Annotated in this window: 57 protein-coding genes and 1 tRNA gene (2 of these 58 cut by a window edge); 30 read left to right on the forward strand and 28 right to left on the reverse strand. The window is 68.8% G+C overall.

Annotation, left to right across the window (positions count from 1 at the left end):
• The 7 genes from mgtE to H3309_RS16545 all read right to left on the reverse strand — a co-directional run.
• Positions 1–1,359, reverse strand: partial view of a magnesium transporter gene (gene mgtE / locus H3309_RS16515; protein WP_182296174.1) — the 5' portion only. 24 nt of this gene lie to the left of the window's left edge; the window shows 1,359 of its 1,383 coding nt (coding positions 1–1,359); it begins with the start codon at positions 1,357–1,359; its stop codon lies beyond the left edge, outside the window.
• Between the two features lie 37 nt (positions 1,360–1,396).
• Positions 1,397–2,764 carry an FAD-dependent oxidoreductase gene (locus H3309_RS16520; RefSeq protein ID WP_182296175.1) on the reverse strand — a complete coding sequence of 456 codons (1,368 nt, stop codon included), beginning with the start codon at positions 2,762–2,764 and terminating at the stop codon, positions 1,397–1,399.
• Between the two features lie 7 nt (positions 2,765–2,771).
• The gene (locus H3309_RS16525; protein ID WP_182296178.1) at positions 2,772–3,410 is read right to left on the reverse strand and encodes a TetR/AcrR family transcriptional regulator; all 639 of its coding nucleotides are present in this window, start codon (positions 3,408–3,410) and stop codon (positions 2,772–2,774) included.
• 275 nt (positions 3,411–3,685) lie between these two features.
• Positions 3,686–5,044, reverse strand: a complete 1,359-nt coding sequence (prsR, locus tag H3309_RS16530; protein WP_182296180.1) for a PEP-CTERM-box response regulator transcription factor — start codon at positions 5,042–5,044, stop codon at positions 3,686–3,688.
• A gap of 3 nt (positions 5,045–5,047) precedes the next feature.
• Positions 5,048–7,153, reverse strand: a complete 2,106-nt coding sequence (gene prsK / locus H3309_RS16535) for an XrtA/PEP-CTERM system histidine kinase PrsK (RefSeq protein WP_182296182.1) — start codon at positions 7,151–7,153, stop codon at positions 5,048–5,050.
• A gap of 127 nt (positions 7,154–7,280) precedes the next feature.
• Positions 7,281–8,690, reverse strand: a complete 1,410-nt coding sequence (locus H3309_RS16540; RefSeq protein WP_182296184.1) for a hypothetical protein — start codon at positions 8,688–8,690, stop codon at positions 7,281–7,283.
• A 158-nt stretch (positions 8,691–8,848) separates the two neighbouring features.
• Positions 8,849–11,440, reverse strand: a complete 2,592-nt coding sequence (locus H3309_RS16545) for a TonB-dependent receptor (protein WP_182296186.1) — start codon at positions 11,438–11,440, stop codon at positions 8,849–8,851.
• 116 nt (positions 11,441–11,556) lie between these two features.
• Between H3309_RS16545 and H3309_RS16550 the strand changes: the two genes are divergently transcribed.
• The 7 genes from H3309_RS16550 to H3309_RS17600 are packed head-to-tail and all read left to right on the forward strand — an operon-like array spanning position 11,557 to position 17,196.
• Positions 11,557–12,228 carry a TetR/AcrR family transcriptional regulator gene (locus H3309_RS16550; RefSeq protein ID WP_182296188.1) on the forward strand — a complete coding sequence of 224 codons (672 nt, stop codon included), beginning with the start codon at positions 11,557–11,559 and terminating at the stop codon, positions 12,226–12,228.
• A 32-nt stretch (positions 12,229–12,260) separates the two neighbouring features.
• Entirely contained in the window at positions 12,261–13,133 is an 873-nt protein-coding gene (locus H3309_RS16555) for an SMP-30/gluconolactonase/LRE family protein (protein WP_182296190.1), read from the forward strand.
• On the forward strand, positions 13,130–14,269 hold the full coding sequence (locus H3309_RS16560; RefSeq protein WP_182296192.1) for an aromatic ring-hydroxylating dioxygenase subunit alpha: 1,140 nt from the start codon (positions 13,130–13,132) through the stop codon (positions 14,267–14,269). Before H3309_RS16555 ends, H3309_RS16560 begins: the two co-directional genes overlap by 4 nt.
• Positions 14,266–15,462 carry an MFS transporter gene (locus H3309_RS16565; RefSeq protein WP_182296194.1) on the forward strand — a complete coding sequence of 399 codons (1,197 nt, stop codon included), beginning with the start codon at positions 14,266–14,268 and terminating at the stop codon, positions 15,460–15,462. The genes H3309_RS16560 and H3309_RS16565 overlap by 4 nt, the downstream gene beginning before the upstream one ends.
• Positions 15,449–16,654, forward strand: a complete 1,206-nt coding sequence (locus H3309_RS16570; RefSeq protein WP_182296196.1) for a serine hydrolase domain-containing protein — start codon at positions 15,449–15,451, stop codon at positions 16,652–16,654. Before H3309_RS16565 ends, H3309_RS16570 begins: the two co-directional genes overlap by 14 nt.
• Complete coding sequence (locus tag H3309_RS16575) at positions 16,651–17,058, forward strand: DUF2141 domain-containing protein (RefSeq protein WP_182296198.1); 408 nt, start codon at positions 16,651–16,653, stop codon at positions 17,056–17,058. The genes H3309_RS16570 and H3309_RS16575 overlap by 4 nt, the downstream gene beginning before the upstream one ends.
• Positions 17,059–17,073: 15 nt before the next feature.
• Positions 17,074–17,196: a hypothetical protein gene (locus tag H3309_RS17600; RefSeq protein WP_256401522.1), complete on the forward strand. Its 123-nt coding sequence runs from the start codon at positions 17,074–17,076 to the stop codon at positions 17,194–17,196.
• Between the two features lie 3 nt (positions 17,197–17,199).
• Here the strand turns inward: H3309_RS17600 and rsfS are convergent, their stop codons facing one another.
• From rsfS to obgE, 6 genes are all read right to left on the reverse strand, one after another.
• Entirely contained in the window at positions 17,200–17,574 is a 375-nt protein-coding gene (gene rsfS / locus H3309_RS16580; RefSeq protein WP_243453780.1) for a ribosome silencing factor, read from the reverse strand.
• The gene (locus tag H3309_RS16585; protein WP_182296202.1) at positions 17,571–18,164 is read right to left on the reverse strand and encodes a nicotinate-nucleotide adenylyltransferase; all 594 of its coding nucleotides are present in this window, start codon (positions 18,162–18,164) and stop codon (positions 17,571–17,573) included. Before H3309_RS16585 ends, rsfS begins: the two co-directional genes overlap by 4 nt.
• Positions 18,165–18,255: 91 nt before the next feature.
• Positions 18,256–19,509 carry a glutamate-5-semialdehyde dehydrogenase gene (locus H3309_RS16590; protein WP_182296204.1) on the reverse strand — a complete coding sequence of 418 codons (1,254 nt, stop codon included), beginning with the start codon at positions 19,507–19,509 and terminating at the stop codon, positions 18,256–18,258.
• Positions 19,506–20,030 carry a hypothetical protein gene (locus tag H3309_RS16595; RefSeq protein WP_182296206.1) on the reverse strand — a complete coding sequence of 175 codons (525 nt, stop codon included), beginning with the start codon at positions 20,028–20,030 and terminating at the stop codon, positions 19,506–19,508. Before H3309_RS16595 ends, H3309_RS16590 begins: the two co-directional genes overlap by 4 nt.
• A gap of 2 nt (positions 20,031–20,032) precedes the next feature.
• Positions 20,033–21,163, reverse strand: coding sequence for a glutamate 5-kinase (gene proB, locus H3309_RS16600; RefSeq protein ID WP_182296208.1), 1,131 nt, complete (start codon positions 21,161–21,163; stop codon positions 20,033–20,035).
• Entirely contained in the window at positions 21,148–22,188 is a 1,041-nt protein-coding gene (obgE, locus tag H3309_RS16605; RefSeq protein ID WP_182296210.1) for a GTPase ObgE, read from the reverse strand. The genes proB and obgE overlap by 16 nt, the downstream gene beginning before the upstream one ends.
• Positions 22,189–22,300: 112 nt before the next feature.
• Here obgE and H3309_RS16610 point away from each other — a divergent pair, with 112 nt between their 5' ends.
• Positions 22,301–22,525 carry a hypothetical protein gene (locus H3309_RS16610; RefSeq protein ID WP_182296212.1) on the forward strand — a complete coding sequence of 75 codons (225 nt, stop codon included), beginning with the start codon at positions 22,301–22,303 and terminating at the stop codon, positions 22,523–22,525.
• Between the two features lie 66 nt (positions 22,526–22,591).
• Here H3309_RS16610 and rpmA read toward each other — a convergent pair whose 3' ends face one another.
• Positions 22,592–22,861, reverse strand: coding sequence for a 50S ribosomal protein L27 (rpmA, locus tag H3309_RS16615; RefSeq protein WP_182296214.1), 270 nt, complete (start codon positions 22,859–22,861; stop codon positions 22,592–22,594).
• Positions 22,862–22,881: 20 nt separating this feature from the next.
• A complete protein-coding gene (rplU, locus tag H3309_RS16620; protein ID WP_182296215.1) occupies positions 22,882–23,172 on the reverse strand; it encodes a 50S ribosomal protein L21 in 291 nt (96 codons plus the stop codon).
• A 140-nt stretch (positions 23,173–23,312) separates the two neighbouring features.
• Between rplU and H3309_RS16625 the strand changes: the two genes are divergently transcribed.
• The 4 genes from H3309_RS16625 to H3309_RS16640 all read left to right on the forward strand — a co-directional run bounded on the left by H3309_RS16625 (position 23,313) and on the right by H3309_RS16640 (position 27,175).
• Complete coding sequence (locus H3309_RS16625; RefSeq protein ID WP_182296216.1) at positions 23,313–24,593, forward strand: metal-dependent hydrolase family protein; 1,281 nt, start codon at positions 23,313–23,315, stop codon at positions 24,591–24,593.
• 99 nt (positions 24,594–24,692) lie between these two features.
• On the forward strand, positions 24,693–26,504 hold the full coding sequence (locus tag H3309_RS16630; RefSeq protein ID WP_243453781.1) for a DUF885 domain-containing protein: 1,812 nt from the start codon (positions 24,693–24,695) through the stop codon (positions 26,502–26,504).
• Positions 26,505–26,664: 160 nt separating this feature from the next.
• The gene (locus H3309_RS16635; protein ID WP_182296217.1) at positions 26,665–26,931 is read left to right on the forward strand and encodes a BrnT family toxin; all 267 of its coding nucleotides are present in this window, start codon (positions 26,665–26,667) and stop codon (positions 26,929–26,931) included.
• The gene (locus tag H3309_RS16640) at positions 26,915–27,175 is read left to right on the forward strand and encodes a BrnA antitoxin family protein (protein ID WP_243453782.1); all 261 of its coding nucleotides are present in this window, start codon (positions 26,915–26,917) and stop codon (positions 27,173–27,175) included. The genes H3309_RS16635 and H3309_RS16640 overlap by 17 nt, the downstream gene beginning before the upstream one ends.
• Here H3309_RS16640 and H3309_RS16645 read toward each other — a convergent pair.
• The 4 genes from H3309_RS16645 to H3309_RS16660 all read right to left on the reverse strand — a co-directional run bounded on the left by H3309_RS16645 (position 27,172) and on the right by H3309_RS16660 (position 31,528).
• The gene (locus H3309_RS16645; protein WP_182296219.1) at positions 27,172–29,022 is read right to left on the reverse strand and encodes a flavin-containing monooxygenase; all 1,851 of its coding nucleotides are present in this window, start codon (positions 29,020–29,022) and stop codon (positions 27,172–27,174) included. The genes H3309_RS16640 and H3309_RS16645 overlap by 4 nt on opposite strands.
• A gap of 44 nt (positions 29,023–29,066) precedes the next feature.
• The gene (locus H3309_RS16650; protein ID WP_182296221.1) at positions 29,067–30,281 is read right to left on the reverse strand and encodes a TCR/Tet family MFS transporter; all 1,215 of its coding nucleotides are present in this window, start codon (positions 30,279–30,281) and stop codon (positions 29,067–29,069) included.
• A 194-nt stretch (positions 30,282–30,475) separates the two neighbouring features.
• On the reverse strand, positions 30,476–31,075 hold the full coding sequence (locus H3309_RS16655; protein ID WP_182296223.1) for an NYN domain-containing protein: 600 nt from the start codon (positions 31,073–31,075) through the stop codon (positions 30,476–30,478).
• 60 nt (positions 31,076–31,135) lie between these two features.
• Complete coding sequence (locus tag H3309_RS16660; protein ID WP_182296225.1) at positions 31,136–31,528, reverse strand: metallopeptidase family protein; 393 nt, start codon at positions 31,526–31,528, stop codon at positions 31,136–31,138.
• Between the two features lie 27 nt (positions 31,529–31,555).
• Here H3309_RS16660 and H3309_RS16665 point away from each other — a divergent pair, with 27 nt between their 5' ends.
• Positions 31,556–31,846 carry a 4a-hydroxytetrahydrobiopterin dehydratase gene (locus H3309_RS16665; protein ID WP_182296227.1) on the forward strand — a complete coding sequence of 97 codons (291 nt, stop codon included), beginning with the start codon at positions 31,556–31,558 and terminating at the stop codon, positions 31,844–31,846.
• A gap of 388 nt (positions 31,847–32,234) precedes the next feature.
• On the opposite strand, the gene H3309_RS16670 is transcribed toward H3309_RS16665, so the two are convergent.
• The 5 genes from H3309_RS16670 to H3309_RS16690 all read right to left on the reverse strand — a co-directional run bounded on the left by H3309_RS16670 (position 32,235) and on the right by H3309_RS16690 (position 36,974).
• Complete coding sequence (locus tag H3309_RS16670; RefSeq protein ID WP_182296229.1) at positions 32,235–33,014, reverse strand: SDR family NAD(P)-dependent oxidoreductase; 780 nt, start codon at positions 33,012–33,014, stop codon at positions 32,235–32,237.
• 70 nt (positions 33,015–33,084) lie between these two features.
• Positions 33,085–33,978: a DMT family transporter gene (locus H3309_RS16675; protein WP_182296231.1), complete on the reverse strand. Its 894-nt coding sequence runs from the start codon at positions 33,976–33,978 to the stop codon at positions 33,085–33,087.
• 2 nt (positions 33,979–33,980) lie between these two features.
• Positions 33,981–35,558: a bifunctional phosphoribosylaminoimidazolecarboxamide formyltransferase/IMP cyclohydrolase gene (purH, locus tag H3309_RS16680; RefSeq protein WP_182296233.1), complete on the reverse strand. Its 1,578-nt coding sequence runs from the start codon at positions 35,556–35,558 to the stop codon at positions 33,981–33,983.
• A 56-nt stretch (positions 35,559–35,614) separates the two neighbouring features.
• Positions 35,615–35,860, reverse strand: a complete 246-nt coding sequence (locus tag H3309_RS16685; RefSeq protein WP_182296235.1) for a hypothetical protein — start codon at positions 35,858–35,860, stop codon at positions 35,615–35,617.
• 127 nt (positions 35,861–35,987) lie between these two features.
• On the reverse strand, positions 35,988–36,974 hold the full coding sequence (locus H3309_RS16690) for a cysteine synthase A (protein WP_182296236.1): 987 nt from the start codon (positions 36,972–36,974) through the stop codon (positions 35,988–35,990).
• A 110-nt stretch (positions 36,975–37,084) separates the two neighbouring features.
• On the opposite strand from H3309_RS16690, the gene H3309_RS16695 reads away from it, so the two are divergent.
• The 7 genes from H3309_RS16695 to H3309_RS16725 all read left to right on the forward strand — a co-directional run bounded on the left by H3309_RS16695 (position 37,085) and on the right by H3309_RS16725 (position 42,511).
• The gene (locus H3309_RS16695) at positions 37,085–38,554 is read left to right on the forward strand and encodes an ABC transporter substrate-binding protein (RefSeq protein ID WP_182296238.1); all 1,470 of its coding nucleotides are present in this window, start codon (positions 37,085–37,087) and stop codon (positions 38,552–38,554) included.
• Positions 38,551–39,717: an acetyl-CoA C-acyltransferase gene (locus H3309_RS16700; protein ID WP_182296240.1), complete on the forward strand. Its 1,167-nt coding sequence runs from the start codon at positions 38,551–38,553 to the stop codon at positions 39,715–39,717. The genes H3309_RS16695 and H3309_RS16700 overlap by 4 nt, the downstream gene beginning before the upstream one ends.
• A 1-nt stretch (position 39,718) precedes the next feature.
• Positions 39,719–40,273, forward strand: coding sequence for a DUF7010 family protein (locus H3309_RS16705; RefSeq protein WP_182296242.1), 555 nt, complete (start codon positions 39,719–39,721; stop codon positions 40,271–40,273).
• 48 nt (positions 40,274–40,321) lie between these two features.
• A tRNA-Pro gene (locus H3309_RS16710) sits at positions 40,322–40,398 on the forward strand.
• A gap of 134 nt (positions 40,399–40,532) precedes the next feature.
• Complete coding sequence (ccmA, locus tag H3309_RS16715) at positions 40,533–41,117, forward strand: heme ABC exporter ATP-binding protein CcmA (RefSeq protein ID WP_182296244.1); 585 nt, start codon at positions 40,533–40,535, stop codon at positions 41,115–41,117.
• Positions 41,110–41,679, forward strand: coding sequence for a cytochrome b family protein (locus H3309_RS16720; RefSeq protein ID WP_182296246.1), 570 nt, complete (start codon positions 41,110–41,112; stop codon positions 41,677–41,679). The genes ccmA and H3309_RS16720 overlap by 8 nt, the downstream gene beginning before the upstream one ends.
• Before the next feature lie 67 nt (positions 41,680–41,746).
• Entirely contained in the window at positions 41,747–42,511 is a 765-nt protein-coding gene (locus H3309_RS16725) for a MerR family transcriptional regulator (RefSeq protein WP_182296248.1), read from the forward strand.
• A gap of 21 nt (positions 42,512–42,532) precedes the next feature.
• Here the strand turns inward: H3309_RS16725 and H3309_RS16730 are convergent, their stop codons facing one another.
• The 3 genes from H3309_RS16730 to purM are packed head-to-tail and all read right to left on the reverse strand — an operon-like array spanning position 42,533 to position 44,669.
• Entirely contained in the window at positions 42,533–42,964 is a 432-nt protein-coding gene (locus H3309_RS16730; RefSeq protein ID WP_243453783.1) for a DUF4112 domain-containing protein, read from the reverse strand.
• A 12-nt stretch (positions 42,965–42,976) separates the two neighbouring features.
• Positions 42,977–43,582, reverse strand: coding sequence for a phosphoribosylglycinamide formyltransferase (purN, locus tag H3309_RS16735; RefSeq protein ID WP_182296250.1), 606 nt, complete (start codon positions 43,580–43,582; stop codon positions 42,977–42,979).
• Positions 43,572–44,669 (reverse strand): phosphoribosylformylglycinamidine cyclo-ligase, encoded by a 1,098-nt coding sequence (purM, locus tag H3309_RS16740; protein WP_182298882.1) that lies wholly within the window; start codon positions 44,667–44,669, stop codon positions 43,572–43,574. Before purM ends, purN begins: the two co-directional genes overlap by 11 nt.
• Positions 44,670–44,729: 60 nt before the next feature.
• Here purM and H3309_RS16745 point away from each other — a divergent pair, with 60 nt between their 5' ends.
• Genes H3309_RS16745 through H3309_RS16755 form a run of 3 tightly spaced genes read left to right on the forward strand, consistent with a single transcriptional unit; the run spans position 44,730 to position 48,815 of the window.
• A complete protein-coding gene (locus tag H3309_RS16745; protein WP_182296252.1) occupies positions 44,730–46,034 on the forward strand; it encodes a hypothetical protein in 1,305 nt (434 codons plus the stop codon).
• Positions 46,031–46,633 (forward strand): HdaA/DnaA family protein, encoded by a 603-nt coding sequence (locus tag H3309_RS16750; RefSeq protein ID WP_182296254.1) that lies wholly within the window; start codon positions 46,031–46,033, stop codon positions 46,631–46,633. Before H3309_RS16745 ends, H3309_RS16750 begins: the two co-directional genes overlap by 4 nt.
• A gap of 52 nt (positions 46,634–46,685) precedes the next feature.
• The gene (locus H3309_RS16755) at positions 46,686–48,815 is read left to right on the forward strand and encodes an RNA degradosome polyphosphate kinase (protein ID WP_182296256.1); all 2,130 of its coding nucleotides are present in this window, start codon (positions 46,686–46,688) and stop codon (positions 48,813–48,815) included.
• Positions 48,816–48,818: 3 nt separating this feature from the next.
• On the opposite strand, the gene H3309_RS16760 is transcribed toward H3309_RS16755, so the two are convergent.
• Entirely contained in the window at positions 48,819–49,319 is a 501-nt protein-coding gene (locus H3309_RS16760) for a GNAT family N-acetyltransferase (RefSeq protein ID WP_182296258.1), read from the reverse strand.
• A 95-nt stretch (positions 49,320–49,414) separates the two neighbouring features.
• Between H3309_RS16760 and H3309_RS16765 the strand changes: the two genes are divergently transcribed.
• The 7 genes from H3309_RS16765 to H3309_RS16795 all read left to right on the forward strand — a co-directional run.
• Positions 49,415–50,263 carry a polysaccharide deacetylase family protein gene (locus tag H3309_RS16765; protein WP_182296260.1) on the forward strand — a complete coding sequence of 283 codons (849 nt, stop codon included), beginning with the start codon at positions 49,415–49,417 and terminating at the stop codon, positions 50,261–50,263.
• 54 nt (positions 50,264–50,317) lie between these two features.
• Entirely contained in the window at positions 50,318–50,602 is a 285-nt protein-coding gene (locus tag H3309_RS16770) for a CopG family transcriptional regulator (protein WP_182296262.1), read from the forward strand.
• 4 nt (positions 50,603–50,606) lie between these two features.
• Positions 50,607–51,017, forward strand: a complete 411-nt coding sequence (locus tag H3309_RS16775) for a TA system VapC family ribonuclease toxin (protein WP_182296264.1) — start codon at positions 50,607–50,609, stop codon at positions 51,015–51,017.
• Complete coding sequence (gene mutM / locus H3309_RS16780) at positions 51,010–51,819, forward strand: bifunctional DNA-formamidopyrimidine glycosylase/DNA-(apurinic or apyrimidinic site) lyase (protein WP_182296266.1); 810 nt, start codon at positions 51,010–51,012, stop codon at positions 51,817–51,819. The genes H3309_RS16775 and mutM overlap by 8 nt, the downstream gene beginning before the upstream one ends.
• A 121-nt stretch (positions 51,820–51,940) precedes the next feature.
• Complete coding sequence (gene rpsT / locus H3309_RS16785) at positions 51,941–52,204, forward strand: 30S ribosomal protein S20 (RefSeq protein WP_182296268.1); 264 nt, start codon at positions 51,941–51,943, stop codon at positions 52,202–52,204.
• Between the two features lie 638 nt (positions 52,205–52,842).
• Entirely contained in the window at positions 52,843–54,189 is a 1,347-nt protein-coding gene (gene dnaA / locus H3309_RS16790) for a chromosomal replication initiator protein DnaA (RefSeq protein ID WP_182296270.1), read from the forward strand.
• Between the two features lie 38 nt (positions 54,190–54,227).
• A protein-coding gene (locus tag H3309_RS16795; RefSeq protein ID WP_182296272.1) for an AbrB/MazE/SpoVT family DNA-binding domain-containing protein crosses the window boundary here: on the forward strand, positions 54,228–54,416 show its 5' portion. The gene runs 66 nt beyond the window's last position; 189 of the gene's 255 nt are visible here — the first part of the coding sequence; the start codon lies at positions 54,228–54,230; its stop codon lies off the right edge, out of view.

A 54,416-nucleotide genomic window follows, 5' to 3' on the forward strand; every position in this document is an offset into this window, starting at 1 on the left:
AGCGAGCGTGAGGAAGGCCAAAAAGCCCATGGTGTCGGTGGTCATGGTGACGAAGACGCTGCTGGCGACCGCCGGGTCGGCGCGGAAATGGTTGAGCGTGACCGGCACCAGCACGCCCGCCAGCCCCGCCACCATGATGTTGAACAGCGCGGCAGCCGCGATCACCGCGCCCAGCTGCATGTTGCCGAGCAGCACCGCCACGCCCAGCCCGAGCAGCGCCGCGATGGTCAGGCCGTTCAGCAGCGCGACGCGGATTTCCCGGCGGATCGTGCGCCAGGTGTTCGCCTCGGTCAGCTGGTCGGTGGCGAGCGCGCGCACGGCGACCGCCATCGTCTGCGTGCCGGCGTTGCCCCCGATCGAGGCGACGATGGGGGTGAGCGCGGCGAGGATGACCATCTTCTCGATCGTGCCTTCGAACTGCGCGATCACCGTGCTGCTGATGAGCGCCGTGCCGAGGTTGGCGATCAGCCATTTCACCCGGGCCTTGTAGCTGTCCAGCACCGGCTCGTTGATGTCGCCGTCGCCGGCGCCGGTCATCTTCAAAATGTCCTCGCCGGCCTCCTGGCTGATGATGTGGACGATGTCATCGACGGTGATCACCCCCACCAGCCGGCCGTCTTCATCCACCACCGCGGCCGAGATCAGCGCATATTTCTGGAAGCGCAGTGCCACTTCCTCCTGGTCCATGGTGACCGGGATCAGCGTCTGTTCGCGCTGCATGACGTCGGCCACGGGAATGTCGCGCGGGGTGGTGAGCACCCAGGACAGGCGCATGGTGCCGACCGGCTTGTGCGCCGGATCGACGACGAAGATTTCCCAGAAATCCATGCCGGTTTCGGGATGGTCGCGCAACCAGTCGATCACCTGGCCGATGCCCAGATGTTCGGGCACGGCAATCAGCTCGCGCTGCATCAGCCGGCCGGCGGATTCCTCGGGGTAGGACAGCGCGGTCTCGATGGCGACGCGGTCGTCGGGCGCCATCTCGTCGAGGACCGCCTGCGCGTCCTCCGGCTCCATCTCCTCGATCAGGGCGACGGCGTCGTCGGTGTCCATCTCCGACACCGCCTCGGCCACCTGCGCGGGTTCCAGCGTGGCGATCACCTCGTCCCGCACCCACTCGTTCATCTCAGAGAGGGTGTCGGCGTCGAGCATGTCGCCCAGTGCGGCGGCCAGCGGTTCCCGCCAGTCGGTCGCCAGCTGTTCGAACAGGTCGGCCAGGTCGGCGGGGTGCAGCGGCGTGGCCAGTTCGCGCACCCGGGCGGCATCGTCGGCCTCCAGCGCCGCCTCCACCGCGCGCAGGAAGTCGCCACGGAGGCGGTTGTCCTCGACGGCGGGCGTGGTGGCGGCGTCGCTCATCATTCTGGCATTAGGCGCGCGCGCGGCCGGTTGAAAGGGGTCAGACGGTCGCCCGCCGCGCCGCGGCGGTGCCGGCGAGGCGGCCGAGCGTGGTGGCGGTAAGCAGGCCATTGCCGGCAAGGTAGCCGCCGGCGCCGCGCCCGCTGATGCCGCGCGCCGCGCCGCCGGCGGCGAACAGGTTGGGCAGCGCGCCGCCACCGCCGCGCAGCACCCGGGCGTCGGGGTCCACCACCAGGCCGCCCTGGGTGTGGAACAGCGCGCCGGTGACGCGGGCGGCGAACCAGGGGGCTTGCAACGGCGTTTTACCAGTGAAATCCCGGCCGAAGGGGCAGGTGGCGGCGCCGTTCACGCAGGCTTCCACCTGCGCGGCGGTGCGTTCCAGCGCCTCGGCGGGCAGGCCGCAGCGGGCAGCAAGCTCGGCGAGGCTGTCGGCCTGAATGATGGCGCCGGCAGACAGCGCGTCGCGATAATCGTCGAACTGGCGCATGACGGTGTCGCAGCGCGCGTCGAAGACGCTCCAGGCGGACTTTTCCGGCTGGGCGACGACCTTCACCGCCTGCTCGCTGTAGCCGAGCGACTCGTTGCTGAAGCGTTCACCGCGGCGGTTCACCTGAAAGCCGCCCTCCATGATGAGCGGCCACAGGATCGGGATGCCATGGCCCCAGGCGAGGCCGCCATGGCCCTGGTAGGCGTCCATGTCGGCAAGCGCGGCGCCCAGCGCCTCCCCCCAGCGCAGCGCATCGCCGGTGTTGCCCGGGTGGCCGTGGAAGGTCGCCTCCAGCATCTCCGGGATGTGGCGGGCGACGAGGTCGCGGTTGCCGGCGAAGCCGCAGCAGGCGAGGATGAGCGTGGTGCAGGCGATGGTCTCGCGCGCGCCGTCGGGGCGCTCCACGGTGACGCGGCGGACAAGGCCATCGGCGTCGGCATCGAGCGCATCGGCGCGGGCATCGGTGAGCAGGTCGACCCCGGCGCGGCTGGCGGCGGCGGCAAGCGCGGCCATCAGCTCCTCTCCGGTGCGGTTGGGCGTGCCCATCATCCGCCGGGCGCTGTGGCCCGGATAGAGGAAGCCGTCGACGAGCGACAAGGGCACGGCGTGCGATTGCAGGAAGGCGATGGTGGCGGCGCTTTCGGCGGCCAGATGGGCCGCCATCACCGGATCGGTGCTGCCCTTCGTCTTGGCGATGATGTCCGCGGCGAAGCGCGCCGGGCTGTCGGCGATGCCGGCGGCGGCCTGTTCCGGCGTGCCGGCGGCGGGGATCAGGCCGGTGGACATGGCCGTGGTGCCGCGCGGGCTGCCGTCGCGCTCGATCACCAGCACGTCTGCACCCGCGCCGCGCGCCGCGAGTGCCGCCGTCAACCCGGCGGCGCCCGCGCCGATGATCACGACGGGGTAATGAATGTCGTCCATGCCCCCCTTATGGGGCGGGATCGGCGCCCTTCACCAGCGCGAACACCATTTTCCTCAGGATGCGGACAGCTTCCGGGACCGACAGGTTCTGCTGTTCGCGCAGGCGCTGCCAGGTTTCGATGGAGAGCAGGGCGTTGAGTGCCTCGAACAGGTCGAAGTCGGCGCTGACCCAGGCCGGGAACACGCGCGTCAGTAAATCCCGCTGGATGGCGGTGAGGCGGCGCGATTCGGCGGCGACAGCGTGGCTGCGGTGTCGGTAGATGTCCATCGACGCCTTGTAGGGCATGACCTGCTCGAACAGCGCGCTGCGGCGTTCGATCACCGCGTCGAGCACGCCGGGCCAGTCCAGGGTGGCAAAGGGGGCCGCTATGGCGGGCGCGACGCGCTTGTTGATCTCGTTGGCGATCTCCAGCTGCAACGACCCCATGTCGTCGAAGTGGCGGAACACCGACCGCAGCGAGACCTCGGCATGGGCGGCGATCTGTTCCGCGGTGGGGGAGACCTGGCCGCGGTCGATCAGCGCGATCATCGCGGCAAGGATGCGGCGGCGCGATTCCGCGCTGCGTTCCCGCCGGCCATCGACCTTCGGTGCGGGGGTGGGGGTGCGCAGCGTCGTCGCCACGCCATGTGCTGCCAGGGTCGCCATACGCCTCGTCCTCTGCTGCATGAAGCTTGTGACAGGAGCCTAGGCATAATCCGCCGGGCGGGCATAGCGGGGGGAGCGGCCCGACATGGTGAAACGGGCAGTTCGCGCGCCGGATGACGGCACGACGGTCCGAGACCGTTCGAGAAATTGTTCAGGCCGTTGGCGAGAACGTTGATTTGTGAGCACCGGAGCGCAGCGTGCTTAGGGCACGTGAGCACCGGAGCACAGCAAATCGACGTTCGCAGCCCGGCATGGACGATTTATCGGACGGTCTCTCAGTGTTGCACCTCGATCCCCAGGTCGCGGATCAGGTCATAGAGGGTGGGACGGCTGATGCCGAGGATCTTGGCGGCGCCGCTGATGCTGTTGTCGCTGGCCATCAGCGCGGCGGTGACGGTGCGGCGATCGGACAGGGTGCGGGACTGGCGGAGCGTCATCAGGCTGTTTTCGACACCGTCGGCAAGGTCGAGGTCGGCGGGCGTGATGGCGGCGCCGTCGGCCATGATGATGGCGCGCTTCACCCGGTTTTCCAGTTCGCGGACATTGCCCGGCCAGCTGTGGGTGGAAATCGCGGCGGCGGCCTGCGGGCTGAAGCGGAAGGGGGCGCTGGGACGGTCGGCGCGGAAGCGTTGCAGGAAATGGTGGGCGAGCAGCAGGGCATCGCCCTCCCGTTCCTTCAGCGACGGGATGTTGATGCTGATTTCGGCGATGCGATAGAAGAGATCGTCGCGGAAACGGCCGTCGGCGATCATCTTCTTCAAATTCTGGTGGGTGGCGCAGACGATGCGCACGTCGACCTCGATCGGCTTTCGGCCGCCGATGCGTTCGACCACCCGTTCCTGGATGAAGCGCAGCAGCTTGACCTGAAGCGGCAGCGGAATGTCGCCGACCTCGTCCAGGAACAGCGTGCCGCCCTCGGCCAGCTCGATCTTGCCCGGCGTGGTCTTGATGGCGCCGGTGAAGGCCCCCTTTTCATAGCCGAACAGTTCGGCTTCGAGCAGGTTTTCAGGGATGGCGGCGCAGTTGATGGCGACGAACGGCGCCTTGGCCCGGCGCGACGTGGCATGCAGGCCCTGCGCCAGCACTTCCTTGCCGGTGCCCGAGGCGCCGAGCAGCAGCACCGAGACATCAGTGGACGCCACCCGTTCCACCATGGTGGCGACCTTCAGCATCTCCGGCGAGCCGGTGATCAGCCGGGCGAAGGGCGTGGCGGTGGCGCTTTGCAGCAGGCGGCGGTTCTCCGCCTCGATCTCGGCGACATGGAAGGCGCGGCCGACGATGAAGCCCAGGTCGTCGATGTCGACCGGCTTCTGGTAGAAGTCGTAGGCGCCCATGCCGATGGCGCGGCGCGCGCTTTCGCGGGCGCCGTGGCCGGACGCGACGATCACCCGGGTATCGGGATAGCCCGACAGGATGGCTTCGAGCGTGGCGAACCCCTCGCTGGTGCCATCGGGGTCCGGCGGCAGGCCCAGGTCGAGAGTGACCACGGCGGGGGTGTGGGTGGCCATGGCGGCCAGCGCGCTTTCCCGGTCGCCGGCGACCACCACCTCATAGGCCTCATAGGCCCAGCGCAGCTGGCGCTGCAGTCCGGGGTCGTCCTCGACCACCAGCAATATGGGCTTGCTCTCACTCAATCCTCATGTCCTCGACAAGGCCGGCCGACCGGCGCGCTGGCGGTGCAGCGGCAAGGTGATGGTAAAGGTGCTGCCTTCGCCCGGCGTGCTGCTCACCTCCATCCGGCCGCCATGCTGGCGGACGATTTCCCGCGCCTCGTGCGCGCCGATGCCGAAGCCGCCGGTCTTGGTGGAGCGGAAGGGTTTGAACAATTCCTCGCGGATGAAGCCGGCGGTCATGCCATGGCCGCGGTCCGCCACGGTCAGTTCCGCCAGGGCGCCCCGCCGCCCGAGCGTGACCGTGACCGGCGCCTCGGGCGCGCTGGCGTCGATGGCGTTCTGCACCAGATGGGTGAGCATCGCCTCCAGCCGGCCCTCGTCGCCGGGCAGCGGCAGCGGCAGGTCCGCCCCCTCCAGCCGCATCGCCCCATGGGCACGGCGCTTGGCGGCGATCACCATGGTGGCGATGCGGGCGAGATCGGCGCTGCCGGCCTGCGGCTCCGGCGCGCTGCCGCTTGCCTTGCCCATCAGCGCGAGCAGGTCGTTCATCTTGGTGACGCTGTTGTTCAGCGTCGCCACCATGTCGGCGCGGAATTCCGGGTTGTCAGCGTGGCGTTCGGCGTTGCGCGCAACCAGGCCGACCTGGCTGATCAGGTTCTTGATGTCGTGCATGACGAAGGCGAAGCGGCGGTTGAACTCGTCGAAGCGGCGCGATTCCTCCAGCCGCGCCTGCGCCGATGCTTCGGCAAGGTAGCTGGCGCCCTGGCTGCCGAGGGTACGCAGCAGGTCGAAATCCTCCCAGTTGAGGTCGCGCAGCACCAGGCTGCGTTGCAGCAGCAGGATGCCGCACAGCTGCTCGGCGCGGATCAGCGGGATGGCGAGCCAGATGTCGGGAGAGGCGGCCGCCCAGGCCGGCAGGCCGAGGCCGGCATAGTCGCCGCGGCCGTCGCGGATCTCGTCGAACGCCACGACGCGGCCGCTTTCGGCCAGGAACAGCGGCAGCGCGGCGCCCTCGGCGATCACCGGGGAGGGCAGCGCATCCCATTGCCAGCGCGCGGTTTCGGCAAAGCCCCGGCCGTCGACCGGCTCCAGCAGCAGCGCGCCGGGGCTTTCCATGATGCGGGCGATCGCCATCGCCAGCCGCTCCCGGATCGGTTCGGCGCCGGTTTCCGAGCTGATGGTGTCGATGAAGCGCAGCCATTCGCGGCGGTAATCATAACGGTAGCGGTAGAAGTTGCGGGCGATGCGCACGCGCATTTCGGCGCGGAAGCGCGGCGACAGCGTGACCAGTGCGCCGAAGATCAGCGTGGTGGCGAGGAAGGTGACCTGAAGCAGTTCCCCCCAGTCCCCGCCGGTCAGCCGCAGGCCATAGGCGAGCAGCGACATGGCGATGAGATAGGCGCCGATGACCAGGAAGCTGATGGTGTGGAAGGCGGCCTGGCGGCTGATGCGCAGGCGGGCGACATGGTCGCGGCGCGTGGCGAGCCACAGGATCGGCACCGCGAGCGCGTTCACCGCGCCGCGGATCTCAATGAGGTCGGCACTGCTCTGGCCGAGCAGGAACTGCAGGGTGTAGAGGTTGAGATCATAGGCGAAAATGGCGCCCAGACCGACGCAGAGCAGGCGCGGCGCCAGCGTCACCTGCTGCGCGCTGTTGCTGTAGAGGTTGTGCACCAGCACCAGGCCGGAGATGGCGACCACCAGGCGCGAGGCGATGAACAGCAGCGCGGCGGCGGATTGCTGGTCCAGCGGCAGCGCGCCGCTGAAATCGATGAAGCTGTCGATCACCAGTTGCAGCGCGATGACGAAGCCGAGCATAAGCGCGACGAAGAAGGAGGAGGAGGGCCGGTCGTCGAGGCCGAAGCTGTCCTTCAGGATGAACACCAGCACGCCCACCCAGGCCGCCGTGCGCAGCGTTTCCGCCTGCGACAGCCACAGGCCATAATCGCCGCCATAACGGGCGGCGAGGACATAGATGGCGGCCCAGGCGGCGGTGATGATGGCGGAGAAGGCAATCGCCAGCCGCATCGGCTCGATCCCGCGACGCAGGCAGAGCAGCAGCGCGAGCGTGAGGAAGCCGGCGCAGGCAATGGCGTGGCTGAACAATCCGATTGTCTGTGAAACGGCCATGCGGCTTCGAGCGACCCCCCAGTGGACAAAATGCGCGCGCGACCGACTTTTGCCGATGATAGCGCGAAAGTCCAAGAAGTTCAAAGAGGTTTGATGCCGTTAACCATTCGCTATGGTTTCGCGGTCTTCAGGAGACCTTGGATATCGGCAGGCGGGCCGCGATCGCCTGCGCCAGCGCCCGTGCCGCGAGCGCGCGGCCGGTCGGCCCGGGGGCGCCGGCATAGACCAGTTCGGTGCCGCCCAGGCGATGCCGGCGGACATAGGGCCGGTTCCAGTCGGTTCCCGGCGGCGGCGCGGCATAGGGAATGGCATCAGGCAGGCCGGCGAACATCAGCGTCGAATGCAGGAACAGCGTGTCGGTGTTCTCCGCCATGAACTCGATGGGCAGCGCCACCGCCAGCCGGTCGCCGCGCGCCGCCGCCTGGCGGAACACTTCCCCGGTGGAAAGCAGCCGGTCGTGCGGATCCTCCCGGCCGTCGGCGAAGGCCTCCTGCGCGCTGACCACCGTGACCCGCGACCAGCCGCGCGCGCGCGCCACCGCCGCCAGGCGCGGTTGCAGCGCCGCGGTCAGGCGCGCGGCATTGCGCGTCCACAGGTCGCGTTTCAGCGTGGCTTCGGGCAGGCCGTGCAGCGACATGATGACGGTGACCCCGGCGCCGGGCGGGGCGGCGGCGGGCAGGGCGTTGGCCAGCTGTTCCTGCCACAGCGTCAGGAAGGCGGGGCTGTCCGCCATCTGCGCGGCGATGAGCAGCCGCGGCCGCTGGCGGCCGGGCTTTGCCGCCACCCAGTCGTCGATCATCGCCACCAGCGGCGGATAGCTGCCGCGCAGCTCCTCGAAGCTCGACTTGATCGGCAGCGCACTGGCAAGGACGAGCGTGTCGATGCCCTGGTCCAGCACGGCGTTGACCGCGCGCCGCTTGGCGGCCTTGTCGAAGGCGTCGACCAGCGCGGCGCCCGCGAGCGCCGGATGGGCGGCGCGCAGCTCGGCGAAGGCCTGCGCCACCATCGCCTCGGTCTCCGCCTGCTGCGGCAGGATGCCGCCCGGCAGCCGGCCGTAATAGAGGTAGCGCGCCTTCAGCATCGCCCGCTGCGCGGTGCCCGACGTGCCGCCGGCGCGGAAGCGATAGACGAAGCTGCCGATGTCGGCCGCGGTGCCGTCGCTGGGGGGGACCCAGTCCACCTTGCCCTCCCGCCACTTGTCCACCCAGGGCACACCGTCGATGTCGGCGGTGCGGCCCCAGATGTCGGCGAGCAGGCGCGGCGTGAAGGGTTCGGTGCGCGCCGGCTGCGTCGGGTCGAGCAGCGCGACGCCGGTATCGCGCAGCGCGATCAGGTTGATGGGCCAGGGGATGGCGACGCGGCTGAGCTTCTCGACGAAATTCTCGTAGAACACCGGCGAATAGCGGGTCGGCTGGATGAGCGCGACGACCAGCACGCCGGTGCGGCCGGTGGCGCGGGCGTTCGGCGGCTGTGCCCGCCACGCGGCGACGGCATCGAAGCCTTTCGGCTGATTCTGCCACCAGACCAGCCCCGCCAAGCCGGCAAGGATGAGCGCGACGGCGGCGACGACCAGCGGCCAGCGGCGGCGTGGCGTTTCGTCCAGCGGATGGACTGGGGGGGATGAGGCGCGACGTCCGTAGCGACCAGCAAGCCGGCTCCGGTCGCCGCGCCTTCCTCCCCCCGGAGGCACCGAAATCAGAATTTAAACCCGGCGCGCACCCCGAAGGTGCGCGGTCGGGGCAGATAGGCGATGAAGGCACGGCCCGGCGCGAACCCCTCGGGGCGGCCGAAATCGACGTTGCGCTGGGCACTTTCGATGCGGCGGTCGTCGAACACATTGTCCAGATAGGCGGTGACGCTGAAGCCCGCCACCTCGATGCCGGCGCGCAGGTTCATGCGCCAATAGCCGGGCAGGAAGGCGAGGTTGCTTTCGTCGGTGAAGCGTTTCGACCGGTGGCTGGCGTCTGCTTGCAGGAACCAGTTGTCGCGGCCCGAGCCGAAGCCCTGCCGCCAGGTGGCGCCCAGGTTGAGCGAATGTTTCGGCGACTTGCCCACCACATTGCCGCTGAAATCGGCGCAGATGTTGCCGGCCTCGGCACGGTTCTGGTCCGACGAGGTCTGGCCGGCGGGCACGCCGCAGGCGGCAAAGGCGGCAGCATTGGACCCCGGCGGCGGGCCCTGGACATAGGATTTGAACTTGCTGTCGGTATAAGCATAGCTGGCGAACAGGCTGAGCTGTTCGGTGGCGCGAAGGTCGGCGTCGAGCTCGAAGCCATAGACCCGCACCCGGCCGGCGTTGACGATGCCCGCGGTGGTCACCACCTGTCCCGACGGCGTGATGTTGGTGTTCTGCACGCCGATCTGCTGGTCCTTATAGTCGTTGTAATAGACGTCGGCGTTGAGGGTCAGGCGGCGGTCGAGCCACTGGGTCTTCGCGCCTGCCTCCCAGGCGTTGACGCGTTCCGGGCGATAGCCCTGGCCGGTGAAGCTGACGATCTCGTTGGTGTTGAAGCCGCCGGGCTTCGAGCCCTGCGCGAAGGAGGCATAGAGCAGCGCGTCGGGCGTCGCCTTATACTCCAGCGTGACGCGCGGGGTGAACTTCTCGCTGATGAGCTGGTTGTTGATCGGGCAGGCGGCGACGACGCCTGGGGGCGGCGTGCCGGCGGGGTTGGTCGGGCTGAAGGTGGCGCCATTGGCGAATTGCGGCAGGCAGAGCGGGCGCAGGCGCGACAGCGAGGTGTCCTGCCGCCGCCAGCCGCTGGCGAGGTAGGTGATCTTGTCGCGGCCGAAGCGACCCTCCAGCGACAGCTTCAGCTGGTCGCTGATCTGCCAGGCGAGGCTGCCGAACAGGCCGAGATATTTGGTTTCCCGGCTGTTCACCACCGGGAACAGCCCCAGGTTGTTGGGCGCGGTCGCCAGGTTGAACGGCGGGCCGGCGAGCGGTGAGGCCGGATTGCGCAGCCAGAATTGCGAGCCGTTGGACAGGCTGCTGTCCTCGACGAAATATTGCGCGCCCACCACCAGGTCGATGCGCCCCAGCTTCTGCGAATAGCGCAGCTCGTTGTCGATATGCCGGTTGTCGTAGCGCAGCTGTTGCAGCACCTGCAGCGCCAGCACCGGGCCGGGCGCGGCCGGAAAATCGCTGAAATCGCCATCGGTTTCGATGTCGCTGCGGTTCTTCAGATAGCCGAAGCGATAGTCGAGCGAGCCGTCGCCGAAATCCCAGCCGATCTTGACATCGCCGATATGCTGCTTGAGGCGCATGCCATAGGGGGCCTGGCCGGTCAGCGGGTTGAGGCTCATCTGGACATTGGAGACGCCGGCGCCGATCGGGCCCACAAGCGTGCCGCGCGTGCACTGCGTCTGCTGCGCCGGCGTCAGGCCGGAAACGACCGACGGGCAGGGAATGGTGGCCGGCGGACCGGGGAAGGGCGAGTAGAGCGCCCCGGGCGCGACCAGCCGGGTGTTGGCACCGATGAAGGCGGTCGCCATGTCGGACATCTTGTCCAGGCTGTACTGATAGCGGGCGCTGATGCGGACGTCGGGCGCCGGGGTCAGCAGCAGCGAAACCGCCGCGCCCTGCGATTCGGCGGCATCCAGCCGGCTGCCGTTCACCGGATGACGATAAAAGCCGTTGTTCTCGCGATAGGCGCCGTTGACGCGGATGGCGAGCAGTTCGGGGATCAGCGGGCCCGTGACGCTGGCGGAGACGGCGCGGGTGCCATATTCGGCGACTTCGCCGTTGATCTTGGCGCCCAGCGTGAAGCTGGGCGGCGCGGTGATGTAATTGATCGCGCCGGCAAAGGCGCTGCGGCCATAGAGCGTCGATTGCGGGCCTTTCACCACCTCGATCCGTTCCAGGTCGAACAGCGCGGCGTTCAGGCTGGCGCTGCCGCCGGCGATCGAGAGATTCTCGCCCGACAGGTCCTGCCCGTCGATCAGCACGGCGACGCTGGGCCGGCCGCGTTCGGCCTGCATGCCGCGCAGCGCCGGCCTTGTGTCGTTCGGGAAGCCGCCGATGTCGAAGGTCAGCCCGGCGGTGCGGCGTGCGATGTCGTCGATGCGCACCACGCCCTCGCGCTCGATGGTGTCGGCGGTGATGGCGCGGATGGCGAGCGGCACGTCCTGGAGATTCTCGCTGCGCTTGCGCGCCGTCACGATGATGTCGCCGATGTCGCCGCCGTCGGCCCCGGCCGCCTGATTCTGGGCGCCCGCGCTGCCCGCCATGATCATCGCCAGCAGGCTGCATCCCGCCACCCGCATGCCCCGCGCGCCTGTCCGCATCATCGTCCCCTTCTTCCCTGTGCCGGCCCACCGCTGCCGCATTTTTGTGGCTTGCAAAGTGGACTGACTGGTCAATATGATTGAATAGCGCGTAGGGCACGTCAAGCGGAAAGTTGACCATGGCGGATATCGGCGTCGAAAAGGCCAGCAAGACCACGGCCCCGCGGCGGACGCAGGCGGAGCGGCGCGCCGCCACCGAAAATGCCATCATCGACGCCTTCGGCCGGCTGCTGTCGCGGGAGGGCATCGGCGGGCTGGGGCTGAACGCGCTGGTGAAGGAGGCCGGCGTCGGCAAGAAGCAGGTCTATGACTATTTCGAAGGGCTGGCGGGTGTCGCCGGCGCCTGGGTGCGGGCGCGCACGGTCTGGCGCAGCCTGGAGGACATCATCGGCGAACCGTGGCAGACCTTCGTGGCGCGTGGCCCGGCGGAAAAGCTGCGGCATGTCGCGCTCGCCTATGCCGCTTCCCTCAGGAACAATCCGGAGCTGTGCGCCCTGCTGTCGGGCGAGCTGATCGGTTCGCCGGAAGTGCGCGCGGCGGTGGAGCATGTGCGCAACCTGGTGCGCGCCGATTTCGAGCGGGTGCTGGCGAGCGACCCCCGCCTGTCCCACCCCGACATGCTGAGCCTGAACCTGATCGCCTATTCCGCCGCCACCTATCTGGGGCTGCGGGCGCACCACCAGCCGCGCTATTTCGGCTTCGACCTGTCCGCCGACATGAGCTGGGGGATGGTGATGGGCATGTTCGACCGGGTGCTGACGCTCGCCGATCCCGACCGGCCAACAAGTTGACTGCCCGGTCAACGAATGTCTAAGGCAGAACCATGACCCTGCTTCCCTTCGCACCCGGCGATGTCTTCGTGCCCGCCACCGTCCTGGAGCCCGAGGCCCGTTACCCGACCGGCATGGGGCGCATCCTGCAACTGGCCGCCGACGGCTCGGCACGGGCCTCGGTCGACACCGGGCGGCGCGGCCTGATCTCCGGCCTGGGCCTCGGCCCTGATGGCGTGCTGTGGGTGCTGGACGCGCAGGCGCGCGGGCTGGACCGTTTCGCGCCCGATGGCCGCCGCCTGCCGACGCCGCATGCCATGACCGACATGCCGTTCGGCTCCGTGCTGTTTCCCGCCGACGGCACCATCCTGCTGGCGGAGCATCTGTGCGGCGCCACCGGGCCGTTCGCCGGCGGCGGGCGCGTGTACCGGTTCGATGCCGACGGCAGGCCGCTCGCCGTCTATGCCACCGAGACCAACGGGGGCGTCTCGGGCTTCCTGGGCGTTACCCACATGGCGCTGTCGGCGGACGGGCAGACCCTGTTCCATGTCAGCGAGACCGGCAGCCACATCTATGCCCATGACCTGATCGCCGACCGGCGGCTGGGCGCGATCCATACGCGCGAGGATCCGCCGGGCTTTCTTTTCGGCCTGGCGGCCTTGCCCTGTGGCGGGATCGTGGTGGCGACCGGTGGCGGGGCGCGCCGCCTCTCGACGCATGGCGAGGTCAGCGAACTGCCGCTGCCGCCGGGGCGGGGCTGGGCGAATCTGGTGGTTCGGGCGGCCGGCTTCGGGGGCGGGCTTTGGGCCTGCGATTTCTTCGCGGGGCGATTGGTCGCGCTTGACCTGTCGACCGGCGCGGTGCTGGCTGACAGGGCGCTGGGGCTGGAGAAAGCGCTGACCAGTGTGGCGGAGGTGCCGGCATGATCATCAACCAATGGTATGTCGCGGAAGAAGACGCGCAAATTGGCGCGACCCCCCGCCGGGTGCGTATGCTGGGGCTGGATTTCGCGCTGTTCCGCGACGCCGCCGGCCAGGTGCACTGCCTGTCCGACGTGTGCGTGCACAAGGGCGCTTCGCTGGGCGCCGGGCGCACCGTCGGCAACTGTGTCGAATGCCCCTATCACGGCTGGCGTTTCGGCGGCGACGGCGCGGTGAATTACATCCCGTCGCTGGGGCCGGAGGCGAAAATCCCCACCCGGGCGCGGGTGGACAGCTATCCAGTCGAGATCCGCTATGGCTGGGTGTGGGTGTTCCTGGGCGACCTGCCCGAGGCGGAGCGGCCGCCGCTGCCCGACTTCCCGGAATATGACGACCCGGCGAACTGGCGCACCATCCGCGGTGAGTGGGAGTGGAAGGCGAACTATGCGCGCATCGTCGAAAACGGCCTGGATTTCGCCCATGCGCCCTTCGTCCACCCCAGCTTCGGCGACCGCGACAATGCGACGATCCATGATTTCGAGATCGCCGCCGATGAATGGAGCGCCAAGGCCAAGGTGACCTATATCCCGCCGCTGCCGCGCGGCATCTGGAAGCTGGTGCGCAAGGAGCGCACGCCGGTGGAGGCCAGCCCCGGCTTCCACCTGTCCGGCGCGACGATGCGGCTGGACGTGTGGCTGACGCAGACCTGGCGGATGGTGATCTTCGACGTGAACACGCCGATCGACGAGCACAACACCATCACCCGCTGGATCATGGCGCGCAGCTTCTTCCGCCGGAAGATGTGGGACGGCGACAGCGCCAGGCGCACGCTGAAAATCTTCGCGCAGGACACGCGCATCGTCGAGGAAATCTGCCCGGAGATCGTGCCGACCGACCTGCGCGAGGAGCTGAGCGTCAAGTCCGACGGGCTGATGAACGCCTTCCGCCTGAAGCGCCGGGAGCTGATCGAGCGCGGCTGGGCCATCGACGTGAAGCGGCTGCGCGAGGAGGTGGACGGCACGCGCGCGATGGTGATCCCCTCGCCCGCGCGGGCCGAGGCGCAGGGGCGCAATTTCGTGCTGAAGACGGTGCCGCTGGTGCCCGCGCGCTCGCTGCCGCCGCTCGCCGAAGCCGCCGAATGAAGGCGGCGCCCAGCCCGATCCTGATGCTGTTCCTGGTCGTGTTCGTGAACATGGCGGGGTTCGGGGTGGTGCTGCCGGTGTTCCCGTTCATCGGCACGGCGCTGGGCGCGGACCCGGCCGCGGTGACGCTCGCCATGGGCACCTATTCGCTGGGGCAGTTCCTGGGGGCGCCGCTGTGGGGGAAGCTTTCCGACCGCACGGGGCGGCGGCCGGTGCTCCTGCTCTGCCTGGTCGGCTCGATCCTGGCCTATGTCGCGATGGCGTTCGCGCACGACATCCTTGCGCTGGGCGCGGCGCGGCTGTTCGCCGGGCTGATGGCCGGCAACATCGGGGTCGCCTTCGCCTATGCCGGCGACGTCAGCGCGCCGGCGGATCGCCCGAAGGCGATGGGCATTTTGGGCGCGGCCTTCGGGCTGGGCTTCATCATGGGGCCGGCGATCGGGGGCCTGATCGCCGGGCAGAACCCGGGGCTCGCCGATTTCGCCCGGGTCTGCTGGGCCGGCGCGGCGCTGACCGGCGTGGCGACGCTGCTGGTGCTGGCCCTGCTGCGCGAGAGCCTGACACCGGAACGGCGGGCGGCGGTGCTGGCGGCGGGCGGCGGGCCGGGCATGGGCCAATTGTTCGGCACGAAGCCGGTGGTCATCGCCCTGATGGCGCTCAGCTTCCTGATGATCGGCGCCGCGGCCATGATGGAAACGGTGTTCGCCATCTTCGTGCATGACCGCTTCGCCTGGGGCGCGCGCGACGTCGGGCTGTCCTTCGCGCTGTTCGGCGTGATCACCGCCGGGCTGCAAGGGGGCGCCGCCGCACCGTTGATGCGCCGTTTCGGCGCGCGCGCCATGGCCGGCGCGGGCATTGCCGCCTATGGCGTGGGCGTTGCCGCCACCGCGCTGATGCCCACGCCCGCGCTGATGCTGGTCGCCTCCTGCGTCACCGCGGTCGGCGTCGGGCTGTTCAGCCCGGCCTATCAGGTGATGGTAGCGGACGTGTCGGAGGATCGCGACCGCGGCCTGATCAACGGGCTGACCCAGGGCATTTCCAGCCTGGGCCGCTTCGTCGGGCCGGCGGTGTCGGGCAGCTTCTATCAGGGGATCGGGCCGGCGGCGCCCTTCCTGATCGGCGCCGGGGTGATGGCGGTGGCGTTGCTGTTGCTGCTGTCGATGCGGCCGAAGGTGGCGCATGCGCATCCTTAGGCTGACGCTGCTCGTTTTGCTGATGATCGGCTATTTCGCCAATAAAACCTATATGGATCGTTATCTGCGGATGGCGGTGGCGCAGGCGATGGGGAAGCCGCAGCGGGCGGACTGGTATGAGCCGGTGGACCCGGTGCCCGGCGCGGCCTGGGCGCCGCTGCCGGTGGCGGCCACGCCGGCGATCGATGCCGGCGCACTGTCGAAGGCGTCGGCCTACGCCAAACAGTCGAAGGCCGACGGCTTCCTGGTGTGGCACGGGCCGCAGCAGGGCGGCGCGATCCAGACCGCCGGCTACTGGAACGGTTTCCGCCAGACCGAGCTGCTGGCGTCGAAAAGCATGGCGAAGATGGTGGTGGGCATCGTCATCGGCCGCGCGGTGAGCCAAGGCTTCATCCGCAGCATCGACCAGCCGGTCAGCGATTTCATCACCGAATGGAAGGGCACGCCGAAGGCGGCGCCGACCATCCGACAGTTCCTGCAGAACAGCAGCGGCATCAGCCGCTTCAGCTATAACGATTTCAAGCCCTGGTCGCTGACCATGCGCGAATATCTGTCCGAGCATCATGAGCGCATCCTGATCGACGAGACGACGCTCGATTACCCGCCGGGCAGCGAATATGATTATTCGATGATCACCAGCGACGTGCTGGCGATCGTGATCGAGCGGGCGACGAAGCAGCGCTACGCCGATTACCTGGGCCATGCTCTGCTGAAACCGATCGGTGCCGCCGGCGGCACCGTCTATGTCAACCGGCCGGGCGGGCTGGCGCACACCGGCTGCTGCCTGATGCTGCCGGCGGAAAGCTTCCTGCGGCTGGGCGTGCTGCTGATGAACCGCGGCCTGTGGAACGCCGAGCAAATTTTGCCGCCGACATGGGTTGCCGAGACGGTGACGCCGTCGCCGGCCAATCCGCATTGGGGACTTCATATGTGGATCGGCAAACCATGTGTGAAACGCCTGCGCTGGTTCCCGCGCCGCAGCCAGGAGGTGGGGGTGCTGCACGGTGAATGTTATGCAGCGGACGACCTGTTCCTGTTCGATGGCAGCGGCAACCAGGCGATGTGGATCATACCCTCCCGCCAGCTGGTGGTGCTGCGCGTCGGCCCGCCGCCCACACGGCGCCCGGGCGACCCGGGCGAGTTCGACAACAGCATCCTGCCCAACCTGATGATCCGGGGACTGCGCCCATGAAGATGATCATGACCGCCGCGCTGCTGATGGCGGCGCCGGCGCTGGCGGACAGCCTGACCGTGGAGCTGACCGGCGCGAAGGGCGAGGGCACGGCGGTGGTGAGCCTGTGGAAGACCGACAGCGGCTTCAGCAGTTTCGACAGCGCCAGGGCCGCCGCCACCCTGCGCGCGCCCATCAGGGCGGGCGTGGCGAGCGTGACCTTCGAGGGGCTGGCGCCGGGCACCTATGCCGTCAGCGCCTTCCATGACGGTGATGGCAACGGCAAGATGAAGACCAATTTCATCGGCATGCCCAAGGAAGGCGTGGCGGTCAGCGGCACGGCGGGCGGCATGCCGCGCTTCAGCAAATCGGCGATTCCGGTCAGCGGCAAGGCGCGCATCAGCATGGCGTTCCGCTACCTCTGACGCTATCCCGGCGGCATGGGCAAGGAAGACACGGCGCGGAGCGAGCGGCTGAAGGCGGCGCTGCGCGACAATCTGCGCAAGCGGAAGGCACCGCGAGAGATTTCGGAAGAGCCGGAGGTCAAGCCGAAAGACGACTGAGCTTTACGCCGCCGCCCCTTCGGCGCGCGTCGGCGCGCCGGCTTCGTCGAACGCCCACATTTTTTCCAGCGCGTAGAAGCTGCGCACCTCCGGCCGGAACAGGTGGACGATGACGTCCTTGGCGTCGATCAGCACCCAGTCGGCGGCGGCGAGGCCCTCCAGCCGCGTGCTGACGCCCAGCTCCTCCTTCGCCTTCGCGGCGATCTTCTGCGCCATGCTGGCGACCTGGCGCGTGCTGCGGCCGGATGCGATCACCATATAGTCGGCGATCGTGCTCTTGCCGGCGAGCGGCACCGAGACGACGTCCACAGCCTGGTCGTCGTCGAGGGTTTTCAGGATCAGCGCATGCAGCGCATCGACACGGTCGGGGGTGGTCAAGCGGGGGTTTCCTCTGCCCAACGGGGCATGATCTGGCGGATTTGCGTGGCCGAGCGCGGGTCGTAGCCCAGGTTCAGGGTGACGAATGCGGGCAGCGACCAACTCCTCCAGCCGGCGGGGGTAGGGTGGCGGAAGCGCCGCAGCCACGACAGCGCCGGTGCGGCGTGGCGACGGCCACTATAGCCCGGCCGGTCGAGAACGACAATCGGCACCATCGCGGCGATGGCCCGCCAGGCGACCCAGCGGTGGAATTGCAACAGATTGTCCGCGCCCATCAGCCAGACGAAGCGCACCTGGGGGTGGCGGGCCTTCAGCGCGGCAATCGTGTCCACGGTCAGCGTGGTGTCCAGCGCGGCCTCGATCCCGCTGACGCGGAGGCGCGGGTGGCGCGCGACGCGGCGGGCGCTTTCGAGTCGCGCGGCGAAGGGCGCCATGCCGGCCACCGGTTTCAGCGGGTTCTGCGGGCTGACCAGCCACCAGATTTCATCGAGCTTCAGCCGCCGCATCGCCTGCAGGCTGATGTGCCGGTGGCCGCCATGCGCCGGGTTGAAACTGCCGCCCAGCAGGCCGACCGCTTGGCCCTTCCTCAACCGGGGCGCACCTGTCCGGAGGCCGCCGCAGCAAAAGTGGGAACCGGTTTTGCATCCGCGACGGCCCAATGAAGGATGACGGGCAGGTTCGTCATGGACGAACCTGCCCGTCACCCCGGACGAGATATTTGTAGGTGGTCAATCCTTCCAGCGCGACCGGCCCGCGCGCGTGCAGGCGGCCGGTGGAGATGCCGATCTCGGCGCCGAAGCCGAACTCGGCGCCGTCGGCGAACTGCGTGCTGGCATTGTGCAGCACGATGGCCGAATCGACCTCTTGGAGGAAGGTTTCGGCGGCGCCCGCATCCTCGGTGACGATGCTGTCGGTATGGTGGCTGCCGTGGCGGTTGATGTGCCGGACCGCGCCGACGACGCCATCGACGACGCCGACGGTCAGGATCGCATCGAGATATTCCGTGTCCCAGTCGGCATCGACGGCGGGTTTCAGGCGCGGGTCGAGGGCGCGCAGCTCGTCGGAGACCCGCAGCTCGCAGCCGGCATCGAGCAGGGCCGCGAGGATGGCCGGCGCCATGGCCAGCGCCGCCCGGTCGATCAGCAGCGTTTCCGCCGCGCCGCACACGCCGGTACGGCGCAGCTTGGCATTGACCGCGATGGCGGCGGCCTTCGCCGGGTCGGCGGCGGCATCGACATAGACATGGCAGAGGCCGTCCAGATGCGCGAGCACCGGCACCCGCGCCTCGTTCTGCACGCGCGCGACCAGCGATTTGCCGCCGCGCGGGATGATGATGTCGATGAGGCCGTGCGCCGCCAGCATTGCGCCCACCGCGGCGCGGTCGGTCGTCGGCACCAGCTGCACGGCATCGGCGGGAAGGCCGCTCGCCGCGATGCCCGCGGCCATGGCGGCGTGGATGGCGCGGTTGCTGTGCGCCGCCTCGCTGCCGCCGCGCAGGATGGCGGCATTGCCGCTCATCAGGCAGAGCGCGCCGGCATCGGCGGTGACATTGGGGCGCGATTCGAAGATGATGCCGATGACGCCCAGCGGCACGCGCACGCGCGAGAATCGGAGGCCGTTCGGCCGTTCCCAGCCATCAATGGTGGCGCCGACCGGATCGGGCAGGCCGGCGACCGATTCCAGCGCGGCGGCGATGCCTTCGACGCGCTTCGCATCCAGCATCAGCCGGTCGAGCATCGCGGACGAAAGCCCGTTCGCTGCGCCGGCCGCCATGTCCGTGGCATTGGCGGCGACGATGGCATGGGCGCGGGCGCGGATTTCGCCGGCGGCCGCGCGGATGGCGGCCGCCTTTGCAGCGGTAGCCGCCTTCGCTAGGACGCCAGCTGCAAGTCGCGCACGTTCCGAAATTCCTGAAATATCAAAGCTTAGATTCATCTCGGCCACCCGTGAACACCTACAATTTCACATAATGCATTGTAGCCTAATAATACAGCGGCCAATAGGCCAGTGGTCAATGATACATAGAAAGTAGGTGCCCACAACCACTTTTGTGACAAAACAGAATATTTGTATCGTTCATTTTGTGCGCTTTGCCAAGCTTTTAAAAAAACTTCTTCATTGTCAACGGATTTGAACGCCTTACCAATTAGAGAGACAGCTTCTATCTGGACAATCATTAGTACAACATTCCATATGATGAATGATGTAAGTGAAACACACATCAATATGACTGTCCAAAGTTTTGCTTGAGTTTCCATATGGCCGGCGACTCCGCTCCAAAGAGCGAAGAATGCGGCATATCCTGCGACTATAATAATGTTATTATAGTTTTTGGCAGCACTGTCTGTAAGTGACGCGTATTCTAGCTGCTTATCAAAAATCAGTTTATTGAGTGATGTGACTGATTCATTATATTTTGCCGCATCGGAATAGCTTTTTGGCTGATCAATCGTCATATTCATAGCATTACCATCTGGTCCCGGTGGATCATCGCGCTGCGCGGTGCATAGCCCAGGATTGCCGCCTGTGCATCACTCCGTTTGCCGGCGATGGCGCGGGCGTCGGCGATGTCATAGCCGGCAAGGCCGCGCGCCACCGGGCCGGCGGGGCCAATGACGTCCACGGGATCGCCGCGCTGGAAGCGGCCGTCCACCCGGCGCACGCCGGCGGCGAGTAGGCTCTTGCCGCTGCGCAGCGCCGTGACGGCGCCGGCGTCGACATGCAGCGCACCCATCACCGTCAGCCGCCCGGCAAGCCAGGCCTTGCGCGCCGATTCGCGGTCTCCCGCCACGAAGATGGTGCCGACACCATCGCCCAGGAAGCGCGCCAGCGGGTGCGCGCCGTGCCCGGCGGCGATGGCCAGGTGGGCGCCGGCGGCAACGGCGATCCGCGCCGCCTGCACCTTTGCCAGCATGCCGCCGCTGCCCAGCCCGCTGCCGCTGCTGGCGTCCGCAGCGCCGTCCACGGCGGCGAGGTCGGTGACGGTCGGGATCATCGTCGCGCCGGGGTCGAGCGCGGGATTGGCGGTGTACAGCCCGTCGACATCGGAGAGCAGCACCACCGCGCCGGCGCCCGCCGCCTGCGCCACCCGCGCGGCCAGGCGGTCGTTGTCGCCAAAGCGGATTTCCTCGGTCGCCACCGAATCATTCTCGTTCAGCACCGGCACCACGCCCAGCGACAGCAGCCGGTCGAGCGTGGCGCTGGCGTTCAGGTAGCGCCGCCGGTCCTCCAGATCGCCCAGCGTCACCAGCATCTGCGCGGCGGTCAGGCCATGCGCCGCCAGCAGCTCCGCATACAGCCCGGCGAGCAGGATCTGGCCGGTGGCGGCGGCGGCCTGCGCATCCTCCAGGCTGGCGCGCCCGCCCCTTGCCAGGCCCAGCCGCTTCGCCCCCAGCGCGATCGCGCCCGAGGAGACGATGGCGACCTGCTGACCGGCGGCAACGCGCGCGGCGACATCGGCGATGACGCTTGCGAGCCACTCGCGCCGCACGCCGCCGTCCGCCGCGACCAGCAGCGCGGAGCCGATCTTCACCACCAGCCGCGCCGCGCCGGTGAAAGGCGCGACCCGCGCCGCTACAGCGGGGTCCATGCCGCCACGTCCTTCGCCACCTGTCCTTTCGCCACCAGTTCCGTCACCGCGTCCAGCATCGGCGGCAGGCCGGCCCGCGTGGCGGCGCTGATCGCGAACACCTCCGCATCGCTTCGCCGGGCGAGCGCGCGGCGGATGTTCGCCAGCTGGCGCCCGTCCACCAGGTCGGTCTTGGTGAGGAGGATGATCTCCGCCTTGTCCTCCAGCCCCGCGCCATAGGCCTCCAGCTCGCCGCGCACGATGTCATAGGCGTCCGTCGGCGCGTCGCCGGCGGCATCGACCAGGTGCAGCAGCACGCGGCAGCGCTCGACATGGCCCAGGAAGCGGTCACCGATGCCGGCGCCATCCGCCGCGCCCTCGATCAGGCCGGGGATGTCCGCCAGCACGAATTCGCGGCCGGCATGGCTGACGACGCCGAGCTGCGGCTTCAACGTGGTGAAGGCATAGGCGCCGACCTTCGCCTGGGCATTGGTGAGCGCGTTCAGCAAACTCGATTTGCCGGCGTTGGGCAGGCCGACCAGCCCGGCATCCGCCAGCAGCTTCAGCCGCAGCCAGACGCTGAGTTCCTGCCCGGGAAAGCCCTTCTGGAACTGCCGCGGGGCGCGGTTGGTGCTGGTCTTGTAGTGGGTGTTGCCCTTGCCGCCATCGCCGCCGCGCAGCAGCACCACGCGCTGGCCCTCGGCCGTCAGGTCGGCGAGCAGCGTGCGCTCGTTGGGATCCTCGGCATCATCCGCCAGGATCTGCGTGCCGATGGGCACGGGGATCAGCAGGTCGCCGCCGTGCGCGCCGGTGCGGTTGGTGCCCATGCCATGGCCGCCGCGCGCCGCCTTGAAATGCTGGGCATAGCGGAAATCGATGAGCGTGTTGAGGCCGGCGACGGCGTGGAAGATGATGTCCCCGCCCTTGCCGCCGTCGCCGCCGTTGGGGCCGCCATATTCGATGAACTTCTCCCGCCGGAAGGCGACGGCGCCGTCCCCGCCCCAGCCGGAGCGCAGGTGAATCTTGGCTTGGTCGAGGAACATCATCTGAACGGGCCTTTAATCGCGGCTTACGAAAAATTGTGGGGGTTGTCGAACCGGTGACAGGCGCGGCGCCGACAAGGAACGGGCAGGAGGAACTGCACGAAGGAGAGTGAGCATGACGAAAACCCCCCTGATCGCGACGCTGGCGGCGCTGGCGCTGTCAACGGGCGCCTTTGCCCAGGCGCCCGCCGCGGCCGAACATGCCGCCAAGGCGCAGGAGCATGCGACCGCCGCGGCGAGCGCGACCGGCGCCAAGAAGGCCGAGCATCACCGCATGGCGGCGAAGCATCACAAGGAAGCCGCGAAGGCGCATGAAAAGGCGGCCGCCGCACCGAAATGATCGCCGCTCGACACGCAAAGGGCCGGGAGAGTCGCCTCTCCCGGCCCTTTTTTCGTGCCTCAGCCCTTATTCGGCGGCCAGCGCCACCGCGTCGATGCTGACATATTTGCGGCCCTGCTTGCCGTCGTGGAAGCGGACCTTGCCGTGCGCGGTCGCGAACAGGGTGTGATCCTTGCCCAGGCCGACGTTGACGCCCGGATAGACGCGGGTGCCGCGCTGGCGGATGATGATGTTGCCGGCGACCGCATCCTGGCCGCCGAAAATCTTCACGCCGAGGCGCTTCGCGTTCGAATCGCGGCCGTTGCGCGACGAGCCGCCTGCCTTTTTATGTGCCATGGTGGGGTCTCGCTTTCAGCTCAGGCGATGGAAAGGATTTTCAGCACCGTCTGGTGCTGGCGGTGGCCGTTCTTGCGGCGATAGTTGTGGCGGCGGCGCTTCTTGAAGATGATGACCTTGTCGGCCTTGTCATGCATCAGGATTTCCGCCGTCACCGCGCCGCCGCTCTTCAGCGTGCCGCCGTCGCTGACCATCAGCACGTCATCCAGCGTGATGGTCTCGCCGGGCTCGCCGCCCAGGCGCTCCACGATGATCTTGTCATTGGCGGCAACCCGATATTGTTTGCCACCGGTGCGAACAACCGCGAACATCTTCTGTCCAATCTTCAAACATGCGTGCGCGACACGGCAGGGCCGTCCGCGGGAGGGCGCCGCATAAGGGAGAGGGGCCTTGCTTGTCAACCGGGCGTCGGCGTGAAACAAAGCAGAAAAGCTGTCAGGGAGATAAGAGGATGCGGCAATTCTGGGTGGGGGCAGTGGCGCTGCTGGCGCTGGCGGCGGGCGCGCGGGCGGAGACCATCGCGATTCGCGCCGGCAAGCTGGTGACTGATGCGGCGCGGCCGGCGGCCGGCCCCTCGCTGGTGGTGGTGACCAACGGCCGCATCACCGCCATCCTGCCCGCCGATGCCCCGGTGCCCGCCGGCGCGCGCGTCATCGACCTGTCGGGCAAGACCGTTCTGCCCGGCCTGATGGATGCGCATGTCCACCTGACCGGCGATCCCGGCACGCCCTTCTGGCGGGAGGCGATCGATACCGACGAATATGCGACCGCCGTGGGCCTGAAGAACGCGCTGCTGACCGTGCGCGCCGGCTTCACCACCGTGCGCGACCTGGGCAGCGCCAAGGCGAGCGGCTTTGCCGTGCGCGATGCGATTCGCGATGGCCTGGCGTTCGGGCCGCGCGTGCTCGCCTCTGGCCCGGCGCTGTCGATCATCGGCGGGCATGGCGATGTCAGCGGCTTTCGGGAAGAAGTGACGCACGCGCTGGACAGCGACAACACCTGCACCGGCGAGGACCAGTGCGCGGCGCGGGTGCGGGAGGCGGCGAAGCGCGGCGCCGACGTGATCAAGATCACCGCGACCGGGGGCGTGCTCTCTCAGCAGGGCCGCGGCCTGGGCGCGCATTTCACCGACGACGAGATGGAAACCATCGTCAAGACGGCCGCAACATTGGGCCTGAAGGTGGCGGCGCACGCGCATGGCGCGGACGGCATCACCGAGGCGGCGAAGGCGGGGGTCGCCAGCATCGAGCATGGCACCTTTATCGACGACGCCGGCATCAAGGAGATGAAGGCGAAGGGCAGCTGGTATGTGGCGACGCTGATGGCGTTGCAAGGCGTGAACGCGCGGATGGGCAAGGGCATCTATACGCCCGTCGTGGAGAAGAAGGCGCGCGAGGCGCTGCAGAAATGGGGTGTCGGCCTGCGCGCGGCCCAGCGCGCCGGCGTCAACATCGCCTTCGGCACCGATTCGGGCGTGTTCGAACATGGCGCCAACGCCGGCGAGTTCGCGCTGATGGTGGAAAAGGGCGGCATGACGCAGCAGGCGGCGCTGGTGGCGGCGACCACCGGCACCGCGAGACTGTTCGGCATCGAGGAGGATGTGGGCACCATCGCGGTGGGCAAGCGCGCCGACATCATCGCGGTGGACGGCGACCCGCAGACCGATCCCAAGAGCCTGATGAAAATGGCTTTCGTCATGGCCGGCGGCCGGGTAGTGCCGTTGAACGACTGACCGTTGCGAGAGGGGGAATTCTCGTAACCTGTGGAGTGAGTGATGAAAAAGACAGTGATGCTTGGAACGTCCGGTCTGGCGTTGTTGCTGACCGGGTGCATGAACGCGCGTGAAATGGCGGCGACCGCCGCGGTGCTGCCCACCCCGCAGGCAGCGGCGGCCCCCGCCGCCCCGGTCGCCCCGCCGGCCCCGGTCATGTCCGCGTCCGAACGGCTGGCGAAGCTGTTCAAGGACAGCGACGAGGACAATCTTCGCCGCAACCCGATCGGCGCGCTGTTCCGCGGCGACCTGCGCTATGCCGACCAGTTCGGCGATTATATCACCGACGCCTATCTCGCCGCCGAGAAGAAGGCGGCGGAGGATGAGCTGGCAGCCTTGAACGCCATCCCGCGCGATGCCCTGGGCGCGGATGAGAAGGTCAGCTACGACACCTTCAAATGGCAGCGGGAGATGGACCTGAAGGGGTTTGAGCCGGCGCTGCTGTCGGCCAGCATCGTGCGCCCGATCGACCATTTCAACGGCTTCCACGCCTTCTTCGCCGACCTTTCCAGCGGGCAGAGCGCGGCACCGTTCAAGACCGTCAAGGATTATGAGGACAATCTGAAGCGGATCGACGGCTGGGTGATCGCGATGGACCGCGCCATCGGCCGCATGCAGGAAGGGCTGAAGGCCGGCGTGGTGCAGCCGAAAGTGGTTTCCACCCGCGTGCTCGACCAGTTGAACCGCTTCGTCGAGCAGGGCGTCGAGAAGTCCCCTTTCATGATGCCGGTCGCCAAATTCCCCGAGGCCGTGCCACCGGCCGACCAGGCGCGGTTGCGGGGCGCCTATGCGGCGACCGTGAAGGACAAGATCCTGCCGGCCTACACGCGGATGCGCGATTTCTTCCGCGACCGCTATCTGCCCGCCAGCCGCGAAGCGCCTGGCCTGTCGGCGATGCCCGGCGGCGCGGCGCTCTATGCCTATATGGTGCAGACCCAGACCACCACCGACATGACGCCCGACGAGATCCACGCGCTGGGCCTTTCCGAAGTGGCGCGCATCACCGCGGCGATGGAGAGCGTGAAGAAACAGGTCGGCTTCAAGGGCACGCTTCGGCAGTTCTTCAACCATATCCGCACCGACAAGCAGTTCCAGCCGGCGAGCGTGCAGGCGCTGGGCGACGGCTATCGCGCCATCGGCAAGCGGGTGGACGTGACCATCCCGCTGCTGTTCTCCGCCGTCCCGAAATCGCCGCTGGAGATCAAGCCGGTGCCGGCCTTCCTGGAGAAGGACCAGGCCGCCGCCTATTACCAGCAGGGAACGCCCGACGGAAAACGCCCCGGCACCTTCTATTTCAACACCTATGACCTGAAATCGCGCAGCACGCCGGGGATGGAGACGCTGTACCTGCACGAAGCGGTGCCCGGCCACCATTTCCAGATTTCGCTGGCGATGGAGAATGAGAAGCTGCCACCCTTCCAGCGCTTCGGCGGCAACACCGCCTTTGTCGAGGGCTGGGCGCTCTATGCCGAATCGCTGGGGCCGGAGCTGGGCCTGTTCAAGGATCCCTACCAGCTTTACGGCCATCTGGACGACGAGATGCTGCGCGCCATCCGCCTGGTGGTGGACACCGGGCTGCATGCCAAGGGCTGGAGCCGGCAGCAGGCCATCAACTATATGCTGAACAACAGCGCGCAGGGCCGCACGGATGCCGTGAACGAGATCGACCGCTACATCGCAATGCCGGCGCAGGCGCTGGCCTACAAGGTGGGCCAGATCAAAATCCGCGAGCTGCGGACCCGGGCCGAGAAAGCACTGGGCCCGAAGTTCGACGTGCGCGAATTCCACGCCCAGGTGCTGATGACCGGCGCGCTGCCGCTGAAGGTGCTGGAGGCGAAGATTGATGGGTGGATTGCGGCCAAGGCGGCCTGAAACAGCCATGCTGTTTCAGGACACGCCGCCGTGCCCGGACGGCGGGGCTTCGTGGCAAGCCGATCCGGCGGCTTTGCCGACCGGACGGCTGGCCGCGAAGAACCCGTCCGACGGCGCGAGCCCTTGACCTCCGCCAATTCCGCATCCACATAATGCTGCGGTGAAAATCAGCTACGACTCCGCCAAACGCCTGCGGACGCTGGCGGAGCGCGGGCTGGATTTCAACGATGCGCCACTGCTGTTCGGCGGTCGGGTGCGAACGCTGGTCGATGACCGGGCAGATTATGGCGAAGTCCGCTCGATCACCCATGGTTATCTGAACGGGCGTGCGGTGGTGCTGGTGTGGACGCAGCGGAACGAAGGCATTCGCATCATTTCGATGCGGCATGCCCATGCGCAGGAGATGGCCCGTGTCGGACTGGATTGACCCGGATGATGCCCCGATGCTGACGGCGGATTTCTTCGCCCGCGCGGAAATCCGCGAAAACGGCCGGCTGATCCGGCCCGCGAACGGCACGCTGACCCGCCCCGGCCGGCCGCCGGTGGGGGATGCGCCCAAGCAGCAGGTCAGCCTGCGGCTGGACCGCGAGGTCGTCGCCTGGTTCCGCGCGCAGGGTGCCGGCTGGCAGACGCGGATGAACGAGGCCCTGCGGCAGAAGGCGGGGCTTTAAGCCGCGATCAGGTCATCCGGGTTCGGCGCGCGGGTGGCCGCCCAATAATCCACCAGCGCGAACGGCCAGTTCTGCGTCACGCGCCCGTTGGCGCCCTTGTACCAGCTGCTGACGCCCGGCTGGCCCCAGGCCATGCGGGCGTTTTCGGCATCGACGCGCGCATTGAAGGCGTCGTGGACGTGCGGCTTCACCGAAACCGGCCCGCGCTCGGCGATCAGCCGCGCCGCCTCGACAATGTAGTTCACGCCGCATTCGGACAGGAAAATGATCGAGCCGTTGACGACGATATTGGTGTTCGGGCCATAGACCATGAAGAAATTGGGGAAGTCCGGCACCATCAGGCCCAGGTAGGCGCGCGGGTCGCCGGCCCAGCGGTCGTGCAGGTCCACGCCGCCGGAACCGGTGACGCGGAAACTGCCCAGGAAATTGCTGGCGTGGAAGCCGGTGCCATAGATCAGCACGTCGGCCGGACGGTGCACGCCGTCCGCGGTCACCACGCCGTCCGCCACGATGCGCTCGATCGGCGTCGTCACCAGGTCGACATGCTCGCGCGCGATCGCCCGCAGCCAGACGCCATTGTCGCGCAGCGAGCGTTTCCCGCCCAGCACATAGTTGGGGATCACGCGGTCGAGGAGGTCGCGGCGGTCGGCCAGCTGCGCCTCGATCTTCTCAATGAGCGCGGCGCGCAGCTCGGCATTGGCGGCGCCGATGGTGTGTTCCGGGCCGTTCCAGCCGTCGTCGACGCGGACATTGGGCAGCACGCCGTCGGTCAGCATCCAGAACAGCCAGAAGCGATACCATTTGTCATAGGCGGGGATATGTTCGACCGCCCACTGGAAGCCTTCGGGCACCGGATCATGATAATTGTCGGTCGGCCCCAGCCAGGGCGCGCTGCGCTGGAACACGTCCATGTGCACGACCCGGTCGACGATGGCCGGCACGAACTGGAAGGCGCTGGCGCCGGTGCCGATCACCGCGACCCGCTTGCCCGTGAGGTCGACGCCATCGTCCCAGCGCGCGGAGTGAAACGCCGGCCCGGCGAAATCCTGACGGCCGGGAATGTCGGGGTAGCGCGGCTGGTTGAGCTGGCCGACCGCGCTGACGAAGATGTCCGCGGACAATGTGCCGCCGCTGGTCTCCACCTGCCAGCGCGCGCCGTCCCAGCGGGCATGCTCCACCCTGGTGTCGAAGCGCGTCACCTCATACAACCCATGGGCCCTGGCGAAGCGCTGGAAATAGCCGAGCAGCACATCGCCCTGGCTGTAGAATTCCGGCCAGTCATGGTTCGGCTCGAACGAGTAGCTGTAGAGGTGGTTCGGCGTGTCGACGCGCACGCCCGGATAGCGGTTCAGATACCAGGTGCCGCCAACATCGCCGTTGGCCTCCACGATCGTCACCTCCACGCCGGCCTGCCGCAGCCGGTGCGCGGCGAGCAGCCCGGACATGCCGGCGCCGCAGACGATGGCGCTGAGTTTCCGCGCCTCGATGGCCGCCGGCGCGCGCCGGTCGCGGCCGTCAAGCGCCAGCTCCTCCAGCAGGAAGGGCAGATAATGGTCGGGCACCTCGCCGCCCGCCAGCCAGATCACCATGCGTTTCAGCATGGCATCATCCGGCAGCGGCGCCGGCTGCGCGGCGCCGGTGATGATCGGCCACAGCACCCGGTCGGCCTCGTTTCGGATATGAGACGCGAATTCATCACTGAAACCGCCCATGCCGTCGCCGAAGAAGTCATAGACCGGCGTTTCGGCATCCAGCAGCGACGGGTCGCCCGACGCCTGCACCGTCACCACCGCCAGTGTCGGCAGATGGGTGCTGACCAAGGCCAGTTCGAACGCGGCACGATTCATGGCTGATCTCCTGTTGCACCTATGAAGCCTTGCCCGCGGCCGCGTCACCCCGGCTTTTTGACGGGCGGGGCGCGGCGCACCATCAGAAAGGTGAAGGCCGCCAGCGCCGCCGCCAGGAAATAGGGCACGCCCGGCGCCTCAGCGATCGCGCCGGCACCGCTGAACAGGGCGAACAGCTGCGTCATCAGCGGCGGCCCGATGATGACCGCCAGGCTGCTCAGCGCCGACATCGCCCCTTGCAACTCGCCCTGCGCGTCTTCGGGCGTCATCATGCTCATCATCGCCTGAATGGAAGGGTAGGCCATGCCGGCGATTGAACCGAAGACAATGCCGACCAGCCCGATCCACGGCACAAAGGCCGCGCCATAAAGGGTAAAGGCGATCACCCCGCAGACGATGCCCAGCAGCGCCGTCCGGCGCTCGCCCAGCCGGGCGATGGCGCGCTTGATCAGGAACCATTGCACCAGCACGCTGCCGACACCGACCGCGGTCAGGCTCCAGCCGACTTCCTTCGCGCCCCAGCCATAGCGATAGCTGGCGTAGAAATTCCACAGCCCCTGCAGGCTCTGGTGCGCGATGAACCAGGCGAACAGCCCCACCGCGATCCAGCCGATGGCACCACCCAGCGCCCGCACCTGTTTCAGCGCGCCGAGCGGGTTGGCGCGCCGCCAGTCGAACGGCCGGCGCTTTTCGGCCGAGAGGCTCTCCGGCAGCACCAGCGCGCCCAGCAGGAAGTTCAGCGCCGCCAGTCCCGCCGCCAGCAGGAAGGGCGCGTGCACGCCCCATGCCGCCACCAGCCCGCCCAGCGCCGGCCCGACGATGAAGCCGATGCCGAACGCCACGCTGAGCAGCCCGAAGGTTTCCGCGCGCTTTGCAGGCGGCGTGATGTCGGCGATATAGGCATAGGCGACCGAGAAGCTGGCGCCGGTGATGCCGGCGATCAGCCGTGCCAGCAGCAGCCAGCCGATGCTGGGGGCGAAGGCGGCGATCAGGTAATCGACGGTGAAGGCGGCAAGGCAGGCAAGCAGCACGGGTTTCCGCCCGAATCGGTCCGACAGATTGCCCATCACCGGGGCGAACAGGAACTGAATGACGGCATAGGCCATGCCCAGCCAGCCGCCGATGGTGGCGGCCTCCGCCAGGCCCTTGCCGGTGAGGTCGGTGATGAGGCTGGGAAACACCGGGATGACGATGCCGAAGCCGATGGAATCGAGAAGGACGGTGAGGACGATGAAGGTGAGGGGCAGGTTGCGGGGCATGGAAGGGCGTTGGTGCGGGAAGTGGGGGCATGTGTCTAGGGCCGGCCGGCGGCGAAGCCGCCGAGTCCGGCTGGGTTAGAAGGGGGAAGGGAGAAAGGAAAAGAGGGTCGGCAAAGCCGACTCGTCGGACACGTCGGTCGGCGTCGCCGACCGCGTGCCGGCCGGGCGCTGCGGCATGTCTTGAAATAGCTGCGCTATTTCTCGCTGCCTTGGCCTGGCCACTCAAACTCCCTGATCAGATCAAACGCCCCCTCCAATTCCCCATGCACCGGACCATTGGGGAAATCGACGCCCACGGTCTGCAACCCCGATTGCCGCGCCACGGCCAGCGCCGGCGCCAGTTCGCCGTCGCTCGATACCAGGATCACGCGTTCGGCGGCTTTGGAGGCGACCAGCGCGGCGAGGTCGAGCGCCAGCATGATGCCGTCGCCCTTCTGCTCGAAATCGGGGCGGAAATCCTGGTCGCTGATCGTGCCGGACAGCGGCAGGCGTACCGGTTTCCAGCCGCGGAAGCGCAACTGGCCGACGCGCACCGCGAAGTAATTGCGCCGCGCCAGCTCCTCCAGCCAGCCGCCGCCGGCCTTGAAGCTCCAGGGATCGCCGCTGACCGGCAGCGCGACATCGCCGGAATAGGGCCGGCAGTCATAATAGACCACGCGCACCAGCGTCTCGTTGGCGCGCACCAGGGCATGCGCCACATCCTCGATCAGGTCGACATTGTAATCCAGCCCCTCCCGCCGGGCCTGGGCGCGCAGATGGCCGCCATCGATCAGGATGATCACGCGTGTGGACATGCGGAACCTCAATAAGAATGCGTCAGAACATGAGCATCATGCGCGGCCGGGGATGGGCGGTCAACCGGCGGCCGCCTCGATTGCCTCCATGTCCGCGTCGGACAGGCCGAAATGATGGCCGACCTCATGCACCAGCACATGCGTCACCAGCGTCTCCAGCGCCTCGCCACTGTCCGCCCATTCATCCAGCAGCGGCCGACGGTAGAGGAAGATGATGTCCGGCAGCGCGCCCGACAGCTCGACCGATTTGTCCCCCACCGGCCGGCCCTGATAGAGACCGAGCAGGTCGAACGGGCTTTCGCAGCCCATCGCCTCCAGCGTCTCCTCGTCCGGGAAATCCTGCACGCGCAGCAGCACCGTGCCCAGATGGTCGCGGAACAGCGCCGGCAGCCGCTCGACGGCGGCCTGCGCCAGCCGCTCGATATCGTCGAGACTCGGTGCTAGGGTCTGCATGACGATGACTTAGCGAGGGGATCGGCGATGGTCGAGCGGCTGAAGAAAAAGGCGCGCAGCGCGGCGCTCCAGGAGCTGCCGGACTGGACCTATGACAAGGGCCGCGACGCCATCACCCGCCAGTTCAAGTTCGCCAGCTTCGTGGCGGCGTTCGGCTTCATGAGCAAGGTGGCGCTGCTGGCGGAAAAGGCCGACCATCACCCCGAATGGTCGAACGTCTATAACCGGGTGGACGTGCTGCTGACCACGCACGACGCCGGCGGGTTGAGCGAGCGCGATGTGGCGCTGGCGAAGGAGATTGATCAGTTGGGTGTGTAGCGGCTGGCCGATGGAGCAGGATTGCGCAGCAATCGTGCGAAGCGGCCAGACTCGCGCAACACCCGGACGGCACGCGCCGGGTGTTGCCCGGCGACGTGTCCGACGAGTCGGCTTTGCCGACTTTTTCCTCTTCGTTTTTTGCTGCCAGACTCGGCGGCTTTGCCGCCGGCTGGCTCTGTCCGGTCAACGCTTGTTTATGACGATCGAAGCGGCCGGCAGCAAAGCCGCCGAGTCCGCTTGAGATGGGAAGAAGAAAGGGTTGCGGGCAAAGCCCGCCGTCGGACGGGCTCGGCGGGGGGATCCCGCCGCCCCGCCGGCCGCGCTTCGCGGGAGTCGGCGGACTTTCGGACGATTGCCATGCAATCGTCCTCCAAGCCGCTCGCCCCGCTCAGCGGGGCGCCATCCTGATCGCCCCGTCCAGCCGTACATCCTCGCCGTTGAAATAGCTGTTGCGGCACATCTCGACCGCCAGGCTGGCATATTCCTCCGGCATGCCCAGCCGTTTCGGGAAGGGCACGCTGGCGCTGAGCGCCGCCTTCACATTGTCCGGCGCCGCCGCCAGCAGCGGCGTGTTGAAGATGCCCGGCAGGATGGTGTTCACCCGGATGCCCTCGCCCGACAGGTCGCGCGCGATCGGCAGCGTCATGCCGACCACGCCGCCCTTCGAGGCCGAATAGGCCGCCTGGCCGATCTGGCCGTCCTCCGCCGCCACGCTCGCGGTGTTCACGATGGCGCCGCGCTCCCCGAATTCGCCGGGTTCCAGCGTCATCATCCCCGCCGCGCTCTTCGCGATGCAGCGGAAGGTGCCGACCAGGTTGATCTGGATGATCATGTTGAAGGCATCCAGCGGGAAATGCTTGATCGCGCCCGTTTCCTTGCTGCGGCTGGCGGTCTTCACCGCATTGCCGGTGCCGGCGCAGTTGATCAGGATCGCTTCCTGCCCATGCGCCGCGCGGGCTTTCTCGAACCCGGCATCGACGCTGGCATCGTCGCAGACATTCACCTGGCAGAAGATGCCGCCGATTTCAGCGGCGACGGCCTCGCCCTTCTCCGCATTCAGGTCGAACAGCGCGACCTTCACGCCCTCGGCCGCCAGCAGCCTCGCGGTGGCGGCGCCCAGACCCGATGCGCCCCCGGTGACGACGGCGGCCTTGCCCTTCAGTTCCATGCTCTGTCTCCATGTCAGTGTGGCGGGGGTTATGGCGATGGCGGTGGCAAGCCTTAAGCTGGGAAAGCCGTCAGGTATCGGGGCTGCTGGCGGTGGCGTTGCGGCTTTTCACCTCCCGCTCCCGCACCGCCAGGAAGATCGTGGCGGACAGGATGATGGCGCCGCCCGCCAGCGTGAACACGTCATAACGCTCCCGGAACAGCAGGATGCCGGCGAGCGTGATCAGGCCGAAGCGCACGAAATCATAGGGCATCACCGCACCCGCATCGGCGGCCGCGAACGCCTGCGCCAGCGCCAGTTGCCCCGCCGCGGCGCACGCCCCCAGCGCCACCAGCAGCGGCCACAGGTGCGGTTGCGGCCAGGTCCAGACGGGGATGGCCAGCAGGAAGCTGACCGGCGTCGTGAGGATGAAGCTCCAGGCGGCAACCGCGCGCGGATCGTCCTGCCCGGTCAGGGCCTTGATCGCCACCATCGAGAAGGCGGTGGCCAGCGCGCTGACGATGGCGGCGATGATCGGCAGGTCGAGCGCCGCCGCCCCGGGCCGCAGCACCAGCAGCATGCCGGCGAATCCCACCAGCAGCGCGATGATGCGGGTGCGGTGGATGCGCTCCCCCAGGAACAGCACCGCGCCGATGGTGGCGAACAGCGGCGCGGTGTAGTTGATGGACAGCACCGTCGCCAACGGCGCGTTGGCGACGGCGTAGAAGGTGGCGAAGGTGGCGATGATGCCCGAGGACGCCCGCCGGACATGGCCGAGGAAACGCTCCATCCGCAGCAGGCCGGGCGTCAGCAGCAGCATCGGCGCCAGCCACAACAGCCCCATGAAATTGCGCCAGACCACCACGGCGAAGGGGTGCAGTTCCTCGCTGATCAGCCGGATCAGCACCCACAGGCCGGCAAAGGCGAAACAGGCGACCACCATCCACAGCGGCCCGCGGATGTGCGGCGGCAGCGACGCCAGCACCGTCAGTGCCGGAAGTGGCGGATGCCGGTGAAGGCCATGGTCAGGCCCAGCCGGTCGGCGGCGGCGATGACCTCCGCATCGCGCATCGATCCGCCCGGCTGGATGACGGCGGTGGCGCCGGCGGCGGCGGCGGCCTCCAGCCCGTCGGCAAAGGGGAAGAAGGCGTCGCTGGCGACCGCGCTGCCGATCGTTCGCGGCGTGGCCCAGCCATTGGCCTCCGCGGCGTCGCGCGCCTTCCAGGCGGCGATGCGCGCGCTGTCCACCCGGCTCATCTGGCCGGCGCCGATGCCCGCGGTGGCGCCGCCGCTGGCATAGACGATGGCGTTGGATTTGACATGCTTCGCCACCTTCCAGGCGAAATCCATGTCGGCGCGCTCGCTGTCCGTCGGTTGCCGCGCGGTCACGACGGTGAGGCCGTCATGCAGCCGGTTGTCGCGGCTCTGCACCAGCACGCCGCCGCCGATGCTGCGCAGCGTCAGGCCGGGGCGCGCCGGGTCGGGCAGCGGGCTCAGCAGCAGGCGGACATTGGGTTTCCTTGCGAACAGGGCGCGCGCCTCCGGGCTGGCGTCGGGCGCGATCACCACTTCGGTGAACAGTTCCAGGATGGCGGCCGCCGTTGCTTCATCGATGGCGCGGTTGGCGGCGATGATGCCGCCGAACGCGCTGACGGGGTCGCACGCCTTCGCCGCGGCATAGGCGTCCGCCAAGGTCGCCGCGGTGGCAACGCCACAGGGATTGGCGTGCTTGATGATGGCGATGGTCGGCGCCGCGTCGCGGAACTCGGCGATCAGGTCGAAGGCGCCGTCGGCATCGTTCAGGTTGTTGTAGCTGAGCGGCTTGCCCTGGGCGAGGCTGGCCGACGCCACGCCGCCGCCCCCGGCCTGCGGGCGATAGACGGCGGCGGCCTGGTGCGGGTTCTCGCCATAGCGCAGCGGCTCCCCCGCGCGGGTCAGCGCCAGCGGCAGCAGGTCCGGGAACATCGCGCCCTGGTCGGCGAAGGCGAACCAGCTGGCGATGGCGGCGTCATAGGCGGCGGTCGCGGCGAAGGCCTTGGCCGCCAGCCGCCTGCGCGTGGCCAGCGACAGCGCGCCGCTGGCCGCCATCTCCTCCGCCAGCGCCGCATAATCCACGGGATTGGTGACGCAGGCGACGAAAGCATGGTTCTTGGCGGCGGAGCGCACCATCGAGGGCCCGCCGATGTCGATATTCTCGATGACCTCAGGTCGGTCCGCGCCGCGCGCGACCGTCGCCTGGAACGGGTAGAGGTTCACCACCACCAGATCGATGGGCGGGATGCCATGCTCGGCGGCGCTGGCCTGGTGGCCGGCATCGTCGCGCAGCGCCAGCAGCCCGCCGTGCACCTTCGGGTGCAGTGTCTTCACCCGGCCGTCCATCATCTCTGGAAAGCCGGTATGGTCGGCGACGTCGGTCACGGTCAGGCCAGCGTCGCGCAGCGCCCGGGCGGTGCCGCCGGTGGAGAGCAGCTCGACGCCATGGCCGGCAAGCGTCCGGGCGAAATCGACGAGGCCGTCCTTGTCTGACACCGACAGCAGGGCGCGGGAAATCCGAATCATGTCCATCGCGGCGCTTTACGGGGTTTGGCCGCGCGCGGCAGCGGTTTTCCTCAGGGAGTCTCTCAGATTTCCGTCAGTGCCGGTGGGGGCGTGGGTTGCGGCTGTTCCATGCGCACCGGCTGTTTCGGCGGCGGCGACACCTCCACCGGGGTGTCCGGCTGGCTGGGCGCCACGCCCAGCACGGCGAGCGGCTCCCCGGGCGCCTTCGCGGGCACCACGGTTTTCGACGGCGAGATGAGGATGGAGGCGACGAGCACCACCAGAAAAACCAGTCCCAGTCCGGTCAGCCCGGCACGAATCCTCTGCATCTACCCATGTCCTTCAGCGCCGGGTCAGAGGTCCCGGTGTTGGTGCAGCCTGTTCCATCATCCCCCCGGATTTTGGCCGACTGTGACTTTTCTGTAACAGCGTCGCCGCCGCTTGTCGAGAGCAGGGTTAGCGGAACCAGGGCGGCAGCGCCAAGCCCTTGGAAAGCAACCATTCCCTGTTCCACAGCGTGGACAGGTAACGGCTGCCCGGATCGCACAGGATCGTCACCACGGTGGACCCCGCCCCCAGCTCGCGCGCCAGACGCTCCGCGCCCGCCACGTTGATCGCCGAGGACAGCCCCAGATGCAGGCCGTCCCGCGCCATCAGCTCGTGCAGCACCGGCATCGCGTCCGCATCGCTGACCCTATAGGCGACATCGATCGGCGCGCCCTCCAGATTGGCGGTGATGCGCGACTGGCCGATGCCTTCGGAGACGCTGCTCCCCTCCGCCTTCAGCTCGCCATGGGCGAACCAGCTGTACAGCGCCGCGCCATCGGGGTCGGTCAGCGCGATGCGGATGTCGGCGCGCCGTTCCTTCAGCCCCAGGCCCACGCCGGCGATGGTGCCACCGGTGCCCGCCGCGCAGGTGAACCCGTCGACGCGCCCGGCTGTCGCGTCCCAGATCTCCGGCGCGGTGGTCTTGATGTGCGCCAGCCGGTTGGCGATGTTGTCGAACTGGTTGGCCCAGACCGCGCCCGGCGTCTCCTCCGCCAGCCGCCGGCTGGTGTGCACATAATGGCCGGGGTTGGCGTAGCTGGTCGCCGGCACCAGCACCAGCTCCGCCCCCAGCGCGCGCAGTGCGTCCTTCTTCTCCTGGCTCTGCGTTTCCGGCATCACGATGATCGTGCGATAGCCGCGCGACGCGCCCACCACGGCCAGGCCGATGCCGGTGTTGCCCGCCGTCCCCTCCACGATGGTGCCGCCGGGTTGCAGCGTGCCCGCCGCCTCCGCCGCCTGGATGATATAGAGCGCGGCGCGGTCCTTCACGCTGCCGCCGGGGTTCATGAACTCGCACTTGCCCAGCACCGTCGCCCCGGTGCGCTCGGAGGGGCCCTTCAGCCGCACCAGCGGCGTGTTGCCGATCAGCGCGGCGATATCGGTCGCAACAGTCATTGTTTCGGCTTAGCGAGCACCGACGCGCCTTGCCAGCCCGCTTTCTTTGCGCGAAACGAAGCGCGGCTTTCACGGGAGTGTCGGATGCGACGGCGAACAGGGGGCGGGCGGTGACACGCGCGATTCCCGTCCTGCTGTTGGCGCTCGCCCTGCCGCTTGCCGGCTGCGGCAATGGCAATGATGGCCGTGCGCTCCGCGTCGACAGCAGCGTCGATCCGACGCCGCTGGTGGCGCAGTCCACGCGGCTCGGGCTGACCGCGCTCGACGGTGAGGGCCAGGTGGTGCCCGGCCTGGCGCAGAGCTGGCGCGTGTCGGACGATGGCCTCAGCATCGTCTTCCGCCTGCGCCGCGCCAGCTTCGCCAACGGCATGCCGGTCACCGCGGCGCAGGCGGTGGCCGCGGTGCAGGCCGCGCGGACCCGCCGCGCCCATCCCTTTTTCGGCCTGCTCGCCGGCGTCACCGCGATCTCCGCGCCGCTGGACGACGTGATCGAGATGCGCCTGACCACGCCGCAGCCCGAGCTGCTGGCACTGCTCGCCGCGCCCGAGCTGGCGGTGCTGCCGCCAGCGCGCAACCCGCCGGCGCTGGGCCCCTTCATGCCCGCCGGGGACGAGGCCGGCGTCATCACGCTGGGCCGCAACCCGCGCTTTCACGCCACCGCCGACGTGCCGCTCGACCGCGTGACCCTGCGGCGGCTGGACGCCACCGCCGCCATCGCCGGCTTCGCGCGCGGCGAAAGCGACCTGGTGCTCGGCGGGCTGGGGCCGGGGATCAACGACGCGCGCACCTCGCCCGCCGCCGCGGGGCTGCGGCTGGAGCCCGCGCGCGCCACCGCCATGCTGCTGGTCAACATGACCGGTGGGCCGCTGAAGGACCTGCGCGTGCGGCGCGCGCTGTCGCTCGCCATCGACCGGCAGACGCTGGGCAGCGCGCTGTTCGGCAGCGCCGCCGCCCGTCCGGTCTATGGCCTCGCGCCCGAGGGGCTGGCCAGCTTTCCCGAGACCTTTGTGCCGGACTGGGCCGGTGCGCCGCTGGTCGCCCGGCAGGAGGATGCCCGCCGCCTGCTGAGCGAAGCGGGCTTCGGCGCCGAACGGCCGCTGGCGCTGACCGTCGCCATCCCCGACGACGCGCTCAGCCGCGCCATGGCGGCGCGCATCGGCAATGATCTTGCCGCGATCGGCGTGACGCTGAGCGCCGACATCCGCGACCCGGCCTTCCACGCCAGCACGCTGGCGCGCGGCGGCTATGCGCTGGCGCTGACCGTGCGGGAGGCGCCGACCGATTCGCCGCTCGCCCTGCTGTTGCCGCTGCGCTGCGGCGCCAACCCCGCCGGCGTCTGCCTGAAGGAGGCCGACCGCCTGCTGGCGCAGAGCTGGCGCGCCGCCAGCCTGTCCGCCCGCGCCGGCCATTATGCCCAGGCCGAACGGCTGTGGGCGGAGGATGGCGCGGTGATCGGCCTGGTCACGCCACTGCGCTGGGCGCTGGTATCGCCGCGCGTCGCGGGATGGGTTGACAATGCCGCCGGCGCGCATCCCTTGGCGAAACTGGACCTGTTGCCGGAAGGAAGGCTGTTCAAATGAGCGAGATCGTCATCGTCGCGGCGCGCCGCACGCCGATGGGCGGGTTTCAGGGCGATTTCGCCGGCCTTGCCGCGTCCGACCTGGGCGCCGCCGCGCTGAAGGCCGCGGTGGACGACGCCGGCCTGGCGGCGGACGCGGTGGAGCAGGTGGTGATGGGCTGCGTGCTTCCCGCCGGGCAGGGCCAGGCGCCCGCGCGGCAGGCGGCGCGCAAGGCCGGGCTGTCGGACGCCACCGCCGCGGTCACGCTGAACAAGATGTGCGGCAGCGGCATGAAGGCGGTGATGGACGCGCACGACCTGCTGCGCGCCGGCAGCGCCGACATTATCGCCGCCGGCGGCATGGAGAGCATGTCGAACGCCCCCTATCTGCTGCCGAAGGCCCGCGCGGGCTATCGCATGGGCCATGGCCGCGTCATCGACCACATGTTCATGGATGGCCTGGAGGACGCCTATGAGAGCGGTCGGCTGATGGGCAGCTTCGCCGAGGATTGCGCCCGCCACTATCAGTTCACCCGCGCCGCGCAGGATGATTTCGCGCTCGCCAGCCTGTCCCGCGCCAGTTCCGCGATCCAGCAGGGCGCCTTCGCCGCCGAGGTGGTGCCGGTGACCGCCGGCAAGGTGCAGGTGAGCATCGACGAGCAGCCGGGGAAGGCGCGGCCCGACAAGATCCCGACGCTGAAACCCGCCTTCGCCGCCGACGGCACCGTCACCGCCGCCAACGCCAGCAGCATCAGCGATGGCGCCGCCGCCCTGGTGCTGATGCGCGCCGACACCGCCCGCGAACACGGCCTGACGCCGCTCGCCACCATCCTCGGCCATGCCACCCACGCGCAGGAACCGGCGTGGTTTTCAACGGCACCGGTGCCGGCGATGCGGAAACTGCTGGCAAAGACCGGCCTGGACGTGGCCGCCATCGACCTGTGGGAGGTGAACGAGGCCTTCGCCGTCGTCACCATGGCCGCCATGCACGACCTCGGGCTGGACCATGCCAAGGTCAACATCAACGGCGGCGCCTGCGCGCTCGGCCACCCCATCGGTGCCAGCGGCGCGCGCATCCTCGTCACGCTGCTCCACGCGCTCCGCGCGCGCGGCGGCGGCACCGGTGTCGCCAGCCTGTGCATCGGCGGCGGCGAGGCAACCGCCATGGCGATCCGCGTGCCCTGACATGGCGCGTCCGCAACCGTCGATGCCGCTCGATGCCGCCCAGCGCGAGCTGTCGCGGGCCTATGTCGGCGGCGCGCCGGGGGTGCTGATCTCCGGGCTGGTCTGGCTGGCCGCCGGCACCGTGTGGGCCACCAGGGGCGCGCCCGCGGGCTTCCTCACCCTGTTCGTCGGCGGCATGCTGATCATGCCGGGATCGGTCGCGCTTTCCCGCCTGCTGTTCCGCGCGCCGAAGATCGCGCCGGGCAACCCGCTCGAACGGCTGGGATTCGAATCGACGGTGATGCTGTTCGCCGGCCTGTTGATCGCCTATGCCCTGCTGCGCAGCGACCCCGCCATGGCCTTCGCCACCCTCGCGGTCGCCATCGGCGCGCGCTATTTCGTCTTCCGCACCCTGTACAACGAGCCGCTCTACTGGCTGCTCGGCGCGCTGCTTGCCGCCCTCGGCATGGCGGTGCTGCTGCGCTGGACGACCATGCCGGTCAATGTCGCCGTGGCGGTGGGCGCCGTCGAACTCCTGATGGCCCTCCTCCTGCTGCTGCGGCATCGGCGTCGCTGACAGCGCGAACTTGCCAATCCGCCCGTCCTGCCCTATCGCGCGCGGTGTCGGAGCGTGGCGCAGCCTGGTAGCGCATTAGACTGGGGGTCTAAGGGTCGCAGGTTCGAATCCTGTCGCTCCGACCATGTTTCAAGGCCGGGCTGCGCCCGGAGAAGGCGGCGCACTCGCGCCGGCGCCCGGTCGGGCTTGCGGCCTTCGGCCGAGGCGGCGCTGCCACAATGGGGTCGCGCGGTTTGCCATTTCCCCCTACACCCGCTCCATGTCCGTGCTGGATGTCACCACCCTCGCCTGCGTGCGCAGCGGCCGGCTGCTGTTCGAAAACCTGTCCTTCACCGTGCCCAGGGGTGGCGCGCTGATCGTCACCGGGCCGAACGGCGCGGGCAAGTCCAGCCTGCTGCGCCTGCTCGCCGGCCTGCTGGAGCCCGCCGCCGGCACCATCCACCGCCCCGACCGCCTTGCCTATCTGGGCCATGACAGCGCGCTGAAGCCCGATCGCACGCTCGCCGGCGAACTCGCCTTCTGGGCCGCGCTGGACGGCGCCGACACCGCCACGCGCAACAGCGCCGCAAGCGCGATGGCGCTCGACGGCCTGCTCGACCTGCCCGTCCGCCTGCTGTCCGCCGGCCAGAAGCGCCGCGCCGCGCTGGCCCGCACGCTCGCCGCCGGCGCCACGCTCTGGCTGCTCGACGAGCCCACCGTCGGCCTTGATGCCGCCGCCTGCGAACGGCTGGCGACCGCCATCGCCGGGCACCGCGAACGCGGCGGCGCGGTGGTGGCCGCCACCCATGTCGATCTCGGCCTGGCGCACGCCGCCACGCTGCCGCTGGGTGTCGGCCATGGCTGACCGCCGCCTGCCCTGGCTGCTGTCGCTGCTGCTGATCGCCACGGCGCTGCTCGCGGCCACCCTGCTGCCCGGCGACGACCGCGTGCTCGCCGCGCGCTACACCGCCCGCGCCTCGTTCGCGATGTTCATGCCGCTGTTCCTGGCGACCCCGCTCGCGCGGCTGGGGTGGACGCGCGCGCTGGCGGCGCACCGCCGCGATTGGGGCCTTGCCTTTGCGCTCGCGCACTTCGTCCACCTCGCCGCGCTCATCAACCAGCAGATCGCCGCCGGCGTGCCCCCCGCCGTCATCACGATCACAGTGGGCGGCGGCGGCTATGTGATCCTGGCGGCGATGGCGCTCACCTCGAACGCCGCCGCGATGCGGGCGCTGGGGCGGCGCTGGAAATGGCTGCACCGCACCGGGCTGTGGTGGCTGTGGTTTGTCTTCTTCGTCACCTACGCCGGCCGGATCGCCGAACCGCCGGCGATGATCGTCGGCATCATCGGCACCGGCCTGGCAGGCGGCGCCGCCCTGCTGCGGCTCGGCCTGTGGTGGCGCGCCCGCAGGCGACAGCCGGCATGAGCGGCCCATTGCAAGCCTGCGTTTCCCCCTTGCAGTTGACCCAGCGTCACCTGCTACGACTCGGGGCATGGCCGCGCTCACCCTCACCGATCTGTCCCGCCGTACCGGCGTTTCCCCACGCGCGCTGCGCTTTTACGAGGCGCGCGGGCTGCTGGCGCCGCTGCGGCTGAACAATGGCCGGCGGCTCTATGCCCAGGCCGACGCCGCCCGCCTGCTGCAGATCCTGGCGCTGAAGCGCGCCGGCTTCAGCCTGGACCGCATCGCCGCGCTGCTGCGGCAGACACCGGACAATCTGGCAGGGGTGATCGGCGCGCAGCGCGATCAACTGCGCCAGGAACGGGATCAGCTCGACCAGGCGCTGGCGGCCCTCACCGCGGCGCTCGGCGAGCTGAACCGCGGCACCGCGCTGTCGCTCGACACGCTCTGCCGCCTCATCCGCGAAGGAGACAGACGCATGACACAGGCTGCCTGGCAATCGGTCTATGACCGTTACTATACCCCCGAACAGCAGGCCGAATGGCGCGCCGCGAAACAGGCGATGGCCGACGGTCTCGACCTCGACGCCTACAACGCGAAATGGAAGGAATTGACCGACCGGATCGAGGCCGCGCTGCCGCTCGACGCGGGGTCGGCGCAATCGGCCGCCTTTCTCGCGGAATGGCGCGTGTTGCAGCAACCCATGAACGACACGCTGGGGCCGCTGATCCAGCGCGACCCCATCCGCCTGTTCGACCGCATGGCGGAATGGCAGGACATGGTCAGCCCGCCGTTCAGCGCCGCCGTCTGGGCCTGGGCCAAGGCCGCCAGCGCGGCGCAACCGGTCAGCGGCTGACGCGACCGCGGCGCGCGCGCCTTATGCCGCGCGTCCCTCCACGACCATCGTGCCCGGATGATGCCGGTCCAGATGCGCACGCAGCAGCCGCATGTTCTTCGATGTCGAGCGGAACATCAGGTCGAAAATGTCGCCGGCGATCGGGATCATGCCGATGGCCGTGTCCACGCCCAGGTTCATCATCATCCGCGCGCGGGTCCAGCGGCTGATGCCCAGATTGCCCGCTTCCCACACCAGATAGCTGCCGATCAGGCCGGACAGCAGGTCGCCCACCACCGGCACCAGGCCGATGACCGCGTCCAGCCCGATCCGCCGGCTGGTGCCGGGCAGCTGGATCGCGCCTTCCATCACCCGTTCCAGCAGTTCCAGCCGCGCGCGGATTGCCGCCGGGTCACGCGGCAGGTTGGCGGCGGCGGCGAAATCCTCGAAGCGGGCATAGCGGCTGGCAGTCACGGGGCGATCCTTTCAGGATTGCAACATGGCCTCGCCGCCTTCTCTTTCAAGTCCCCGCGCCACCGCGGCCACCGCCGCCGGATAGAGGTCATGTTCGGCGCCCAGCACCCGGGCCGCCAGCGTCTCCGGCGTGTCGCCGGGCAGGATCGGCACCCGCGCCTGCGCGATCACCGCACCGCCGTCCAGCTCGGCGGTCACATGGTGCACGCTGCACCCGGCCTCGCGATCGCCCGCGGCAATCGCCCGGGCGTGCGTGTCCAGCCCCTTGTAGGCCGGCAGCAGCGAGGGGTGGATGTTCAGCAGCCGCCCCTGCCAGCGCGCGATGAACCAGGGCGTCAGGATGCGCATGAACCCCGCCAGCGCCACCAGCTCGACATGGGCGGCGCGCAACGCCGCGTCCAGCTCCACCTCGAACGCCGCGCGGTCCTTGCGCCGGGGCACCAGCAGCGCCGGCACGCCCGCGTCGCGCGCCGTCGCCAGCCCGGCCGCTTCCGCCAGGTCGCTGACCACCAGCACCAGCGCATAGGGGCAGTCCGCCGCGCGCGACGCCGCCAGCAGCGCCGCCATGTTGCTGCCCCGGCCGCTGATGATCGCGGCCAGCCGCACCCTATCCGTCATGCTCGGCCGTCCAATCGGCGCGAGCTGACCAGGTTTCGGTGCTGCCGCGCACCGTGCAGCCCTTCGCACCCGCCACGATGGCGCCGATGCGGTGCACCGTCTCGCCCGCGGCCGTCAGCGTCGCCGCCACCGCCTCGGCCTGGTCGGCGGCCACCACCAGCACCATGCCGATGCCGCAGTTGAACGTCCGCGCCAGTTCGGCGGGTTCGATCCGGCCCAGCGCCTGCAACCAGGCGAACAATCGCGGCAGCGGCCAGCCGTCCGCGTCCACCACCGCCCGCGCGCCGTCCGGCAGCACGCGCGGGATATTCTCCAGCAGCCCGCCACCGGTGATGTGCGCGCAGGCCTTTACACGACCCGCGCGGATTTCCGGCAGCAGCGAGCGGACATAGATGCGCGTCGGCACCATCAGATGATCGATCAGCAGCGCGTCCGCGTCGAACATCGCCGGCCGGTCGAGCGCCGCGCCGCTCTCCGCCACCAGCTTGCGGATCAGCGAATAGCCGTTGCTGTGCGCGCCGGAGGATGCCAGCCCCAGCAGCACGTCGCCGGGAACCACGTCCGCCCCCGTCAGCTGCCCGCCGCGCTCCACCGCGCCCACCGCGAAGCCGGCAAGGTCATAGTCGCCGGCCGCGTACATGCCCGGCATCTCCGCCGTCTCGCCGCCCACCAGCGCGCAGCCGGCGATGCGGCAGCCCTCCGCGATGCCGGCCACCACCCGCGCCGCCACGCCTTCGTCCAGCTTTCCGGTGGCGAAATAGTCAAGGAAGAACAGCGGCTCCGCCCCCTGCACGATCAGGTCGTTGACGCACATCGCCACCAGGTCCTGGCCGACGCTGTCATGCCGCCCGCTGTCGATCGCCAGCTTCAGCTTGGTGCCCACGCCGTCGGTCGCCGCCACCAGCAGCGGATCGTGATAGCCCGCCGCCTTCGGGTCGAAGAAGGCGCCGAAGCCGCCGATCTCGGCATCGGCGCCGGGCCGGCGCGTGGCGCGCACCAGCGGCGCGATGGCGCGCACCAGGGCGTTGCCGGCGGCGATGGAAACGCCGGCATCGGCGTAGGTGGCGGGCTTGCGGTCGGCGCTCATCATCGCCCTTTAACCAGAAGCGGCTTGGAATAACACCGCCCATGCGCCAGAATATGCGGCATGCGCCTGCTCCTGTGGCTGTTCCTGCTCCTCGCCGCCCCGACGCTCGCGCAGGCCCCCAAGCCCGGCAGCGCCGGCAGCGGCCTCATCATCAGCGGCATCAAGGTCGATGTCGCCGGCAAGGGCGCGGCGGACGCGCGATTGAACGGCTGGCGCGATGCCCAGCGCCAGGCCTGGCCGCAGCTGTGGGCGCGGCTGACCGGGGAGATGGCCGGCGCCGCGCCGCGCCTGACGGACGACGCGCTGGACGGCATCGTCAGCGCCATCGAGGTCGAGCAGGAACAGGTCAGCGCCAAACGCTACATCGCCAGCCTGGCGGTGGTGTTCGACCGTGTCCGCGCCGCCCGCTATCTCGGCAGCGCAGGCAGCGTCATCCGCTCGCCGCCCTTCCTGCTGCTGCCGGTGCTGCAGGACGCCGGCGTGCGCATGGCCTATGAGCCCACCTCGCCCTGGCTCGCCGCCTGGGGGCGGCTGCGGGCCGGCGAATCGACGGTCGACTATGTCCGCATCAGCCCGACACCGGGCGACGTCATCCTGCTGTCCGCCTGGCAGGCGCTGCGCCGCGACGCCGCCGGCTGGCGCGACCTGGTGGACCGTTACCAAGTGGCGGACGTGCTGATCCCCGAACTGATCCTGGAACGCAGCTTTCCCGGCGGCCCGGTCAGCGCGCTGCTGATCGCGCGCGGCGGCACCGAAGGCGCGGACTATGGCCGGCTGCGGCTGGTGAATCGCGGCGGCGACGTCGACAACCTCCTCGCCACCGCGGTGCGGGAGGCCGACCGGCTCTACACCGCCGCCATCCGCAGCGGCGCGCTGAAGGCCGATCCCGGCCTGCTCGAAGAGGTCAAGATCGTCGAAAGCGCCGCCCCCAGCCTTGTCGTGCCGACCCTCTCCGCGGTCGAGATGCGCGTCGCCACGCCCGACGAAGCCGCCTGGCAGCGCTGGGCGGCGCAGCTGCGCGCGGTACCGGGTGTAACCGCGGTGCGCATGCTCGCGTTCGTCGCGGGCGGGGAATCCGCGATCGCGCTCGACGCCCCCGCCGGCATCGAGGCGCTGCGCTACGCCCTCGACCAGCGCGGCCTGACGCTGGCGGAGGATCTGCAGGGCGTGCTGCTGCGCCCGCGCCGTCCCACCGACCCGCGCGTCGAGCCGCCGGCGGCGCCTGAAACCACGCCGCCCGCGCCGCCTGCGGTCACGCCCGCCGCCCCGGCCGCCACCGCGCCACCGCCGGGCAAACCGCCGGCGCCGGCGGCCAAACCCGCCGCCCCGCCCAAGCCGCTGCTGCCACCGGGCACCGGCGCATGAGCGGCCAGATGGCGCTCCCGCTCGGCTGGCAGGCCGCGCGCACCCAGGCGACCTTCCTAGTCAGCCCGGCCAACGCCGATGCCGTGCGCTACCTCGACGCCTGGGCCACCTGGCCGCTGCCGGTGGCGCTGCTGGTCGGCCCGGCCGGCAGCGGCAAGAGCCACCTCGCCGCCATCTTCGCCCGCCGCGCCAACGCCCGCCTGTGGGACGATGCCGACCGCAGCGGCAGCGATGAAGCTCTGTTTCATGCCTGGAACGACGCCGTCGCCGACCGGCGCCCGCTGCTGCTCACCGCCCGCAGCGCGCCCGCCGACTGGCACCTCGCGCTGCCCGACCTCCGCTCCCGCCTCGCCGCCACGCCCCTGGTGCGCATCCACCCGCCGGATGACGCGCTGCTCGCCGGCCTGTTCGAAAAACTGTTCCGCGACCGCGGCATCGAGGTCCCGCCCGAGCTCACCCACTATGTCACCACCCGCATCGAGCGCAGTTTCGAGGCGGTCGCCCGCGCCGTCGCGGCGCTCGATGCCGCCAGCCTCGCCGGCCAGCGCCCGCTCACCATCCCGCTCGCCCGCACCGTGCTGGTGGAAGCGGGCCTTTAGGCACCGCGGGGAGTTCATCGATTTGTCATGCGACATCCGCTATGGCGGTGCGATGGCCAGCAAATCCCGATCCGCGGCGCCCGCGCCCGAAGCGCCGGTGCAACGCTATTTCAACCGTGAACTGTCCTGGCTCGGTTTCAACAGTCGCGTCCTTGAGGAGGCGATGAACCCCGCCCACCCGCTGCTCGAACGGCTGCGCTTCCTGTCGATCTCCGGCAACAATCTCGATGAATTCTACATGGTGCGCGTCGCCGGCCTGCGCGGGCAGGTGGACGAGGGGATCGAAACCCCCAGCCCCGAAGGCACCACGCCCGCCCAGCAGCTCGCCGCCATCGCGCTCGCCGCCGACGCGCTGATGAGCGACCAGCAGCGCGCCTGGGTGGCGCTGAAAACCCTGCTGAAGGCCGCCGACGTGACCGTGGTCGCCGCCGACGAACTGACACCCGCGGAGGCCGGCTGGCTGGAGGGCTGGTTCCTCGACAATATCTTCCCCGTCCTCACCCCCCAGGCCATCGACCCGGCCCACCCTTTCCCCTTCATCCCGAACAAGGGCTTCAGCCTGGTGTTCGACATGACCCGCGGCGGCGACCGGCTGTCCGCGCTGCTGATGCTGCCCGCCATGCTGCCGCGCTTCGTCCGCCTGCCCGGCGCGCACGCCCGCTTCATCGCCATGGAACAGATATTGCGCCGCTTCTTCGGCCTGATCTTCCCCGGCTTCACCCATCAGGGCGACGGCGCCTTCCGTATCATCCGCGACAGCGACATCGAGATCGAGGAAGAGGCCGAAGACCTGGTCCGCTATTATCAGAGCGCGATCAAGCAACGCCGCCGCGGCCAGGTGATCCGGCTGAAGATCGAAAGCGCCACGCCGCTGGCGCTGCGCAGCATGGTGCAGCAGGCGCTGCGCGTGGACGAGCGCGACGTCACCGCGGTCGAGGGCATATTGGGCATCGCCGACCTGGGGGAACTGGTCGACGAGGACCGCCCCGACCTGAAGTTCGACCCCTATACGCCGCGCTTCCCGGAGCGCATCCGCGACTATGGCGGCGACTGTTTCGCCGCCATTCGCGCCAAGGACATCGTCGTCCACCACCCCTATGAGAGTTTCGACGTCGTCCTCGCCTTCCTGCGCCAGGCTGCCGCCGACCCGGATGTCGTTGCCATCAAGCAGACGCTGTACCGCACCGGCAAGAACAGCCCGATCGTGCGCGCCCTGATCGACGCCGCCGAGGCCGGCAAGAGCGTCACCGCCATCGTCGAGCTGAAGGCCCGGTTCGACGAGGAGCAGAACCTGACCTGGGCCGCCGCACTGGAACGCGCCGGCGTGCAGGTCGTCTATGGCTTCATCGAATGGAAGACCCACGCCAAGGTCAGCATGGTCGTTCGCCGCGAATCCGGCGCGCTCGTCACCTACCTCCACCTCGGCACCGGCAACTATCACCCCGTCACCGCGCGCATCTACACCGACCTCAGCTTCTTCACGGCGAACCCGGTGCTGGCGCGCGACGCGGCGCAGGTGTTCAACTATATCACCGGCTATATCGAGCCGCAGCGGCTGGAAAAGCTGGCGATCAGCCCGGTCAGCCTGCGCCGCACCCTGTTCGAGGGCATCGACGCCGAGATCGCCCATGCCCAGGCCGGCAGGCCCGCCCACATCTGGGCCAAGATGAACAGCCTGGTGGACCCGGCGATCATCGACAAGCTGTACGAGGCCAGCGCGGCCGGCGTCGAGGTGGAACTGGTCATCCGCGGCATCTGTTGCCTGCGTCCGCAGGTGCCTGGCCTGTCGGACAACATCTGGGTGCGCAGCGTCATCGGCCGTTTCCTGGAGCACAGCCGCATCGTCGCCTTCGGCAACGGCCACGCACTGCCCAGCCGCCACGCCAGGCTCTACATCACCAGCGCCGACTGGATGCCGCGCAACTTCGACCGCCGCGTCGAGCTGCTGATCCCCATCGAGAACCCCACGGTGCACGCGCAGATCCTGGACCAGGTGATGGTCGCCAACCTGAAGGACACCGAGCAGAGCTGGGAGCTGGACGGCAACGGCCGCTACGTCCGCATCACCGACCAGACCCACCGCTTCAACCTGCACCGCTATTTCATGACCAACCCCAGCCTGTCCGGTCGCGGCGCCGCGCTGGAAAAGGTGCGCGTGCCGAAACTGGTGGTAGAGGAGTAGCCGCTACACACCGCGCGCCATGGCGACGCGACGCGCCGGATCCAGACCATGCGTCGCCTCGCGCAGCAAAATGCCGGCCAGCCAATCCGGCTGCTCGCCGGCTGCCAGCTCGGCAAAGCCCATGCGCGCATAGGCCGGCGCGTTCCACTCGATGAACCGGTCGGTCGTCAGGCTCAGGGACCGCAACCCCCGCGCCCGCGCATGTTCGGCGGCCCGCTCGACCAGCGCCCGCCCGATCCCCCGCCGCTGTGCCGCCTGCGCCACCGACAATTCCAGGATGTGCAGCCATTCGCCTTCCGCCGCTGCCAGCAGGAAGCCGGCTGGTTCGCCGGCCAGATCGCTCACCCACAGCGACTTTTCGGCAACGCCCGCACAAAGCGCGTCGTCAGGTGTCGTCCCGTGCCCGATCACGAACGCCATCGGCGTGCCCGCGAAACTCAGCGCCGCGGACCGTTCAACTGCCGCCAGCGCGGCAAAATCCGCCCTTGTGCCCAACCTGATCATGGCCCCCTGTCGCCTGTTCGCGCGCTACCGTCCAGCACCCGCTTTCCCGCCGCCGTATCCGCCGCTATTTGTCCGGACAAAGGAGCGTGCACCCCATGCAGCAGGAACGGATCGACTGGCCGAACGGTGCCAAGCTGGCGCTCAGCATCGTCGTCAATGTCGAGGAAGGCAGCGAGATGACGGTCGCGCGCGGCGACCGCGGCATGGAACCGGTGGACGAGCTGGGCATCCACATCAAATCGCCGATCCGCAATTATGGCAACGAGAGCAACTATCTCTACGGCATCAAGGCCGGCGCGCCGCGAATCGTCGACCTGCTGCGCCGCTACAATGTCGCCGCCAGCTGGACCGTTGCCGCGCTGAGCCTTGAAAACCACCCCGACATCGCCGCCGCCATCCGCGAACTCGGCCATGAACCGGTCAGCCACGGCTGGCGCTGGGTGCACCAGTTCAAGATGGACGAGGCCGCCGAGCGCGACTTCATCGCGAAAGCCACCACCAGCATCGAAAAGACCACCGGCACCCGCCCCTACGGCTGGCTGAGCCGCTATTTCCACACCGACAACACCCGCCGGCTGCTGATCGAGGCCGGCTACCGCTATCACATGGATGATTACAGTGGCGACGTGCCCTTCACCGACGCCACCACCGTTCCGGGCAAGCCGATCACCATCGTCCCCTACCAGCTCGACACCAACGACATGAAGATGTGGACCGACCCCAGCCTGACGCCGCGCGCCTGGCTGCACTATGCCATCGACAGCTTCGACCAGCTGTACCGGGAGGGCGAGGCCGGTTTCCCCAAGATGATGAGCCTGGGCCTGCACCTGCGCATCATCGGCCGGCCGGGGCGCATCTGGGCGTTCGAGGAATTCCTGAAGCATGTGACGGCAAGGCCCGATGTCTGGATCGCCACCCGCGGCGACATCGCGGCCTGCGCCTGATGCAAACTTGCCCATTTGATGCACGAGCGCTATTTCATGCATCAAAGGTGAGACATGCGGACCACACTGGCAATTGACGACGATGTGCTCGCGGCGGCACGCGAATTTGCCGAGGCGCGCGGCGAAAGCCTGGGCGCGGCGGCAACCGAACTCATCCGCCGCGGCCTGAACCCCGTGCTGGTGTTGGAGACTCGGAATGGCGTGCCCCTTCTGCCATCACGGTCGGGCAGGCGGCCTGTGACGCCGGAAGAGATCAACGACATGAAGAATGATCTCGATCTCGAATTTCCCTTTGCCATGGAGGTGCTTCGCAAAAGTGGCGGCTTTACTGGACGTTAACTTTTTGATCGCGCTGTTTGATACCGGACACATGTTTCATGATCCGGCCCACCAATGGCTGGGCCATCATGCGGTCAAAGGCTGGGCAACCTGCTCGGTCACCGAAATGGGGTTTGCCCGCATCATGGGAAATCCGAACACCGTCGGCGGCGCCGGGAATGTCGATCGCGCCAGACGCTTGCTGGCGCAATTTAAGGGCAGCCCAAATCACATGTTCTGGGGTGACGATGTCAGCTTTCTGGCATCAGCCGACGTCGATTTCAGCGGCGCCGCCAGTCGCCATGTGACCGACATCTATCTTCTGCTCATGGCCGTGCGGAATCGCGGCACATTGGTCACGTTCGACCGCCGCATCCCCGCGCATGTCGTCCCCGGCGGACGGGAGGCACTGGTCGTGGTCGCCGCCGATGCCTGAACTTCCCGAAGTCGAAACCGTCGTCCGTGGCCTTGCCCCGCACCTGCTCGGCCGGCGCCTCACCTCGGTCATCGCGCACCGCCCCGACCTGCGCTGGCCCCTGCCCGCCGATCTCGGCCAGCGGCTGACCGGCGCCACCGTCACCACGCTCTCCCGTCGCGCCAAATATGGCCTGATCGGCACCGACCGCGGCGACACCCTCATCTTCCACCTTGGCATGTCCGGCTCGATGCGCGTCAATCCCGCCGCCGACCCCCACAATCACATCATCTTCGCCACCGAGGGCGGCAGCATCGCCTTCCACGACCCGCGCCGCTTCGGCTCGCTGCACCTGGTGGCGACCGCCGACGCCCCGGCGCACCCGCTGCTCGCCGGGCTCGGGCCGGAGCCGCTGTCCGACGCCTTCACCGCCGACCATCTGATCGCCCGCGCCCGCGACCGCCAGACGCCGATGAAGGCCTTCCTGCTGGACCAGAAGACGGTCGCCGGCCTGGGCAACATCTATGTCGCCGAGGCGCTGTTCGCCGCCGGCATCGCGCCCGCGCGCCGCGCCGGCCATGTCGCGCCGACGCGCCTCGCCCGCCTGGTGCCCGCCATTCAGCAGGTGCTCGCCGCCGCCATCGATGCCGGCGGCTCCTCGCTGCGCGACCATGCCCGGGTGTCGGGCGAACTCGGCTATTTCCAGCACAGCTTCCGCGTCTATGGCCGGGAGGGCGAACCCTGCCCCGCCTGCGCCACCCCGATCCGGCGCGCCGTTCAGTCCGCGCGCTCCAGCTTCCACTGCCCGCGCTGCCAGCGCTGAACCCCCACCGCTGACGGCGCGGAACCGGTTGACTCGACGCGAACCCCCGTCTATCGCACCGCCTCCCGCAGCGGCCATGCCGGCTGCGCACTGACCTATGCACCGGAGCTGACTGACTTTTATGGCGAACACCCCGCAGGCTGAAAAGCGCATCCGCCGCAACGATCGCCGCGCCGCGATCAACAAGGCGCGCCTGTCGCGCATCCGCACCTTCGTCAAGAAAGCCGAGTCGGCGATCGAATCGGGTGTGAAGGCCGATGCGCTTGCCGCTCTCGCAGCCGCCACCCCGGAGCTGATGCGTGGCGTTAGCAAGGGTGTCGTGCACAAGAACACCGCCTCCCGCAAGATTTCGCGCCTGACCAAGCGCGCCGCGGCGCTGGCCTGACGTCACACAACCGTCATCGCAACGACATGAAAGGGCGGCTTCAGGCCGCCCTTTTTTTCGTCTTTCCATGGCGTTGCACGGCCCGGCGAAGCCATCGGCCCAGCGAATCGCCCGCCCCGAACGGCGATGGCATCCCATTGAAACATCGGGGTAAATTTGTCCTCAACTGAATCCGTACGACTTTTTCCTGTCAAACACTTTATTTGCCCCAAGCCAAAATTCCGGGCCTTGCCCCCCCGCCCCCCGATTGCTTATCACAGCCTCGTCGTCACGCAGGTGTCACGATTCGGCCCCGGACCCCATCCGGACAGCCGGACCGCCTGCCGTCGGCAGGGGTGACGTTTGGCGGCACTGGGGCCGCCGGCGACCGAAGCATGGAGAAGGCCTGACCGCGACCCCAATCGCGGAATGGATTGTTCTGTGTGAAAGGGCAGGGTGACCGGTCGCGTCGCGGCCGGAAAAAGGAGGGTCAGGTGAAGTCAGTGCGCAGGGTCAGTCATCGCCAACGCAATCCCCACAGTCCCCCTCTGCCCGCCCGCCCCTTGCGATCCGGTCACGCTCACCGCCACCGCGCCACGCATTTCGCCCGCTGATTTTCCCGCGGCCAAGGCCGCTCCCCGTTTTGCGTTGGATTCGCCGTGTCCCCTGCCGTCTCGCCCCATGTCGCCCCAGAGGTCACCCGTGCCTGGGCCACCATCCGCAGCCGCCTTGCCGCTGATGTCGGCGCGCGGACCTTCGACAGCTGGCTGCGCCCGCTGACCCTCGCCGGTGCCGAGGCCGGCACCGTCCGCCTCACCTTGCCGTCGCGCTTCATGGCGGACTGGGTACGGGGCCATTTCGCCGAGCGGCTGACCCGCGCCTGGACCGCCGCCTGCCCCGGCATCACCGCCGTGCGCATCGATGTCGCCAGCGGCGCCGCCGCCGAACCCGAACCCGATCCCGTGGCGGTCGCCCCGACGTCCGATCCCACGCTGGACCCGCGCTATCGCTTCGACAGCTTCGTCGTCGGCAAGTCCAACGAGCTTGCCTTCAACGCCGCGCAAACCATGGCCGGCGGCGGTGCCACCGGTTTCAACCCCCTGTTCCTGCACGGGCCCACCGGACTGGGCAAAACCCACCTGATGCACGCCATCGGTCACGCCACCCGCGCCGCCACGCCCCATGCCCGCATCGCCTACATGTCGGCGGAAAAGTTCATGGTCGAGTTTCTCTCCGCCATGCGCGCCCGCGACACCTTCAGCTTCAAGGCACGGCTGCGCGGTTGCGACCTCCTCATGATCGACGATGTCCAGTTCATCGCCGGCAAGGAATCGACGCAGGAAGAATTCTTCCACACCATGAACGAGATCATCAGCGCGGGAAAACGCCTGGTGATCAGCGCCGACCGCAGCCCGCAGAACCTCGAAGGCATCGAATCGCGCATCCTCAGCCGCCTGTCCTGGGGCCTGGTCGCGGACATCAACCCCGCCGATTACGAGCTGCGTTTCAACATCCTCACCACCAAGCTTGCCGCGCAGCCCGCCGCCACCGTGCCGGCCGAGGTGATCGATTTCCTCGCCAAGAAGATCGTCGCCAACGTCCGCGAACTCGAAGGCGCGCTGAATCGGGTCATCGCCTATGGCACGCTGGTCAACCGCCCCATCAGCCTCGACTTCACCCGAGAGGTCCTCGCCGACCTGCTGAAGGCGCACAGCCGCAAGCTCACCATCGACGAGATCCAGCGCCGCGTCGCCGACCATTACGCCCTGAAGCTCAACGACCTGCTGTCACCGCGCCGCGCCCGGGAGGTCGCCCGCCCGCGCCAGGTCGCCATGTTCCTCGCCAAGGAAATGACCCAGCGCTCGCTTCCCGAAATCGGCCGGCGCTTCGGCGGCCGCGACCACACCACCGTCATGCACGCCGTCAAGCGCATCAAGGAATTGCGCCTGACCGACCAGGACCTCGACCGGGATGTCTCGCTGCTGCAACGAAAGTTGGATGGTTGATCCTTGCCCGTAAGGCAGTTCTCCCTTACCTTGTCCCCATGTCTACCCTCACCATCACGTCCAAGGGTCAGATCACCCTCAAAAAGGATCTGCTGCGCCAGCTTGGCGTTACGCCGGGCATGAAGGTGGAGGTCACGCCCACCGGCCCCGGCCGCCTGGAAATCCGCGCCCAGCCGGAACGCAAGGGCAGCTTCCGCGACCTCTACGGCATTCTCTACGATCCCAAC

This window comes from Sandaracinobacteroides saxicola (assembly GCF_014117445.1).
GTDB classification, from domain to species: Bacteria; Pseudomonadota; Alphaproteobacteria; order Sphingomonadales; family Sphingomonadaceae; genus Sandaracinobacteroides_A; species Sandaracinobacteroides_A saxicola.

What these genes read in the sequence shown, in the direction of transcription:
- H3309_RS16650 (WP_182296221.1), bottom strand. Translation starts at nt 30,281, where the DNA reads ATGCCCCGCAACCTGCCCCTCACCTTCATCGTCCTCACCGTCCTTCTC.
- H3309_RS16685 (WP_182296235.1), bottom strand. Translation starts at nt 35,860, where the DNA reads ATGCAGAGGATTCGTGCCGGGCTGACCGGACTGGGACTGGTTTTTCTG.
- H3309_RS16595 (WP_182296206.1), bottom strand. Translation starts at nt 20,030, where the DNA reads ATGACGATTGATCAGCCAAAAAGCTATTCCGATGCGGCAAAATATAAT.
- H3309_RS16720 (WP_182296246.1), top strand. Translation starts at nt 41,110, where the DNA reads ATGGCTGACCGCCGCCTGCCCTGGCTGCTGTCGCTGCTGCTGATCGCC.
- H3309_RS16750 (WP_182296254.1), top strand. Translation starts at nt 46,031, where the DNA reads ATGAGCGGCCAGATGGCGCTCCCGCTCGGCTGGCAGGCCGCGCGCACC.
- H3309_RS16745 (WP_182296252.1), top strand. Translation starts at nt 44,730, where the DNA reads ATGCGCCTGCTCCTGTGGCTGTTCCTGCTCCTCGCCGCCCCGACGCTC.
- mutM (WP_182296266.1), top strand. Translation starts at nt 51,010, where the DNA reads ATGCCTGAACTTCCCGAAGTCGAAACCGTCGTCCGTGGCCTTGCCCCG.
- purM (WP_182298882.1), bottom strand. Translation starts at nt 44,669, where the DNA reads ATGAGCGCCGACCGCAAGCCCGCCACCTACGCCGATGCCGGCGTTTCC.
- H3309_RS16660 (WP_182296225.1), bottom strand. Translation starts at nt 31,528, where the DNA reads ATGCAGACCCTAGCACCGAGTCTCGACGATATCGAGCGGCTGGCGCAG.
- H3309_RS16655 (WP_182296223.1), bottom strand. Translation starts at nt 31,075, where the DNA reads ATGTCCACACGCGTGATCATCCTGATCGATGGCGGCCATCTGCGCGCC.
- H3309_RS16575 (WP_182296198.1), top strand. Translation starts at nt 16,651, where the DNA reads ATGAAGATGATCATGACCGCCGCGCTGCTGATGGCGGCGCCGGCGCTG.
- purN (WP_182296250.1), bottom strand. Translation starts at nt 43,582, where the DNA reads ATGACGGATAGGGTGCGGCTGGCCGCGATCATCAGCGGCCGGGGCAGC.
- proB (WP_182296208.1), bottom strand. Translation starts at nt 21,163, where the DNA reads ATGGACCCCGCTGTAGCGGCGCGGGTCGCGCCTTTCACCGGCGCGGCG.
- H3309_RS16690 (WP_182296236.1), bottom strand. Translation starts at nt 36,974, where the DNA reads ATGACTGTTGCGACCGATATCGCCGCGCTGATCGGCAACACGCCGCTG.
- H3309_RS16665 (WP_182296227.1), top strand. Translation starts at nt 31,556, where the DNA reads ATGGTCGAGCGGCTGAAGAAAAAGGCGCGCAGCGCGGCGCTCCAGGAG.
- rplU (WP_182296215.1), bottom strand. Translation starts at nt 23,172, where the DNA reads ATGTTCGCGGTTGTTCGCACCGGTGGCAAACAATATCGGGTTGCCGCC.
- H3309_RS16525 (WP_182296178.1), bottom strand. Translation starts at nt 3,410, where the DNA reads ATGGCGACCCTGGCAGCACATGGCGTGGCGACGACGCTGCGCACCCCC.
- H3309_RS16590 (WP_182296204.1), bottom strand. Translation starts at nt 19,509, where the DNA reads ATGAATCTAAGCTTTGATATTTCAGGAATTTCGGAACGTGCGCGACTT.
- H3309_RS16625 (WP_182296216.1), top strand. Translation starts at nt 23,313, where the DNA reads ATGCGGCAATTCTGGGTGGGGGCAGTGGCGCTGCTGGCGCTGGCGGCG.
- H3309_RS16570 (WP_182296196.1), top strand. Translation starts at nt 15,449, where the DNA reads ATGCGCATCCTTAGGCTGACGCTGCTCGTTTTGCTGATGATCGGCTAT.
- prsK (WP_182296182.1), bottom strand. Translation starts at nt 7,153, where the DNA reads ATGGCCGTTTCACAGACAATCGGATTGTTCAGCCACGCCATTGCCTGC.
- H3309_RS16670 (WP_182296229.1), bottom strand. Translation starts at nt 33,014, where the DNA reads ATGGAACTGAAGGGCAAGGCCGCCGTCGTCACCGGGGGCGCATCGGGT.
- H3309_RS16700 (WP_182296240.1), top strand. Translation starts at nt 38,551, where the DNA reads ATGAGCGAGATCGTCATCGTCGCGGCGCGCCGCACGCCGATGGGCGGG.
- ccmA (WP_182296244.1), top strand. Translation starts at nt 40,533, where the DNA reads ATGTCCGTGCTGGATGTCACCACCCTCGCCTGCGTGCGCAGCGGCCGG.
- H3309_RS16555 (WP_182296190.1), top strand. Translation starts at nt 12,261, where the DNA reads ATGACCCTGCTTCCCTTCGCACCCGGCGATGTCTTCGTGCCCGCCACC.
- H3309_RS16550 (WP_182296188.1), top strand. Translation starts at nt 11,557, where the DNA reads ATGGCGGATATCGGCGTCGAAAAGGCCAGCAAGACCACGGCCCCGCGG.
- purH (WP_182296233.1), bottom strand. Translation starts at nt 35,558, where the DNA reads ATGGACATGATTCGGATTTCCCGCGCCCTGCTGTCGGTGTCAGACAAG.
- H3309_RS16725 (WP_182296248.1), top strand. Translation starts at nt 41,747, where the DNA reads ATGGCCGCGCTCACCCTCACCGATCTGTCCCGCCGTACCGGCGTTTCC.
- H3309_RS17600 (WP_256401522.1), top strand. Translation starts at nt 17,074, where the DNA reads ATGGGCAAGGAAGACACGGCGCGGAGCGAGCGGCTGAAGGCGGCGCTG.
- H3309_RS16610 (WP_182296212.1), top strand. Translation starts at nt 22,301, where the DNA reads ATGACGAAAACCCCCCTGATCGCGACGCTGGCGGCGCTGGCGCTGTCA.
- H3309_RS16560 (WP_182296192.1), top strand. Translation starts at nt 13,130, where the DNA reads ATGATCATCAACCAATGGTATGTCGCGGAAGAAGACGCGCAAATTGGC.
- H3309_RS16645 (WP_182296219.1), bottom strand. Translation starts at nt 29,022, where the DNA reads ATGAATCGTGCCGCGTTCGAACTGGCCTTGGTCAGCACCCATCTGCCG.
- rpmA (WP_182296214.1), bottom strand. Translation starts at nt 22,861, where the DNA reads ATGGCACATAAAAAGGCAGGCGGCTCGTCGCGCAACGGCCGCGATTCG.
- H3309_RS16520 (WP_182296175.1), bottom strand. Translation starts at nt 2,764, where the DNA reads ATGGACGACATTCATTACCCCGTCGTGATCATCGGCGCGGGCGCCGCC.
- rpsT (WP_182296268.1), top strand. Translation starts at nt 51,941, where the DNA reads ATGGCGAACACCCCGCAGGCTGAAAAGCGCATCCGCCGCAACGATCGC.
- H3309_RS16705 (WP_182296242.1), top strand. Translation starts at nt 39,719, where the DNA reads ATGGCGCGTCCGCAACCGTCGATGCCGCTCGATGCCGCCCAGCGCGAG.
- H3309_RS16760 (WP_182296258.1), bottom strand. Translation starts at nt 49,319, where the DNA reads ATGATCAGGTTGGGCACAAGGGCGGATTTTGCCGCGCTGGCGGCAGTT.
- H3309_RS16765 (WP_182296260.1), top strand. Translation starts at nt 49,415, where the DNA reads ATGCAGCAGGAACGGATCGACTGGCCGAACGGTGCCAAGCTGGCGCTC.
- H3309_RS16770 (WP_182296262.1), top strand. Translation starts at nt 50,318, where the DNA reads ATGCGGACCACACTGGCAATTGACGACGATGTGCTCGCGGCGGCACGC.
- H3309_RS16630 (WP_243453781.1), top strand. Translation starts at nt 24,693, where the DNA reads ATGAACGCGCGTGAAATGGCGGCGACCGCCGCGGTGCTGCCCACCCCG.
- H3309_RS16755 (WP_182296256.1), top strand. Translation starts at nt 46,686, where the DNA reads ATGGCCAGCAAATCCCGATCCGCGGCGCCCGCGCCCGAAGCGCCGGTG.
- H3309_RS16545 (WP_182296186.1), bottom strand. Translation starts at nt 11,440, where the DNA reads ATGATGCGGACAGGCGCGCGGGGCATGCGGGTGGCGGGATGCAGCCTG.
- H3309_RS16565 (WP_182296194.1), top strand. Translation starts at nt 14,266, where the DNA reads ATGAAGGCGGCGCCCAGCCCGATCCTGATGCTGTTCCTGGTCGTGTTC.
- obgE (WP_182296210.1), bottom strand. Translation starts at nt 22,188, where the DNA reads ATGATGTTCCTCGACCAAGCCAAGATTCACCTGCGCTCCGGCTGGGGC.